Raw genomic sequence first — 55,454 nt, 5'->3', positions numbered from 1 at the left:
TTTTCGTGATGACCATGTGAAACGGCAGACCCAGTGCAGCAGCCAAGCGTTGCGTGAAATCGGGTACCAAACCAGGATGCCGAAGCGAAGGAACGCAGGTCACCCAGGTCGGGGTCGGTTGCGGACTCCAGTCGCGGATCATCTTCACGCAAGCAGTAACTAGGTCGTCGGAAAAACGGCCATCGTGGTACTTACCTTGCCGAACCAGCCCGCCCCAACCAGCATCCCCCCAAACGCATAGCGCTTTGCCGGATTCGGCCTGATGGGCGGGAGCAATGAATCCCTTAACGCCGTACTGGGGCATCCCGCCGTCCGGCCATTTCTTGCGCGGATCAATGGGCAAGCTGGTTCGACGAAGAAACGAAACGGCAGCTTTGACCAGCTCGGTATCCACAGTTGTAGGCAATGGCGGTAAGGCAGGTTCCGTTACAACAGTTGGATCACCGTCGAGTGCGCCGATCAGGAACCCCATGTGATCGCCAAACGGCAGACCAACGTATTCCTGCATCTGCTGGTGTTCGTCACGCCGCAATGCAGTGAGCCGTTCCGCTCGCCCCCAAAAGCTTTCGCTCAAAGTTGCCGCCGTAAGCTGCCACTTACTGCCCTGCTTGGCTATGGGCGCTGGTGCTTCGAGCGAAAGCAGTGCAATCGTCTTCTCAACACGCCCCTTGCTGAGATTGAGTCGGCCTAGCATCTCAGGAACGGACAAACCGTTGGGTTCTTCTTCTAGCGCCTCCAGAACATCGGCCACTTCCTGTCGGGTCGGGAAGGCACTCCGGATAAACCAGTCAGTGATGTCAGACTCTTCCTCACCGCTGAGCAGCACCCCGTAGGCGGAGTCCAGTGCACGTCCCGCACGACCGACCTGCTGGTAGTAGGCGACCACCGAACCCGGCATCTGGTAGTGGATGACAAATGCCAGGTCGGGCTTGTCATACCCCATCCCCAAAGCCGTCGTGGCAACCAGCGCTTTGACCTGGTTGTTGAGTAGCGCCTGCTCAAGCTGCTCTCGGCGATCACCGGTCTCACCAGTGTAGGCCTCTACGTTGAAGCCCTGGGTCTTCAGCCATTCAGCCACTTGATTGGCGTCACGCACCGTCAGCGTGTAGATGATGCCGTGACCTTGCAACGTGGCGAGTTGCTCCGCCAGCCATGCAAGGCGTTCGGCTTGGCTGGGTAAGCGGATGGTCTGTAAAGAAAGCGAGGTGCGATTAAGATCACCCCGAGACACATCGATCTTGGGCCCGAGCACCGCAGCGAGATCTTCCATGACCCTATTGTTCGCCGTAGCCGTCGTAGCAAGGAGTCGAAGATTGGGCGGCAGCGTCTTAACGATACGCTCCAGCAGCCGGTAGTGAGGACGGAAGTCGTGCCCCCAATCGGAAATGCAGTGCGCTTCGTCGATGACCAACATTGAAATCTGTGCGGCGATACCCGCCAATACCTGGGTGCGGAAGCGCTCGTTTGCCAGGCGCTCGGGCGAGATCAACAGAATGTCGATTTCCCCCCTGGACAGTTTGCCCTCGACTGCCGTCCAGTCATCCATGTTGTCGGAGTTGATCGTGGCGGCGCGAACGCCCATTCGCTCCGCCGCAGTGATTTGGTTTCGCATCAGCGCCAGCAGCGGCGAGATCAACAACGCAGGCCCAGCACCGGCCTCGCGCAGCAGCGCGGTCGCGATAAAGTAGACAAAACTCTTACCCCATCCTGTCTTCTGCACGACCAACAAGCGGCCTTTGCCTTCGGCGATGTGGCGAATAGCATCTTCCTGGCCATCGCGGAAAGTAGCATCAGCACGCCCGGAGCCGATCCGAAGAAGTTCCAGCGCGCGTTTTGGATCGTAGGCCACGTTATTGCACTCCTTTATTCTTATCGGGCAAGCGGTAGCCCGGGGCCAATACCGCGTTCTTGACGCCGTAGAGCGCCAGATGGTCTTTCAGCCACAATCTGTATTCGTCACCACGCAAGCTGTGGTCGGATGAACAGTCAACGCTCCACTGGCGCAAGATGTAACCGGCGGTGGCAGCGCGCAGTTTCATTCGCAGTGAGCCGTCAACCATCCCGTAATCCATCTGCGTGATTTCGGGGCTTGACTGATCGGGGTGCGGCACTATTTCCAGCTCGACGATTCGAGTCCATTGAATGTCCTGGTCACTGCGTTCATGGAGCTGAACACATTCCCCTTTCATCAAGGTCGGCCGTTTGATCCGGGTAACGACGAAGTCCCGGAACTCCTGCGACTTACGGTCGTAGGCGCGGACATGCCAGCGCAGGCCATTGTCGATCAGCGCAAACGGTACGATTTCCCGCTCGGTGCAACCACTGGAGATGGAGTGGTACTCGATGCCCAGGGGGCACTCCTGATGGATTGCCCTAGTCACACTCGCCAGCACATCCAGATCCGGGTGTGTGAAACGTAACGGGCTCTCACTCGAAACCGACGCTTTGAGGCGCATTGGCTCACCGTCGCCAAAGCCCTGGGTTAGCCACGAAAGTACCCGCGCCGGGAGAAAGTCGAAGACCGGCTGAAAGTCCGGCCCAAGGACGTAAGACTTGCCCTTGGCGTCGTAGTCGATATTGCCTGGGGCCAACTCTTTATACAGCGCCAGATCCCTTGATGCGGCGGCGGATTGGATGCCAAACCGCACCACCAGGTCCTGGCGGCGTATCTCGCCAATAAAACGGACGCGCAACTCTACGAACGCGAGACGATCACGTTGTGGCTGAGTTAGATCTGAAAGCTGCTGGTTCGACATCTGACGGGCTCGTTCGGGGTTAGCGTATGCGCTTCCGGGAATTTGTAGATGCATAATACCTACAAAAATACGAAGACAATATCACTATGATGAGCGAATCATGATCACCATGATAACCATGCACCGCCGACAGTTCCTGATAACTCACCACTCGGCGACCACTAACAGACGGCAATACCAGCTATCCCCTACTGGTATCGAATCCACGCTGACGACCACCGTACGACTTCGTAGCCGCCTTGCAGAGGTAGCTGGCACGATGGAATAGCGCTGGTAACTCGTCAGAATCGCCTGGACAGACATTCCGGTCTATTCGGTATTCAGCATTCCCAGGGATATGGACCAACCCTCTCACTTCGTCCACTGACAGCCTCAGAGCACTGGCCCAGGCCTCTTCCAGGCGGCTGATATTATTGGCCCTCTCAGAACGTAGCCGACCCAACGTGTAGAAGGAATCACGGTTAAGCAGGATCAGCAGATGGTAGTGCGGTCGTCGCCCCTCCCCTAACTCCCTAGCCCAGACGTATCGAACCTTGCAGTCATGGGCATACTGGTTCCGATCACGAGCCTTCTCACGGTTGTGCTCAATCTTCGCCTTGAAAGATTCGATGAACCTACTGATGACCTGATTCGTGTAGGTGCACTCAGACAGATCGATACCCTGCGGCAGCCGAAGATCAGCTCTAAAGGCCAGCACTCTCGGGTATTGAGCCAGTGCCAAGCCTATGGTGCGCTTGAGAGAGGAAATGTACTGGAGGATGAAGGGGCCGGCCTCGATCATCGTTGGCAGGCCCTCGTAGATGGGTTCGTAGTACAGGTGGAGGTTGGAGTTATCTGGATGTCGACGCATGGGTTACTACTCCTCGGGCTGAGTTTCATAAGCTGCGTCTGGTGAGTACTTTTTAACCGTTACCTCTCCATGATTTTCTTGCCTGATCCCTCTATTGAGTAGATAGGTCGGTGCTCGGCTGTGTATCAGTTGGCTAGGTGGGAACCGTACAGGTGATAGCCCATCAGGTAAATGCATAGCTCCATGTCACAAACCTCCCAACCCTACGGGTAATAAGTACTATTAAAAGCATAATACCCGCACCGAGAATGGCTCTCTCGACCGGCTCGGGAAACCAATCCCGAATGCTCAAGCCACACCGGCTTTTTTGGACTTAGCCTCACTCCGGAAACAAATCATCGTTCAGAAGCTCTGCCCCCAAGAAAGCTTGCCTCCCAAGAGACCGAGCAATGTGGAGCAGCATCGCTCGACCTAGCGGAAGCCCCCTTGTTTGGTCCATGGGCACCAATGGACCAACCCGACATAAACGCCATGACCAGCCGCAGCCAATCATGGCGCTATGATTAGTTTCTAGCTGGCCATACTCAGACGGCCAGATCGGGCTGAAGCACTCTCAGCTAGGTCGCGCTCTTCAATCCTTGCCAGGATCCAGTCGTGCACCTCGCTTTCCACCCATCCAACGCATCGATCTCCCAGAGAGACCGGCTTCGGAAAGGTGTCCAGGGTAATGAATTTGTAGATGGTCGACCGTGCCAGACCGGTCGAGTCGATGACTTCTTTTAGACGAATGATCCTCATGAGCAGGCTCCTCTATTAGCTCAGAGGATCTGCAGGAGCAGTTAGGAAAAACTTTCTGCCACCCGACAGAACGAGACGCATAGGAGCTCGGCCCTGCTCCCGCACTAGCACCTTGCCCTTCTCAATATTGCATTTGGCCTCGCTGAAGCAACAGCAAGCGCTCGCCATCGATCTCTGCCTGGACTCCCGCAACCAGCTCATGCTGGTTGCATCAGGGCAGAAACTCAAGATTGTCACAACCTTTGCCATCAGTCGCTTATCCAGCGAATGGAGTGTGTGATCGCACGGGTAGATCTTAAAAAGCCATGAACGCCTCGAATACAGGGTGTTTCGCATCACGTAATGTCATCTATAAACAACCTAGAAAACATCTATAAATTGTTATAGATTCATGCTATTAACGATCTATAATCAGACTAGATAGATACTAGGAAAAGGAAATGAGCAGAGGTGAAGGCGCACTCGGTCGGCTTATGAAGATGCCGCCAAGGGAGATAACTTGGCTATGGAATGCACTGTCAAATGACGGGATTGACTTTGACGACTGCCAGCTCAACAGCTTAGTCATGCGCCAGCAGATAGCTGGGCACCTCACCCCTAAGCTCATAGCGGCACTTGAGCATGCCAAGGACACCCAGTTTCTTTCCGAAGACGAATTCCGCGGGGTTGCGAAAGATGGACGGCAGCCGAACTGGCTGGTACGCAAAGCCCTGCAAGTTGTAGGCGAAAGACGACTTCCCCAGCCGCTCACAACATTGCCGATACGGCAGCAAGTAATTGCTATTTTTGATCTGTGGAGCGCCCGCTTAAGCGACAAGAAAATGGCGCTGATCGACCTTGAATATGCGTGGCGAGAGCATCTGCAGCACGACGAACTATTTAGGTGGTTCAAGGAAGAGGACGAGAAATCAAAATGCTTGATGGCATGGGAGTGGATGAAGAAGCACCTGCCTCAACAAACCCGAAATGAGCCCCCTTTCGCAAGCCATAGCGAGCTACTGGAATTTTTCGACCGTCATGACGCGACCCAAGGTGAAAAGGAGCTCTACGTTTTCAAAATCAAACGGAGTTGGAGCACCCGAAAGACGCGAGAGAATTCGCCCAACAAGAAGCAGTACAATTTTGTACTCACCAACGATGTCAACGCCGCCCTCGATAAACTTGCCAAGGAACATAAGCTGTCTAGGACGAAAATCCTCGAACAGCTAATCCTCAACGAGGCAGAGACGGGCTTGCATCTTGGACAGATGCTCCACAAGGCTTAAGTACGGAATCCAGTATTCCAAACGGTATTCCAAACAAAAAAACAAACTTATTTTCTACAATAAAATCATGAAGTTATTGGCCCTATTCAGATTACCCCGGCCCACCAAACAAGCTACACAAATCAGGCACTTAGCGTTTATCGCAAGTGCCTTTTTTGTGCCTGAATGGATGGTTTTGGCTCGGTTATGCCAGCTTAATGACAGCATTTGTATTGAGTATGTAGTGCCACAACAAGTCGACCCGACTTGATTGGCACGCTGGGTGTCCCGTTTTTCCAACACGAATCGAGGTCATGCTAATTTTTGCGACCGCGCTTGAAGGTCCGCAGGTAAACGCCCTGCCGTAAGCCTGGGAAGCCCGCAGAGCAATCTGCTTTTACTAAGGCTGAACAAAACGATGCCCGCAACTGAACCTTGCGGCTAAGCGAGCGCATCAATTGGGCTTTGAGGTACGCGTACAGGCGTGCTCTCGATAAGTTTGCCTAACCATGGAGAGTGCCCGGCGCCCATCGCGAACTCCTGGGCAAGCTATTGACTCGACAGGTGGCTTATAGCCATATATTTGCTGCATGCCGCTTGGCTTCGATCTGTGAAGGGAAAATCATGAAATCACTTTTGCTCATTCCGGCGCTGTTTTCACTTGCGGTATCAGCAGCTGAGACACCTACGCCGCCGGGACCAAATCCCATGCAGTTTACAGGACGCGTTTTTACGCTTGCCGCGAACGACCCACTGGGGCAAATCAAACCTCCTGCAAAAATTGGATATACCGCATTGGTTCTGGATGAGCAGAAGACCGTTCGGACCGATATCGGAAATGTAGTCACTGCAGATCGTGTGCAGTTCGCGTTAGACGACGGAGAAAACTTGCCGAATGGAACCAGGGTGACGCTGGATTGTGGCTTCGTCATGGGAGCCGAGACTCATCACCACTTCGAGCCGCTGGTTTGTGGCCAAAGCAAGTTGACTGTATTGCGATAGAAGCCGCTATCCCGCTACTAAAGTTCGGCTTGACCAGGTTGAAGACCTGGGAGTCGGACTGATGTGCCACCGATCTGTGTTCTGTAGCCCGCCACTGCGCGGGCTTCTTGTTTCTGGCGATACCCTGATTTGCTATCGTCGCGACCTCGGATCGCAATGGAAGCAACGAAGAATGGATTCATGGAAGATTATGGCTGCCGCCCTCACGTTATCGATCAGCGCTCATGCCACTGAGCGGTCCGATGATTCCTATGAAAAATCGATGATCATGATAACGCTAGCCCCAACCACGGTCCTTTCCGCAACCACCGGGTTTTCTGAGCTGGCGGCTAAAAATTTCAAACCTGCAAAAGCCGACGCACTTGCGTTCGTCGGTTCAGATGGCGATATTCGCGGCGCTCAGTTTGAGCAAGCAGTGCGGTATTACCGTACGACATACACCCCTCCCTTGATGACCGACCAACAACTGGCCCTGGCGATCGCTACTTCATTCTGATGTAGACCTCCAAACTGTCCACAGCCACAGGCCTCTTGTTTCTCATACCGATTCACCCCACCGTCCAGCGCCACACATCCGCGTCTTGCTCAGGGGATGATGGGCGAAATGAGGGCGCGGCTGAAATCGGTCTGCTGGCCGGCTTCCAGGCACACCGGGCGTTGCGGGTGGTCGAAGCGAATGTCCATGGCGCTGGCGGTGGTCGCGATAGAGATCGCCGATATTCTGGTGTGGATTGTTAGGGAGGTGCATGGGGCTTTTGTTGCTGGAGGTATGAGGCAGATGACCGAAAGATGAGCAACTTTTGTTAAAAATTCACCAGCACAATCTGAACGGAACAGCTCGGCAATAATCACCGAACCGCAAGCAGAAATGCTCCGGCTTTGGATCAAGGCAGCGTTTTTCAACCTCAAACAGCAAGGTTGTTAAAAGCAAGTGTTTACTTCAATCGTTTTCTAAACAAACCGTCTAGTTAGTCTCGTCGATTTATATTAGGCCTTGGTCGAATACCGTCTGTCCGCTTGTACCGGCATTAAACGCCTTGTATGTCAGCGGCATGTACGTACTTGCTCGGCGTAATGAAAAATCTTGCATTGTCTTCAATGTTTGAGCAAAGTTCGCTTAATCCTGATGGATAATGAGCTCATGACATGGATAGTCAATTCAAATACGCTGATTTCGTCCCAGTCGACGAAGGTCATTCAAACGTCTGTTTACAATCTGAACTTGAAACGCAGCTGGGGGAGCTGCAAGGGCTAAGTTATGCCTACTTTGCCGTTCCTCGTAATCGTGAGGCGGCGCCTCTTATTGTTTCAAACTACCCCTTGCCCTGGCTCAAAGCTTATAAGGACGCCAGCTATCATTTGATCGACCCGATCATTCATCACGCGCTTAAAAGTTGTGCGCCCTTTTCCTGGGATGATGCGTTGCAGAGCGCGTCCTGTGAAAAGAGCCGGGAGTTTTTTCGCCGCTCCACTCAACACCGGATCTGCTCCGGCGCCACCTTTATCCTGCATGACCCCTGCGGCCTTTTCAGTTCGTTGAGCCTTTGCAACAAAGGGCCGCAAGCCGATTTTGAGCGACGCATGGCCGACCAGGAAGCGCAGATCCAGATGGCGTTGATCCGCTTTCATCGCCGGCTGCTGAGCCTACGAACGGTCGATGAGTGGTTTGCCAAGCTTCAGAGCGGGCCGCTTTCGGCCAAGGAGATGGCGGTGCTCAAGTGGGTGATGATGGGCAAGTCCTACCGGGAAATCGCGCTGATCTGCGCGATTTCCGAGCGGACGGTAAAATTTCACATGTCCAACATCGCCGGCAAGCTACAGGTCTGCAATGCCAAACAGGCGGTTTATGAGGCTCAGCGCCAAGGCATCCTCTGATTCAGGCACGGACCCGCTCGGGCACATCGAGCGGGCTGTCGCCAGCCTGCAGAGGGCGCGGCCACAGGCTGGCCTGTGCCGCTGACAGGGGTTGCTTGCGCGCAATAGTGGCCAGCAGGCGCTGGCGATTCAGCTCGTTGACCGGCATGTCCAGCAGCAGCACTTTTTCCCCTGGCGAGGCTTCGCCGGTATCCAGTACGTCGTAGTGCCAGCCGGCGTTGCGCACGATCCGCCCCATGGCGTTGCTGACCACGGTGATGATCGACTCCAGGCCCTTGGCCGCGGCGTAGTTGTGCATGCTCAAGAGCAGCATTTCGGTCAGGGGGACCTGGGCCAGGCCGTGGTGGCGTGAGCGGATCTTGTCGACGAAGAAGCGACTGGATTCGGCCATCAGCGCATGTTTTGGCGGCTCGCAGCGGAAAAAATCACGGAACGGCCCTTCGACCATATAGGGGTCCAGGGTGTTGATCAGCCGCAGGCCGGCCAGGGGAATGCCCTCCCAGGTGCCGATCAGGTAGGTGGTGCGCTCGTTGTCGTATTCATCGAACTCGATGCCGTTGTTTACATTGACCTTCCAATTCAGACGGTCGGCGAATACTTCCTTGCGCAGGCCATACAAGTCAGCGACCCAGGCATGGGGCGTCGCACTATAGTCAAGCGTGTAAAAATCGATAGCGTTCATATTATTAACGTTCTTCCATGAATGTAGTACTTAAGTACTAAGTAGAGCGATGGGTGCAGGAGCGCAAGGCATTAACTTCCGCACATCGAAGATAACCCCCAACGACTTTCCTTAGTTTATCAATATCCGTTCAGTAGCGACCTGTACCTTAGTGCAGTTGGCGCCTGCGCACTTTGATTTTAATCACCTATCTGTACCTAGATACAGTTGTCCTGCCCTGGCAATTACGACAACTTATGCCGGGCAGTGGTTAAGCCCGGATGACGCTGCACGCTGAACTTTCAATATTGGACGATTGTTCTAAGTTGCCGTCATCGCTTGTAATTGAAAGTACTCCATCTGCCTCTATCGCCAACTATGCCAATGACAGTCTGAGTGTCTGGATCAGGCTTCTTCATGCTGTGCGGCATTCAAGCCAAAGACATCGAAACAGGGAAGATCATGGAAAAGTCTGCTTCTTCAGAACCGCGCCGGGTCGTGGTAACCGGTTATGGCGCCATCTGCTCGCTTGGCGAGAATGCCGACGCTATCTGGGACGCGATGATGGATTACCAGGTGGGCTACCGTCAGCACACCTTCGATGATCCGAGCATCCACGCCCGTTACTTTGGTTTTATCGATGACTTCGGGCATGCGGCGATGCGTCCGTTTTCGAAGAAAATCTCCAAGATGTTGCCGCTGTTCGCCAAATACAGCCTGGTGGCGACCCATGAGGCGATCCGCATGGCGTTCGGTGATACGCCCCTGGATGAGATCGTCTCGCCCTTCGATCGCGGCGTGATCCTGGGCACCGGTTGGGGCGGCCTGGACACCGCCAACAGCAATAACAACGAATACCGTGCCCACGGCATCTCCACCTCCTTCGCCACGGTCATGTCGATGTGCAATGCGGCCACGGCCGGCATCACCATGAACTGGAACATGCGCGGCATCCAGAACAGCCCGGTGGCGGCCTGTGCCACGGGCACCATCGCCATCGGCGAAGCGTACGAGGCGATTCGCAGCGGCCGCGCCAAGGTGATGATTGCCGGTGGCAGCGAGTCCCTGAAAGAGCAGTTCAACGTGTGGTCGGTGGATGTCATCCAGGCCCTGAGCAAAGAGCAGGAAAACACCCGCCTGGCCTGCTGCCCGTTCAGCAAGGGCCGCAGCGGCTTCGTGCTGTCCGAGGGCGCGGCGGTGCTGTGCCTGGAGGACTACGAGTCGGCCAGGGCCCGGGGCGCGAAGATTCTTGGCGAGATCACCGGCTACGCCAACTATTCGGATGCCTACGACATGACCGCCCCGGCCGAAGACATGCAGGCCCGGGTACGGGTGATCAATGAGGTCTGCAAGCAGGCCGGCGTGCAGGCGGAGCAGATCGACTACATCAACCTGCACGGCACCTCGACCCCGCTCAACGACGTCAACGAAACCCGCTCGATCAAGCTGGCCCTGGGGGACGCCGCGTACGGCATTCCGATGTCCAGCACCAAGTCCTACACCGGCCACCTGATCGGTGCTGCCGGTTCGATGGAAGCGGTGTTCTGCCTCAAGGCCATGGCCCGCGGCACTATCCCGGCGACGATCCACATGGATCAGGCCGACCCCGAGTGCGACCTCAACTACGTGCCCAACGAGCACCTGCATGGGCAGAGCCTGAACAACGTGATGAACCTGAGCTTCGGCTTCGGCGGCGCCAACGCCGGCATCATGCTGCGCAAGGTGGTTTGAGCATGCAGTTGCAATTTGCAGCCGAGCAGATCGAGGCCTGGGCCGGCCTCTCCGGTGATCGCAACCCGATTCACTTCGACCTGGAAGCCGCGCGCCGCATGGACGCCGCCGATGTGGTGGTGCACGGCATGCTCGCGCTGCTGCCGGTCAAGCAGCGCATGGGCCGTGTCAACCCAGTGCTGCCCCAGGACTGGATGCAGTTCAAGGCGCTGCTCAAGACGCCGGTGCTGCGCGACAGCCTGGTCGCCCTGTCGACCCGCGAGCGCAGCGACAGCACTGCGTTCAAGTTGCAGTCGAGCATCGGCAACAGCGAACACATGATCGGCCACGTGCGCATCGTCGACGCGCCGCTCTGGTCCTCCAGCACTGCGGGCTTTCTGCTGGTCAGGGAGGAAGTGACGGCCTGGCTCGCGGAATTTCGCCAGGGCCTGGGCCAGGGTTTCGATGATTGGGTCGCGCTCGATGCGCTGATCTTTTCCCACTTCATTCGCAACCACATGGGGGTGGTCTTCGACTCCCTGTCAGCGCAGTTCCGGCAGCGGGAAAGACCAAACCGGCTTGAGGACCTGTCGGACCTGCTGGTGGTGCAGACCAGCCACCAGATCAACTTCTGCACCTCGCTGCGTTCCCTGGGCGGGTTGCAGACCGATATTCGCTGTGAGATCGGCAACATCAACCTGATCGAAAGCCCCGGCAAGGCCGTGGGCACCCTCGATCTTGGGGTGCATGTCAGCGATCGCCACGTCATGACCATCACCCTCGGGCTGATGGCAAAAACCCTTTAACCCCACCAAGGAGCTGTGCAATGACCACCGTAGAGAAAGTATTTGCCGTTGTTCGTGACCTCATTCTGGAACTCAAGGACGTCGACGAAAACGATGTGACCCTCGATACCCAGATCGAATCGATGGCGTTCGACAGCCTGGATTTCGTCGAGATGCAGCTTGTGGTGCAGAAGAAGATTGGCGTGGCGCTGGATCCCGACTCGTTCGCCAGCCGCCAGATCGCCACGTTGCGCCAGCTGTGCGAATTCGTGGTCGAGGTCAAGGAATCGGCCACCGCACCTGCCTGACCGGCAGATCCACCGTTACCCATTAGGAGCAAGGGAATGTCCACGCTGACCAATAGTGTGCTCACCATTTCAGAGGCAAGGGAATCGAAGGTCCGCAAGCTGAGCGAGGTCTCGCATCACAAGACCATGGACCACGCGACCGTATTGCCCTGGAACCAGGAAGTCGATCGCAGCCTTTATCCAAAGGACCCCGATCATCTGTGGATCAATGGCACGCGCTTCTGTGAAGGCCTGAGCGAGGCGCAGAAACTGGAGCTGGCCTGGCTGGAAACCGGCCGTGATATCTCCATGTTCATCTGGCTGGAGCAGACCATTCCGTCGTTGTACATGGGCTATATCACCCAGTTCCACGATCGGATCTCCCAGGACCTGCAGGAGTACCTGATGATCTTCTCCAAGGAGGAGATCGTGCACACCCTGACCTTCAAGCGCTTCATGGTCAAGGCCGGCCTGGAGATCTGGAACCCGCCGGTAGGGCTCTACGAACTGCTGACCGTGACCCTGCCGAAAATGGAGCCGGCGGTGGGCGTGCTGTTCACCCTGCTGATCGAGTGGGTGGCGGAAATGGGCGCGATGCACACCTCCCAGGGGCCTGGCATTGAACCCATGACCCGGACCCTGTTCCGTGAACATCACCATGACGAGGCCCGGCACATCGCCTTCGGTCGCTGGATCAGCGAGTCGTTCTTTGAAACGGCGAGCGCGGAATCCATCGCCCAGGTGAAAGCCATGAGCCGTCGGATCATTCCGGCGCTGATCGACATGTTCACCTACAACCCGGAAATCGCCCGGCACACGTCGTTCGAGTTCCCGATCGCGATGGACGACAAGGCGAAGATCGAAGAAGTCTGGCGCTCGGACAACAACGCCCGGATCAACGATGTGCGTTTCACCGAGATCTACGCCTGGGTCGACAAGCTGGGGTTGCGTCAATGAGCCAGCCGTCCTGGGACGCGATTTTCGTCGGTGCCGGGATCACCAGCCTGGCCTGTGCGGCCATGCTGGTCAAACGTGACCCTGGGGTACGCCTGCTGGTGATCGACAAGCATATTGTCGTCGGCGGGTATGCCTCCACGTTCAGCCGACCGAAGCAGGAGGCGGTGTTCGATTGCAGCCTGCACAAGCTCAGCGGCATGGCCGAGGGCGGCAACCTGATCCGCATCCTGCGCAGCCTCGAGCTGGAGGACACGCTGGACCTAGTCTATCCCGAAGACTACTTCTGCGCTTACCAGGACGGCACACCCTTGCCCCTGGCCAACGATGTGGACGACGCGCAACAGCAGTTGCTGGAGCGCTTTCCCCATCAGGCCGAGGGCATTGCGACCTTCTTCGAACAGGTTCGGACTTACGGGCGCAACGGCTATTACCAGTTCCAGATGCTGGAAGGCACCTTTGAGCCGGACATGGCCCAATTGCGCTTCGCCCATCGCCACCTGAAGCAGAAGACCGTGCGCCAGGCGCTGCACGAGCTGTTCGACGACCCGTACCTGATCGAGATCCTGGCGGCGCCGGGCATCTACGTCGGCGGCTACTCGGAAGACCTGGGCTACCTGTACTACCTGCATGTGGTGTACGCCACCCTCAACCGTGGCAACGCCTATGTCAGGGGCTCGTCCCAGCACCTGTCCAACCTGCTGGCGCAGCGGATCGAGCAGGCCGGTGGGCAGGTGCTGCTCAGCACGGCGGTCGATCAAGTGCTCACCGACGGGCAAGGCAGCGTCACGGGGGTCAGCACCAGGCGCGGCGTGTTCCATTCGCCACGGGTGTACATCAACGCTTCACCGCACTACGCGGTGCAGTCGCTGTTCGCGGCGGATGTGGAGCTGGCCCCCACGCGGGAGAAACTCACCGCGCTGAAACCGGCCCGCTCGACCACCACCGTGTACCTGGTGACCGACCTGCCACCGGCGCAACTGGGCTTGCTGCACAGCGAGTCGATGTTGTTCCCCGGGGACCCGGGCGCCGGCGCCGAGCTGCGCATGGCTGCCGAACGCAGCGGTTATGAGGCGGCGCTCAGTGAGCGAGCCTTCTGGGAAATGTCGCCGGTCGAGGTTACCAACTATCACGCCCTGGACCCGGCTGCGGGCCTGGTGGTGTGCATCAACGTGCTCGACTCGATCGCTCATTGGCCGCAGCGCCGTACCGAGCAGTACCGGGCCAAGAAACAGCGCGCCGGCGCCGTCCTGGTGGAGCGTCTGTTGAGCCAGGTGCCGGGGTTGCGCGGGCATGTGCTGCATACCGAAGTGGCCACGCCCCACACCTATGTGCGGTTCACCAACAACACCGACGGTTCGGGTTATGGGGCGATGGTGAGCACGGACCTGAGCGGCCATGTCTTCCATCACGGCTTCCCGGTGCAGGGCGTGCAGTTCCTCAGCGCCTGGGTGGCGGGTCCCAGTTACGAAGCGGCATTCGGTTATGCCGAGATGAAGGCCAGACAATGGAAACGAGCATGAGCAAAAACGAGCAATCGACGGGTTGGCTGGGTGTGGCCATTTCCAAGCTGTTCATCCGCACCATGTTCCGCCAGGTCCAGGGCTGGAAGCGCGACGTCCCCAGTCGCGCGGCAGGTTTTGTCGAAGTCGCGCGCGACGGCAGTCGGCTGGAGGGGGCGTCCCTGCGCACCACCGTCATGCACCCTCGGGGCGTGGTGCTGTTATGCCACCCGTTCCTCAAGTACGGCATGCATTACTTCTTCGAGAACAAGCTGGACCAGGCGTTTCTCGACCAGGGTTATCACGTGGTCGCCTTCAACTTCAAAGGCTTCGGCCGCAGCACCATCGGCGGCCACGCCTTTGCCGACGATGTGCTGGCCATTGCCCGACGGGTGCAGCGGGACAACCCCGGCCTGCCCATGCACCTGGTGGGCTGTTCGTTTGGCGGCTATCACCTGTCCCATGCCCTGGCGCGGGATACCACGCCCTTCACCTCGGCGGTGCTGGACAGTGTGCCGGTGTCGGTGCGCAGCTATTTCACCCGTGGCCCGCTGCGACTGGCCATGCGCTGGATCAGCGGCAGCCGCCTGGCAGTGCCCACCGGAACCTGCGCCATCGACCACTCGTTGCGCGGCGTAGGCCGGCTACCGATCGCCTATTTCTACGGCCTCGACGACCGCTTTATCCCAGCGGCCAGCGTCGCGGGTCTGAGCCTCGATTGCGCGGCGCTGCACCTGGTCGGTTTCGAAGGCTGTCGCCATCTGGAAAACCACAAGAAGCATCGGGACCGCTACTTCGAGGAAATCTTCGATTTCTTCCACCGTGCAGAAGCTAAAACACCCGTCGTGCCCGCGTAACAACGGCAAGGACCATCAGGCTAAAGGATGTAGATCATGGATGTTCAGCAGGCTTCAAACGGTAAATGGGTGCTGGTCAGTGGCGGCAGTCGCGGCATTGGCCGCGCACTGGTTTCGTCCCTGGCCCGGGAAGGGTATCAAGTCGCGTTCACCTACCAGTCTTCGGCCGACTCGGCACGGCAACTGGAGCAGGAAGTGGCGGCCAGCGGTGGTCTGGCCCACGGCCACGCCTGTGACGGGCGCGACCATGGGTCGGTCGAGGCGGTGTGCGCACAGCTGGTGGAGACCCTCGGCGAGCCCTACGGCTTGATCAACAACATGGGGGTCACCGGCGACCAGTTGCTGCTCAAGTTCGACATCGAGCGTTACCGCGATGTGATCGCGACCAACCTCGATTCGGCGGTGTATTTCAGTAAATGCCTGGCGCCGGCCATGGCGGCCGAGCGGCGCGGCAAAATCCTGCACATGTCCTCGGTCAGTGGTTTCAAGGGCAATAAGGGGCAGTTGAGTTACTCGGCGACCAAGGCGGCGATGATTGGCATCACCAAGACCATGGCCCTGGAACTGGCGCGCTTCAAGATCAACGTCAACGCCATCGCCCCGGGGTTCATTGCCACCGAAATGGTCGAGCAGATCGCCGACCCGGTGCGCAAATCGATCACCGACACCATTCCCCTCAAGCGCTTCGGTGAAGTGCGTGAAGTGGCGGCCCTGGCCAGCTTCCTGCTGTCGAACCAGGCCGACTACATCACCGGCCAGACATTCGTAATCGACGGCGGCCTGACGGTCTGATTGAGCTGTCCCGATCCGGCCGCAGAGCCTGGAGATGTAATGAGTCAAGAATACGATACCGTTTTCGTCGGCGCGGGCCTTGGCGCGCTGGCGAGTGCCAGCCTGATGGCGCAACGCGGCCAGAAGGTACTGGTGGTGGAAAAACACAATGTACCCGGCGGTTATGCCAGTAATTTCCGGCGCAAGGATTTCAACTTCGATGTGTCCCTGCACTCGTTCGACGGCGTGGTGCGTGGCGCCGAGTCGTTCAATGTAATCGAGGCCTGCGGCGTGGCGGACAAGGTCGAGTTTCTGCATCACCCGACCCTGTACCGCTATCGCTCGCAAGACGTCGACATCACCGTCGGGCACCGCGACCTGGAAGGCTACAAGCGCGAGTTGTTCCGCTTCTTTCCCGAAGAAGTCGACAACATCAATCGCCTGTTCGACGAGTCCCAGCGCAACTACAAGGACCTGTGCGGCTTCCTGTATTCGCGCAAACCGTTCTGGATGAGGCTGATGGCCACGCCCCTGGTCTATCCGCGGGTGCTCAAGTATGGCCACGAAACCGTGGACCACTACTTCTCGCGCTTCACCACCAACGAACGCCTGAAGGAAGTGCTGTCGGCGCAGTGGAGCTACTACGGCCTGCCGGCCAAGGACCTGGCGTTCGGCTACTTTTCCTACCCCTTTATCGACTACCTGGAAAACGGCGGCTACTCGATCAAGGGCGGCTCCCAGGCCCTGTCCAATGCCCTGGTGGAAGTGATCGAGCAGCACGGTGGCCGGGTCGAACTGGAGTCGGCGGTGAACCAGATCGTGATCGAGCGCGGGCGCATCAATGGCGTAGTGACGCGCAAGTCCGGCCGGGTCAAGACGCGCAATGTGGTGGCCAATATTTCACCCCATGCGGTGGTAGCCCTGGCCGGCGAACAGCACTTCGACGCCAAGTACCGTTCGCGCCTGCGCCGGCTCAAATTGTCGGTGTCCGGGTTCCAGGTCTACCTGGGGCTCGATTGCCCGCTCAGCGAGTTGGGCGTGGGCCCCGAGGAGTACATCCACTTTTTCGCCCCGGAGAAAACCCAGAGCGAACAGTTCGAGCACATCCAGGCCGGCGAGCTGCATGGCGACAACACCAGTTGGTCGATCAATTACTTCTCCAACGTCGATCCGTCGATGGTCCCGGCCGGCAAGTCGAGCCTGGGCCTGTTCACCCTGACGGGCGCCAAGGAGTGGCTGTCCCTGGACAAGCTCGACTACCGGCGCAAGAAGCAGGAACTCACCGAACTGCTGATCGCCAACGCCGAACGGGTCATTCCCGGCCTGAGGCAGCACATCGAGGTCTGCGAGAGCGGCTCGCCCCGGACCATGACCAAGTTCACCCATAACCCGGCGGGCGCGATCTACGGCTTCGAGCAGAACACCCGGCAATCCGGCCTGTTCAACCGTTTCCCGCAGAAATACCCGGTCAAGGGGCTGTACCAGGTCGGGGCCTGGACCTTCCCGGGCGCAGGCTTCATCGGAACGATGCTGTCGGCGCGGTTGTTGGTCGACCGCTACTTCTGAGTGGCGCCCTCCCCCTGTCAAACCCGACTTTTACGAGACACACCATGACCTACGTAGTGACTGACAACTGCATTCAATGCCGCCATACCAGCTGCGTCGATATCTGCCCCGCGGATGCTTTCCACCTAGGGCCGAACTTTATCGCCATCAACCCCCAGGAGTGCGTCGACTGTGGCCTGTGCCTGCCGGAGTGCCCCGAGGAAGCGATCCAGCCGGAGAACCAGCTCGATGACAGCAACCGGCATTTCATCGAACTCAATGCCGAGCTGGTCCAGCACTGGCCGGTGATCCTGCAACGGATCCCGCCCCTGGCCAACCACGAACACTGGAGCCGCCAGCCGAACAAGCTGCCCCACCTGATACGTGAGGCCGAGGCGGTCGACCCGACCCGCGACCACCACCTAGCCCATGCCTGATGTGCGACTGGAACCTATCCCATGCAAAGCTTTGATCGATTCAAAACCCTAGAGAGCGACACCTTTGACGTGATCGTGGTCGGCGCCGGCATCGGTGGCCTGACGGCGGCGGCAACCCTGGCCAATCGCGGCAAACAGGTGCTGGTGCTCGACATGCACTATGAAATGGGCGGCTGCGCCACGGTGTTCCACCGCAAGGGCAAGGACTACGAGTTCGATGTCGGCCTGCACTACATCGGGGACTGCGGCAAGCACGGCCTGATTCCGCGAATCCTGCGCGGCGCCGGGATCAATGACGGCGAAATCAAATTTATCGAGCAGGACCCGGAGGGCTTCGAGACCCTGTGCTTCCCCGCCTTCGAGTTCGCGGTGCCCCGTGGTTATGAACGCTTTCGCGAGAAGCTGCTGGAGGCCTTTCCCGAGGAACGGGCGGGGATCAACCGCTACTTCAAGATGCTGCAGCAGGTCTGGGACTTCATGGGCATCCACTCGCGGCCGCTGACCGCGCTGTGGGTGCTGCCACGTTCGTGGATGCTGATGCGCCATGCCAAATCGACAGTGGAGCAGTTCCTCGACACCTGTACCCAGAACCAACGCCTGCGGGCGGTGCTGACCGGGCAACTGGGGGTCTATCACCAGCCGCCAAGCCGCGCGACCATGGCCGGCCATGCGGCGGTGGTCAACCACTTCCTGCAGGGCTCCTACTACCCTTCGGGCGGCGGCCAGGTGTTCTCCGACAAGCTCGGCGAAGTGGTCGAGCGCAAGGGCGGCAAGATCCTGTTGCGCTCCAAGGTCGAACGCATCCTGATCGAGAACGGTCGCGCGGTGGGCGTCGAGTTCAGCAACAAGCACCTGGGCAAGCGGGTGGTCAAGGCCGACTCGGTGATCTGCAATGCCGACCTCAAGCAGTCCCTGCTGGGCCTGATCGGCCGTGAACACCTCAAGCCGCAGACCGTGCGCCGCGCCGAGCAATTCGAAATGTCACCGGCCATGGGCGTGGTCTACCTGGGCATCGACATGGACCTCAAGGCCATGGGCCTGAAGAACACCAACTACCGCCTCTACCCCGGCTACGACTACGAGAAGGCCTACCGCGACGTGTTCGCCGGCGAGTTCCCCGACGAGCCCCATCTGTTCATCGGCAACGCGACGATGAAAGACCCGGACAACCCGGCCATCGCCCCGCCAGGCATCTACAACCTGCAACTGATGTCGGTCGTGCCCTCCACCCCCCACAGTTGGGGCGTGACCCAGGCTGAGCTGGACGATGGCAGCTACCGCACCAACCCGGCCTACCTGGCGAAGAAAGACCGCTACGCGCGCCAGCTGATTGCCCTGGCGGAGCGGGTGATTCCGAACATGTCGGCGCACATCGTGTATCAGGAGGTCTCGACCCCGTTCTCGGTGACGCGCTTTATCGGCTCCGAAGGCGGCACCTCCTACGGCCTGGCCTTTACCCCGGAGTACTTCCTGCACAACCGGCCGGGGGCCAAGACCGAAATCCGCAACCTGTACCTGTGTGGCGCCTCTACCCGTACCGGGCACGGCATCTTTGGCGCCATGACCGGCGGTGTGGAAGCGGCCGCGGCGGTGTGCGGGCGTCACGTGCGTTACCAGGTGATGGACGTCGGCACCCGCGCCGAAGCGGCAACCAGCTGATCAAGTGGCTACCCTGAGCCCTGGCGAAGCAACGCCTCGGGGCTCAGCGTGGCCCTCGGGCCTCAAGGAGCGATGGCATGACAAACGAATACAACATGGCACTGGTGATCGGCGCCGGGCTCAGCCTGCTGGCGGCGCTGATGCATGTCGGGGTGATAGTGGGCGGGCCTTCCTGGTATCGCCTGTTTGGCGCGGGCGAACGCTTTGTGCGGGCAGCCCAGGCCGGGCGCTGGTTTCCGGCGCTGGTCACGGCGGGTATTGCCCTGGTGCTCGGCGCATGGGCGGCGTATGCCCTGTCCGCGGCCGGCGTCATCGAGCCCCTGCCCCTGCTGCGCCCGGCACTGTGCGCGATCACCCTGGTCTACCTGCTGCGCGGCCTGTTGGGGCCCTTCACCCTGGTCGGCACCGGGCGCAGCGTGCGCTTCGTGGTGGTCAGCTCGGTGGTGTGCCTGGTCTATGGCCTGGTGCACCTGTTCGGCCTGGTGCAGGTCTGGGGATCACTGGCCTAGACCGCCGTCCTGCAGCGGCGCGCTGCAGCCCGCTCTCGGCAGCGGCTGAACCTGCATTGCCTAGCGGGCGATGGCAGCTGCCGCCTGCACCAGACGCGCCGTGGCCTGCCGGATTTCCTCCCGATTGAGCGAGGCGAAGCCTATGCGCAAGGCATTCTCCGGTTGATCCAGCGGCGAAAACTGGCGACCGTTGCGCACCACCAGGCCATATTCCAGGGCCTTTTTTACCAGTTGATCGACATCGATTTCCGCCTCGAAACCGACCCACAGCGCCAGCCCGCCTTCCGGCTCCCGAACTGAAATCCGCTCGCCAAACCCATCCAGCAGGCCACTGTGCAGGGTTTCCCGGCGCCGCAGATACTCCTTCGAAACCCGGCGCAGGTGCTTCTTCAGTTCACCGTCATTGATCAGGTCCGCGAGCATCCGCTGCATGACCGCATCCCCCTGGCCCAGGGTCAGCGCAGCATGTCGCTCCAGCACCTCGATGACATTGGTGGGCGCCACCACATAGCTGCAACGGAAGGTCGACCCCAGGGCCTTGGACAGCGAGCCGATGTAGATCACGTGGCGCTGCGTGCTGTCGCTGGCCAGGGGCAGGTACGGCCGCCCGTCAAAGTGGTACTCGTGGTCGTAGTCTTCCTCGATCACACAAAAATCATGGCGCCTGGCCAATGCCAGCAATTGTTGCCGGCGTCCGGCGTGCAAGCTGACGGTAGTGGGAAACTGGTGATGGGGCGTGAGGTAGATCATCCGCACCTTGTGCACCCGGCACAGCGCGTCAATCTGATCGACCCGGCAGCCTTCGCTGTCCAGGTCCAGGGTCACCAGTTGCGCCCCCAGCTTGCGAAAGATCTCCCACGCCGGTGGATAACTCAGGCGCTCCACCAGCACCACGTCGCCGGGTTTGAGCAGCGCGCTGGCGGTCAGGTACAGCGACATCTGGGTACCCTGGGTCAGGCAGATATGCTCGGCGCCAACGGCCAGGCCGCGATTGTGGCGCAGCATGTCGGCCAGCGCGCTGCGCAGGTGATGGCTGGTTTGCTCGCTGCCGTGACGCACGGTATTGGAGGCGAAACTGCTGCGCAGCGCAGTGCGATAGTAGCGGTGCAATACGGCTTGAGGCAGCAGGCGGTGGTCGCACGCACCGTTATCGATGAACAGTGTGCCGGGCCGATGCTGCAAGGCCGGCACCTGGTCGCCCTGGGTGAAATACGCCACCGCGGGGTACGCCAGCAGTTCCAGGGCGAAAGACGGCTGGGCACTGCGGGCGCTGGGCTGGGCGGCCAATTGCGCGTTGACGAAGGTGCCGCGGCGCGGCTCGCTGACCAGCCAGCCCTTGGTGATGGCTTCTTCATAGGCCAGGATCACGGTCTTGCGATTGACGTCGAGCAGCTGCGCCATTTCCCGTGTCCCGGGCAGCAGCGTCCCGGGGGTCAGGCGTCCGTCGACAATGGCCTTTACCAGGCCGTCGACAATCCGCCGGTAAGACGCCTGGGACTCGCTCCCCTCAAGTTGCAGCAAGGGGCGCCATTTACGCATCTGGACCATCTGAAATATCCAAATCTGGAGGTTCTAATGGTCCTAGTCTAGCGCAACAATCAGGCCTCACTTACCCGAGGTCCTTATGAACCAACGCCATGTCATTGAAGTGTCGCCATCGGGGAAAACCTTTGACGCCGGGGATGAGCTGCTGCTCGACGCCATGCTCGCCAGCGGCTTGCCGGTGCCGTTCTCATGCCGCCGCGGGGCGTGCGGGTCGTGCAAGGTCAAGGTGATAAGCGGGCAATACCGCGCCACGCCCCAGGCTGCGAATGGTGCGCCTGCCTCCTTCCCCCTGGCGGCCGATGAACTGCTTTTGTGCCAGAGCCATGCCTGCGCGGACATGCGCCTGGAGATCCCCGGCTGGTCCCTGGACACCCCGACCCTGGCGATCGACGCCCGAGTGCTGAGCCTTCGTGCCTTGAGCGCCGACGTCATCGAACTGGTGCTGCAGCCGGGCACCCGGGAGCCCCTTGACGTCAGGCCCGGGCAGTACCTGAAGTTTCGTCTGGGGGAGGACCACAGCCGCTGCTACTCGATCGCCAACCTCCCGGCCGAGGATCAGGGGCAACTGGTCTTTCATATTCGCCAGGTTCGCGGCGGGTGGTTTTCCGAGGGCATCCTGCCGACCCTGGAGATTGGCCAGACCCTGACCCTGGAAGGCCCGTTCGGCGCCTGTACCTGGCAGCACGATGATGATCGTCCGGTCGTCCTGTTCGCCACCGGCACCGGCTATGCCGGGGTCAAGCCGATCCTGCTCAATGCCCTGGCCCGGGGAGCCAGGCTGACGCTGTACTGGGGCGGCTCAGGCCCGGCGGATTTTTACGACCGCGACTTCCTCGACCGGGCCGGCGTCGAGCACCCGGGGTTTGCCTGGCACCCGGTGCTGGCGGCGCAAGCCCGGGTGCAACAGGTCGCACTCGGCCATGGGCATCCCTGGGCAGAGGCCCAGGTCTATGCCTGCGGCAACAGCACAATGATCAGCCAGGTCAGCGCGCAATGCCTGGCTGCCGGCCTGGCGCCACACCGCTTTGTCGCGGAAGCCTTTGTGCCCAACGGCGTGCCAGCCCCGGTGTCGACATTCAAGCCTCTGGATCCCGTGTGGGAGAAGGTCGGCCCGCGCTATTCCCTGGACGGCATGCTGGCCGCCCGCGAACAATCGGTTCGCGCCCTGGCCTTGATCGCCAGCCAACTGCGGGTCGGCATGACCACCGCCGAAGCCATTGATATGGCCAACCGGCAACTGACCCGGATGGGCGCATCCCACACGTGGCACCCGACCTATATCCGCTTCGGCGAAGACACCATTCGCTCGCCACGGGAGGGCATCGACCCCCTGCGCCAGCTGCGCGCGACCGATATCGCCGTGGTCGATCTCGGCCCGGTGTGGGACGGCTATGAAGGCGACTATGGCGACACTTTCGTGTTCGGCGAGCACCCGCTGCACCGGGCGTGCGTCACGGCCTTGCATAAGGTCTTCGACGAAACCCGCGAGGCCTGGCAGCGGGGGCTGACCGGTCGCGGGCTCTACGATTTCGCGGAGCGCAGCGCGGCGGCGAAGGGCTGGATGCTGGAACGAAACCTGGCCGGGCACCGCATCGCCGACTTCCCCCACGCCCTGTTCGGCAATAAAAAACTGGCCGAGCTGGAAATCGTACCGAGCGAGATGGTCTGGGTCCTGGAAATTCAGCTCTGCCATCCCACCGAAGCCGTCGGTGCATTCTTCGAGGACATCCTGATCGGCGAGGCCCGCCCGGCCCCGTGAGCCGCGAGCGCTGCGCCCTGTACCGGTGTCGGTACGGCCTCTGATAAGCTTGCCGCCCCCTATCTACACCCGGTGCAGGATGCACGATCTATTAAACCCGGCAGTGTCTTACCAGGCCGAAAGCGAGCAGCAGGCCCTGGCTCGCTACAGCGGCTTCGGTGAAACGTTGTTTGCCGAGCTGTATCGGCACTTCCCCTCACTGACAGGCCAGGTGCGGTTTTTCCGCAACGGTGAACTGCCGGATGTCTGGGCCGTTTGCGGCACCGGGCCTTCGGCGTTCGCGGTGCAGCTGGACCCTGATATCGACGTCATCTGCCTGTGGAATGCACGCCTTCAGGAAGAAATCACCGCCTGGAACCCCGAGCCCGTGGCCCACGCCATGGCCCGCATCCGCACCGACTACTACCGGCTGGACGGGGCCGAAGTGCTGCAACAGTGGCTCGACCTGGCCCGGGATGATGAGGTGGTGATCGATCCGGAGCACATCAACCACGAAGCCCAGAGCAACCTGTGGCGGTTTTCGCCCACCGACGAGCAGACCCCGGGCATCACCGTGGCCGGCATCGGTGGCTTTATCAATGCCATCCTCGAAGCCCGCCGCGCCAGCCTGGGCCGAAGCGCGATGCTGTTCTACTGCTGGCACGACGCTCAGGTGCGCCAGTTGCGCTTCAGCCTGGTCTCGCAAAGCCACGGCCGCCTGCCCTTCGGGCGCAAGACCCGGCGCACCGAGCAGGTCGAAGACATCGCCCAGCGCCTGTATGCCGACTGGCACGAACTGCCGAGGCAGATCCACACGCCCGAGGCGACGCGCCATATCCTCCCGGTGTTTGTCGCGGCGATAGCCTGACCCTACCCTTTTCAACCGCTAGGCGATTGAACATGAACACAGCCTTGAATTCGATTTTCACCACCCTGGCCGAGGCCGCCGAACAATCACGCGCCCAGGGCGATAAATGGATCGTCATCGACTGTGCCTACCAGCACCTCGACGCCCTGCGCCTGCATGACTACCCGCAGGTACTGGAGCAGATCCTGGCCTTGGTCGAAACCTATCCGGAACTGGATTACGGCGGCCCCGGACCGTTCGGGATGCTGATCGAAGCCCAGGCCATTGCGGCCTATGAAGGGGCGCTGCTGGCGTCCCTGGCGCGCCAACCCAGCTGCCAGGTCCTCGGTTGGCTGAGCCGCACAATGCAGCTCGAAGACGCCGAGCGTAACGCCCTGGGGCTGATTTCACGGGCGCGTTTTGCGCAACTGCTGGAGGACGTCCAGGTCCATCCATCAGTGCCTGAGGGCTGCGTTGATTTTGCCCAGTTCTGCCAGGAAGACGATCAACCAGAAACCTGAGTGCACTCCCCTTTGAGGCTGACCCCATGAGCGCTACCCACTCCCACGCCCAGACCCTGGCCGCCATCGCCCATTGGGTTGCGCAACACGCGCCAGACCTGCCGCCGATGTTCCGGCCCGGCGCATCAGAGGCAGAGATGGCCGAGGCTGAATGCCAGCTTGGGCTGCCCCTGCCGCCCATGCTGCGCGCGCTTTATGCCATCGCCGACGGCCAGACCGAAGGCGCCGCCACGCTGCTGGATGCTTTTGCCTGGATGCCCTTGAGCGAGGTGGTGGATCGCGCGGCCTTCCTCAACGAGTTCTTCCCGGGCGGGATCAACGAAGAAGACCCCGACCACGAGCCGATGCAGGTGGATGCCGGTATTCGCCCGACCTGGTGGTGGCCGCAATGGCTGCCGATCATGGCCAATGGCGGCGGCGATTATCTGTGCGTCGACCTTGACCCGGCACCCGGCGGGCAGCCCGGGCAAGTGCTCGCCTACTTCCATGACGAGACCTATCGCAGCCTGGTAGCGCCCGGGGTCGAGGGCCTGATCGAGCACGTCGCCAGGGGGCTGGCCAACGGCACTCTCGACCTCACGGACGGCATGCTCTGCGAGGTCTAGCAGGCGACCTCAGAACACCCCGCGCGCCTTCGCCAGCCCCAGGCGCTGCTGCTCGGCGTCGATCAGGGCATCGATCTTGCGCTTGCCGGTCCACAGCGCCAGGCTGCTCAGGGCCGGTGGCAGGGGCTGCTGGATCAGCGCCAGCAGGTCCAGCCCCGGGGTCTTGATCAGGCGCAACTGGGTCAACCGGGAGGCGGCCAGCCCCGTAAGCCCGGTCAGGCCCGTGAGGTTGTCCAGGTGCAGTTGCTCAAGCAGCGGCGCCCGCTCCAACGCCAGCTGCGAGAGCTGCGCCTGATCGGCCACGTAGAGCTTTTTCAGTGCCGCAAAGCGCCCCAGGTCCAGCTCGGCCAGCCCCCGCACCCGCAGCACTTCCAGGCTGTCGAGTTGCTGGTGGTGCAACTCCGGCATGGCCTCGCGGCTGCCAAAACTCACCGACAATTGCCGCAGGCCGCGCATCGGGCTGACCATCTCCAGCGAGGTCTTGGCCGGCAACCGGTGCAAGGCCAGCCGGGTGATCCCCGCATGCTCGGCCAGCACCCGCAGGTTGTGGCTTTGCGCGCTGATTGAAAGTTTCTTCAGCCCGGGCATGCGGGCAATCGGCGCCAGGTCCAGCGGCGGGCCTTTGTCCTGGGAGACATGCAGCTCCTGCAGTTGGCCCAGGTTGGGCAAGCCGAGGATATCGGGCGTATTGCCGATGCGGATTTGCAGCCCGAACTCCGTCAGCGCGGCCAGGCCCGCCAGCGCGCCAAGGTCGCCGCGGGTCTCTTCGCAGTCCAGGGTCAACGAGCAGACATGGGGCAGCAGGCGCAGGTTGGCGCAGTCGAACGCATCATTCGGGTAATGGGAGTAAAAACGGACGTTGATCCGCCGACCGTACTCTTTGCACAGCGCATCCAGTTGGGTCAGCAGCGCGGCGTCGTACTGATCGGAGCGGTAGAACTGCACGATGACCTGGTCCAACTGGTCGTCATCCAGTCGGGAGCGAACCCGAGGTTCCAGGTCGAGGTGGGTTACGTCATACAGTCGGTTGTTGGACATGTGCGGTCCTTCGTCAGTGGCGCGAAAAGAATACAGGCTTCGGCCACACAACAGGCTGCGCGTTCACGGCTCAGGGGACAGCTCGCGTTCCATGACAATGGTGCGCTCGCCGTCGTCCTCGATCTCGCGCACCACCTGGTAGCCAAGCCGCGCGTAGAAGGCCTGGGCGGTCAACGATGACGGTACTGCCAGCACCGTCACCCCAGCCTCGCGGGCCGCGCGCTCGACCACGAACATCAGGTGCCGCCCGATGCCGCGCTTGTGCATCCGAGGGTCGACAAAGACCGAGCGCACCGCGCGCCCGTCGAGGCTGGCGGTGCCGACCGGGACGCCGCCGATCAAGGCCACGAACATCTGGCGCTTCTTCATCAGTTCGGCCACCGCGGCCGGAGTGAAACTCTGCTGCACCCGGGCGATGACACTGGGCGGATAGTCCTGGGCGTTGCTGCCGAGCAACGCTGCAAGAATCACCTGGCTGACTCCAGGTGCATCGCTGTCACGGGCCAATCGAATCAGACACGGCATAACTTCTCCCGCTATGAAACCGCACACTTGACTGCTCAGCATAATCCAAGCGCAGGTAGTTTTCGTACAGTGCCCAAGGCTTATGGCATCTGGAACACCAGACACGGGCTGTCGTTCAGGCGCCCTTCAAAGGCCGGGGTGGATGGCTCCAGCACGCTGCCCTGCAACAGCGCCCGATCCTTGCGCGCCACGATTACCCAGGCCCCGCGTGGCAGGGCGTCCAGTTGTGCACGCTGGGCCTTGGCGATAAACAGCGGCTGCTCGTCGTGATCCAGGTTCATCATGTAGCGCACGGCCCAGGTGTCCTGGCCGAGGTTGAAAAACACCAGCGGCCCCGGGTTGGCGGCGCGCAACCCTTCGACCTGATCGACAAAACCCCGGGTGTCGAACTGCAGGTCCTTGGCCGGCTCCACCACCTTGATCAACAGCCACCATTGCGCCGCCAGCGCGATCAGGCTGAGCAACACCAGGCGGCGGCCCAGGGCCTGGCGCGTGCTGCGCCAGCCCTGGATGGCCAGCAGTTGCAGAAGCACAAACGTCCCCACCAACAGCGGCAGGGACACCGGCGGCCAGTAACCGTGCTTGTGCCAACTGTGCCGACAAACAAACAGCACCAGGATGCACAACGCCGGCAACACCGCCACCAGCCAGGTGTAGGCGCCTCGCACCTTGAGCATCCAGCCCTGGGCGTTGAGCAGGCCGTAAGCGGCCACCGCCGCGAACATCGGCACCATGGGCAGGATGTAATAGGCACGCTTGAAGTGCGGCACCGATAGCCCCAGCAGAAGCATCAGGCCGCATGCCCCCAGGCGCATCACCAATTGCAGATCGCCCTGGGCATGCCGCAGGTGCCACTGCCGGCGCAGGGCAAACAGCGTCGCCAGGGCCAGGGGCACCACGGGGAAGTAGCGATACAGGCTGAGCTGGAAGTAGAAATAGAACGGCTCGCCGCTTTCATCGAGGCGACCGCTGACCTGCATGTTGAACACCTGATCGGCAAACGCCTGGCCGCCGCTGAGGCGCGCCAGGTGCATCAACCCCCACCAGCAGCCCGCCAGCAGCACCAGCCCGAGCACGCCATAGGCCAGTACCCGCTTGAGCACCAGCAATCGCTCGGCGCGCGAACGCAGCGGCCCCAGCAGGCAATAGGTACAGGCCACGCCGCAGACTTCGATCAGCCCCAGCGGGCCGCGAATGACGAACGCCATCACCAGCAACGGCAACACGCCAAGGCGCCGCCAGCGCGAGCCGATCTGCTCGCCGCTGTGCAACAGGTAGAAGGCCCCCAGGCACAGCAGGGAGACCATCTGGTCGAGGCAGACCGAACGTGACTTCTCCAGCAACTGGGTGGTCAGCGCCGTGAGCAACACCGCCAGCAATGCCCAGGCCCGACCATGGGGCGCGAGCAGGCGATACAACAGCGCCAGCACACCGGCCGAGGCGATGGCCGTGGGCAAGACATTGGCCAAGTGGTTGGGCGCACCGAACAGCTGGGCCCACAGCCAACTGAACAAGGTCGCGGTGCCCGGGTAATCCGGGTACGGCTGGCCGTAGGTGGTGGGGAACAGGCTGGGGCCGTGGCGGAACATTTCCTGAAGGAACAGCGCCCAGCGTCCATCGAACCCCTGGGGCTGCTGGTCCCAGATCCCCAGGGTGAACAGCACCAGGGCCAGTAGCAGGATGCAGAACGATTCGACGCGATACCTTGTGTTGTGATCCATCGCTGACCCGTCAGGTTGATTCGCCGCTCAATGGGCGTGGCCATGGTGCCGGGGCAGCCCCTGAACGCCTCCTGAACGGGCGTTGAAAAATCCGGGCGGCCGTCCGCAAACCCCGCATTTGTTGTGCTGAAGAGTTTGCCCGATGACGAACGGCACACTCCCAATGACGCGCCGCGAACACGCCATTACAAGCGCTGCGCGGCCGAGCGGGAGCAAGCTCCCTCGCCACAGTGGTTTCAATACAGATGAAGCAGCAGCGCGTAGGCGGCGGTGCCGATCACTGCGGTACTGATCAACCCGCACCCCGTGAGCAGCGCCAGGCCTGCCACCAGCAGCATAGACAGGCTGGCGGCGAGGGGGTCGCGGCTGATCTCGCTGTAGGCGATGTACAGCGCAAAATTGATAAACACCGCCACCGGCAGCACCCGCTCCAGGCAGCGTTGCAGGCTGCAGGGCAAGGGCACCCGGACCAGCGCCGGAACGACCCGCACCAGGCAACTGGCGGTGAACAGTGCGGCAATGGCCATCAGCGTCGAGGGGTTCATAGCTTGGCCCAAGTCAGGATCAGGGTCGCCAGCAGCACACTGGGGATCCAGAAATACACCGGCCCCAGCCACTGGATCAGCCCCCAGGCGCACAGCACGCACAACGTCAGCGCACCGAGCATCGGCAGCCAGCGCTCACGCACTTGCAGCAGGCGGCCACGCAGCTGGGAAATCGACAAATACATCAGCACCACGCTGGCCGGGTAGCCCAGGTTGACCTCGGCGCCGACCCACTGCGCCGGCAGCAGTTGGCCGAGCAGCGCACCCAGGACCCCGGCGGCGGCCCAGGTGAGAAAGATCGTGGCCCGAATCAACAGCACCGCCCCGGGCCCGTCCTGTTCCCGTTCGGTGGCGTAGGCTTCATCGCCGAGCATGTGCGCGGCCAGCACCTTGCGCCCCCAGGGCCGGGGCAAGCGGCCCGCGGTGGTAAAGGCAATCGGCAGGTAGCGGCTGTTGATCGAGGCGGTGACCAGCAGCATGGTGAAAAAGCCCGCCCCGGACTGCTCCAGGGGCAGCACCGCAAATTGCCCACTGCCGGAGAACCCCAGCACGCCGATCAAGGCCACCTCCAGCAGGGACCAATCCGCACGCCCCGCCAGCACCCCGAACAGCAGGCTGACCGGCACGATGGCCAGCGCCGTCGGTGCTACCCGGCGCCAGACACTCGAGCGGCCCGGTGTCCATTCCAACTCACTGCCTTGCATAACCACCTCCGATATCCCGCGGGCAGCATGCAAGGCTCAGGCAACAGGGTCTTGTACGATTGTGCGGGCTGGCGTCAGCCCCGATTCACCACAGGAAAACCACACAAACTCCACAGTGTGCCGCGCCCGCTATCGATAGCCTTTGCGCTCATCAGCCCTCAACGGTCCGCTTCCCCATGTCCCGAACCTCCACCCCCATTCGTACCGTGCGCGCCATTGACTGGTTTATCACCTACCTGGTCGGCGTCGCGGCGCTGTCCCTGGTTGTGGCCCTGTCGTTCGGCCTGCTGATGCTTGGTGGCAGCCCCACGCTGTGGAGCAGCCTGCCGTCGGTGATGTCTTTCAGCCTGGCGATCGGGTGTTTGAGCGTCATGGTGGTCGGCACCGTCGCGGCCCTGCCCTGCGCCCTGTTCTTCTGGCTGGCCCAGCGTTTTACCTGGCGCCATATCGCGATCTACCTGCTGTGCGGCGCCCTGAGTGCGCTGCCCACCATTCCCCTGGTGATGCAGTTGGATCCGGATTTCTATACCGATCCAGCCGAAGAGCAGGTATCCCCCAGCACCCTGGAGCGCTGCTGGCCCCTGGCGCCGTTGTTCGGCGCCTCGGGGGCCTTGCTGGGGGCGATATTCTGGTGGCGCAGCGGCCGGCACCTGCGCTGATCAAGGGTGCGTGCTTGCCATTGAGCTGCAGGAGCCGGTTTACCGGCGATGGCGCTGTCAGTTCTGCTGCGACAGGAACGGCAGCACCAGGGCGATGAACGCTTCAGGCGCCTCCTCGGTAATGAAGTGCCCGCAATCGGCGACGATGGCGCCCCGCAGATCCAGGGCATTGCCCTGCAAGGTCTCCAGCGGCGCATTGTCGGTGGCGTGCTGCGCGCCAATCGCCAGCACCGGCATGGCCAGTGGGGTCGCCGCCCGCAGCTGGTTCTGGCGGATGGTTTGCGGAATCGCCCGGTAATAACCAAAGCCGCCACTCAAGCCGCCCGGCGCCGAGTAGGCCTTGACGTAGGTGTCCACCGCCACCCGGTCCTGGCGGAACGACCACTTCTCGAACATGTAGGCCAGGTACTGCGCCTCGCGGCCGGTGATCAGCACCTCGGGCAAGTCCTGCAACTGGTTGAACATGAAGTGCCAGAGGAAAATATTCAGCTCCGGCGGGGCGAAGATCGACGGCGCCGGGGCCAGCCCCGGAATCACGGCTTCGGTGAGCACCAGTTTTTCCACCGCCTGCGGCTGGTCGCTGGCCAGGGCGTAGGCGATCCACATGCCCACGTCATGGCCCAGGACCGAATAACGCTCGTGCCCCAGAGCCTGCATCAAGGCATGCAGGCGCCCGGCACTGGTGCCGGTGTCGTAGCCGTCCCGGGGTTTATCCGACAGGCCCATGCCCGGCAGGTCCACCGCAATCGCCTGGTAGCCCTGCTCGGCCAACGCCTGCATCACGTGGCGCCAGGTGAACCAGGTCTGCGGCCAGCCCGGTATCAACAGCACCGGCCGACCCTGGCCTTGCGTCACGTAGTGCAGGCGCAGGCCGTCGATACGCTCATAACCGTGGTGCGGCTCATGTCCGGCAACGGCCGATTGTTCAGCGTTATTCATGCTCATCATCCTTATGCCGCGACCGGCGCAATGCCGAGTAGTTGATTGATCTGGGCCTGATCCACCGGAGCTCCGGCGAAGTCGTCGAACACCTTGTCGGTCACCTGGATGATGTGCTGGTTGATAAAGGCCACGCCCTCGCGAGCCCCCTGCTGCTGATCCTTGAGGCAGCATTCCCACTCCAGCGCCGCCCAGCCGTCGTAGTCATACAGGGCCAGCTTGGAAAAAATCCCCTTGAAGTCGACCTGGCCATCGCCCAGGGAGCGGAAGCGCCCGGCACGATCAGCCCAGCCCTGATAACCGCCGTACACACCCTGGCGTCCAGTGGGATTGAACTCGGCGTCCTTGACGTGAAACATGCCGATGAACTCGTGGTAGATGTCCAGGTAGTCCAGGTAATTGAGCTGCTGCAAGACGAAGTGGCTGGGGTCGAACAGCATCTTGCAGCGAGGGTGATTGCCCACCCGCGCCAGGAACATCTCGAAGGTCACGCCGTCGTGCAGGTCTTCGCCAGGGTGGATCTCGTAGCACAGGTTCACCCCCTGCTCGTCACAGGCATCGAGGATCGGCAGCCAGCGCTTGGCCAGCTCGGCAAACGCCGAATCGATCAGGCCTTCGGGGCGCTGCGGAAACGGAAAGAAATACGGCCAGGCCAGGGAGCCGGAGAAGCTGCCCATTTCTGTCAGGCCCAGACGCCGCGAGGCCTTGGCCGACATCTGCAAACGCTCCAGTGCCCATTGGGTCTTGCCCGCCGAATTGCCTTTGAGCCGGGCCGGGGCAAAGCCGTCGCACAGGCTGTCATAGGCCGGGTGCACGGCCACCAACTGGCCGAACAGGTGGGTGGTCAGCTCACTGATCACCAGCCCGTGCTCGGCCACCACACCGCTGATTTCATCGCAGTAATCCTGGCTTTGCGCGGCCAGGCTGACGTCGAACAGACGCTCATCCCAGGCCGGCAACTGCAAGGCCTTGAAGCCCATGCCGGCGGCCCAGGCGGCAATCGACGGCAGGCTGTCGAACGGCGCCGCGGCGTCACTGAATTGAGCCAGGTGCAGGCTCGGTCCTTTAAGGGTTTTCATCGGGCACTCCTATTATTTGTCGGTCGACAAACAATAGAGGCAGCGCCATGACCCCGTCAATACGCGGGCTTGATTTTTTTGTCGATCGATCAATAATGCACGCCGGCACACACCCATCATTCAGGCGAGGCATCCACAGCATGGCCGGCAGACCCCGGGAGTTCGATCGAGACCAGGCCTTGCGCCAGGCCCGCGATGTGTTTTGGCAGCGCGGTTTTGAAGCCACGTCCATGGCCGACCTGGTGCAGGCCCTGGGCATCGCCTCGGCCCGCATCTACGCCGCCTTCGGCTCCAAGGAAGCGCTGTTTCGCGAAGCCATTGCCCTGTACGAGAACGGTGAAGGCGCCTTTGCCGACCAGGCCCTGAGCGAAGAGCCCACGGCGCGCGCGGCCATCGAGCGCATGTTGCGCGACGCCATCGAGCTCTACACCCGTCCCGACGGGCCCCTGGGTTGCATGGTGGTGTCATCGGCGACCAACTGCACCCTGGATAACGACAGCATCCGCGAGTGGCTGGCCGGGCATCGGCGCGACCGCACCCGCTCGATCATCCAGCGCCTGGAACAGGCCGTGGAGTCCGGCGAACTGCCGCGCCAGACCTCGGTGCAAGCCCTGGGCGACTGCTACGCCACCCTGCTGCACGGGTTGTCGGTGCAGGCTCGGGACGGCATCGAAAAACCACGGCTGCTGGCCACCCTGCCCATGGCCTTGGCAGTGTTCGATGCCGCGGCCGGCACCGGTCCGGCGTAAGCCTATCGGGTTGCGCAGGGCTCCTGGGGCGGGCGCCGGCCCTTGATCAGGCCCACGGCCAGCGCCGACAGAATCAACACCATGGCCAGCGCCTCCCGGGCGTCGACCTGATGCCCCAGCAGCAGCACCGAGCCCAGCACGCCGAACACCGGGATCAGCAACGACAAGGGTGCCACCCGCGACACCGGGTACTCGCGCAGCAACAGGTTCCAGCCCCAGTAGCAGAAGTGCGTGGCGCCATAGACCTGGAACGCCAGGGACCACAGGGTGCGTTGATCCAGCCCTCTCGCCAGGTTCACAAAAGGCGCCGAACCCTGGCTCAGCCAGGTCAGCGCAAACAGCGGCAGCGGCGCAAACAGGCTCGACCAGACCACAAAGGCAAAGATCTCGCGCACTCCGGAGCGCTTGATGATCACGTTGCCCAGGCTCCAGCTCAGGGCGCTGATCAACAACAGCCCGTAGCCCAGTGACGTGCCCTGCCCCGGGCTGCCTTGCAGGATGCACAGCAACCCCAGCGCCGCCAGCACCAGCCCGAGCACCTGCCCTCGGCTCAAGCGTTCGCCAAACAGCAACACCCCCCAGCCCAGGGTGAAAAAGGCGCTGAACTGGATCAGCAGCGCGGCGGTGCCCGGCGCCACGCCCAGCTTGATCCCGAGGTTGATCAAGGCCCACATCGCCACCCCGAAGATCACGCCATACGCCGCCAGCCAACCGATGGCGACCTGGGGCCTGCGGATAAAAAACACCCAGGGCAGGGCCGCCAGGGTAAAGCGCAGGCCCGTGAGCAGCAGCGGGTCGAGGTTGGCCAGGCCAAGCTTGGTGATCGGAAAATTAAAGCCCCAGAGCGCTGTCACCAGCACGGCCAGGATCAAGTGTCGCTTCTGCATCAGCTCGCGTTCCAGCACAAAGGCCCGCGCAGAGACGCGCCGGCGAAGATGCCACTATGACTAGCCCGGGCCATGGCCCGCTTGCAATGCCAGGCCATTGATCATTAAATTCGGGCCATGCGCCAGATAGATATCGATCCTTACGAAAACACCCCACGCGACGCCGTGGTCACCGCCAGCGACTACCACGCCGGCCAGCACTTCCCCCGCCACAGTCACCAACGCGGCCAATTCGCCCTGGCCGCCAGTGGCGTGATCACCCTGTTCACCGATGCCGGCAACTGGGTGGTGCCGCCGCAACGGGCAGTCTGGGTGCCCGCCGGCGTGCCCCATGAAATGCAGATGAGCGGCCCGGTGACCATGCTCAACACCTACATCCGCCCCCCCGCCGCCACCGCGCTCAAGCTGCCCGCGCGGTGCCAGGTGTTCGGTGTGTCCGAGTTGCTGCGCCAGTTGCTGCTGCGGGCCATGAACATTCCCGCGCTCTACGCCGAAGACAGCCACGACGGGCACTTGATGACCTTGCTGCTGCATGAAATAGCCGCCATGGCGCCGCTGTCGCTGAACGCGCCGCTGCCCGATGAACCGCGCCTGGCAAAAGCCTGCCAGCGCTTGCTGGCCCAGCCGTCCCTGGAAATCGGCATCGACTGCATGGCGCGCGAGGTGAACATGAGCCGGCGCACGTTCACCCGCCTGTTTCGCCAGGAGACCGGCATCAGTTTTGTCGAATGGCGTCAGCAGGCCTGCCTGTTGGCGGCCGTGGCGCGCCTGGGCGAGGGCGAGGCCATCACCCGGGTCGCGACCGACCTGGGCTATAGCAGCCCGAGCGCCTTCAGCAGTGTGTTTCGTCGAGTGCTGGGGGATGCGCCCAGTCGCTACTTTCCCAAACAGGCTGTGTGAGTCCAGGCCCGGGGGCCTGAACATCCTGGACCGGCAGATTGCCTGCCGGACCAGAGGCGAGTGGCTGCGCCCAGCGCAGCGTTCTACAGGAATACCGCCGAGAGCATGCCCAGGGCCCCGAGGCAGAACCCGATCAAGGCGCCACGCCCCGGCTGCTCATGGAAGATCGCCCAGATCACCAGCGGCTCCAGAAGCAGCAACGAGGTGACGGAGACCACGGTAATCAGCCAGATATCACCGACCGCGACATACCCCAGCCAGTACGCGCCAATCAGGCAGATACCGGCAAAGCACATGATCAACACCGGCAATGCCAGGTCGGCCCAGGTGGTGTTGCCGGTATGCGCCAGGCGCGCGGCGACCACTTCACTGTAGATGGCGCAGAACTCGCCCAGCACCATCAACCCTACAGCAGAAACTCCGAGTAACTCTTTGGACATGAGACAAACCCCTTTGCATTGAGAGCCAGATTTTTCAGCTCCCAGGCAGCTATGGCTCCGTTGACGGAGCCTCCATGGCAATGCGCGGGGGTTTGCGGCGGCTCAGTAATCGTGAGGAACCTGAACATGTCCATCTCCTTCTCGGGTGTTGCAAAGGGGGTTGATACAGCGCAACGAGGCCCGAGTGCGCTAGCATCACTGCCCTGCGCCTCCAGCCTCGCTGGCAGAGACTATCGCGATTTGCCCGGAAACCTGAAATGCCTGTTGCCCGCTCCCTCGATGCCTTGGAACACCAGATTCTCGACCTGCGCGATGTCGGCAACTCGATCATGGGCATCCAGGCCTGGGAGTCCGGGTCGGTGGAAGACGCCGCACGCCGCTTCGGACTGCTCGACAACCCCGGCATCTATCGCGCAATCAGTGCCGAAGAGGCCGAGCAAGTGCTGGTCTGGCTGTTGCGGCGCGACATGGTCCACCGCCTGAAACTCATGCCCAGGGCCCAGGCCCAGCGCTTCGCCGCCGAACTGATGACCCATCTTGCCGCCCCCGGCGCCGCCTTCTATACCAACGGCCCGCTGATCAAGACCCCGGACAACCCCGGCGGCGAGGTCAACTGGACTGCTGTCAGCGACTGCACCTTCGACAGCGGCGTACTGGCCCTGGCCCCCGGGCGCATCGCTTGCGCCTGGTTTCAGGAGGAGGACTGAGGCCATGCCGCGCTTTGAAGTCTGGCATCACGCACAGCTGATCGGCTGGTCCGAACTGGAGTCCGGCGACCCGCCCATGGGCGTGGCGTTCGGCCTGTTTATCCCGGCGCCGGCCTATGCCCAGGTGCAAGCGCTGATCCGCGCCCGGGCCGAAAGCGATCAGAGCGACCTGCACCTGAGCGTGCTGCACCAGGGCCAAGCGCTGGTCTGCGCGGGTGTCTACATCCAGGACTTTTCCGCCGACTGCGGGGAAGACGCCATTGAAGTCACGGTCCTGGGAATCAGCGAGCCGCCCTACGCCGAGCTGTTCGCCCAGCACGCGGCGGCGTATTGGCGGCCGCAAGGCTGAAGCCCGCGAGCATCGCGCCCGCCGTTCACGAATTGTTAAGAATTGGCCCCGTATACTTCGTCGATTGCCTCGCGGCACTTCGATCAATCCTCTACTGGTGGCCCCAAGCTCATGTCGCGACCCGCCCCGCTGCTCTTCCTGCTTGCCGGCCTGCTGTTCTTTTTCGCCCTGGGCAATCATCAGTTGCAAGGCTCCACCGAAGCCCGGGTCGCCGGGATCGCCATGCAAATGCACCTGGATAACGACTGGGTCACCCCGCGCCTGTTCGGCCAGCCCTTCCTGGAAAAACCGCCGCTGAGCCTGTGGCTCGACGCCGGCGCCATCCGCGCCTTCGGCGGCACCCCCTGGGCCGTGCGCCTGGCCTCGGCCTTTGCCGGTCTGTTCAGTGTGCTGCTGCTGTACGCCATGCTGCGCCGTTTTGGCCGGCCGACAACGGTGGCCTGGGTCGCGGCGGCGATGCTGGCGACCATGGCCAGTTACTGGAGCAACGTGCGCGGCGTGGGCGAAGACGCCTTGCTCAGCCTGGGCGTGACCCTGGCGCTGCTGGCGTTCTTCCAGGCTCAGCGCCGCGCGGCCGATCAGCAACCGGCGCTGCTGGCCTGGCTGCTGTTCGCCGTCGGGATCGCCATTGCCACCCTGAGCAAGGGGGTGCTGGGCCTGGCGATGCCCGGGGTGGTGATCTTTGCCTACCTGGTCGCCGACAGCCTGCTGGAAAAACGCTTGGCCCCGAGCCACTGGCTGCGCCCGGCGCTGTTTACCCTGCTGGGCCTGATCCCGCTGCTGATCTGGCTCTACCTGCTGTATCAGCGCGGCGGCCTGCAAGCCCTGGGCGAGGTGCTGTGGACCAACAGCGTCGGGCGCTTCGACGGCTCCTTCGAGGAAGCCGGGCATTACGAGCCGTTCTACTACTACCTGGCCAAGCTGCCCCAGGCCTTTCTGCCGTGGAACATCCTGGTCTACCTGGGCCTGTGGCACTTTCGCAAAAGCCTGATGGAGAACCGCTACCGGCTGTTCTTCAGTCTGTGGCTGGTGGCCCAGTTCACCCTGCTGTGCCTGGCGTCGAGCAAGCGCACGGTGTACCTGATGTCGCTGACGCCAGCCGCCGCGGTCCTGGCCGCCGAATACGCCGCCGTGCTGTATCAGCGCCTGGGCCGGCAGGCCGGCACGGGCAGCTGGCTGGGCAAACTGGGCCAGCACCGTCGTGGCCTGGCAGTGGGCATCATGACGCTGGTGGTGTGCAGCTACCTGGCCACCGCCCAGTGGGCCGCGCCCCGGGCCGACCGCACGCTGTCGTTCCTGCCGCTGATGAATCAGGTGCAGGCGCTGCAGGCTGACCAGCACCAGGTCGGGATCTATCAAGCCAATGAGCGAGTCGGCGGTGCCAGCGTGTTCTACACCCAAAGCCAGTTGCCGGACCTGCAGACCGAGGCCCAGTTGCACGCTTTCCTCGCGGCCTCGCCGCAACATGTGGCGCTGATGGCCGCCGAGCAGGAACCCCAGGCTCCGCTGCGGGTGGTCAAGAGCATGAAAGTCGGGCGCCAGGCTTACTATTTCGTCAGCCACTGAGGTCAACGGCAAAAAAACGGCACCCCGATCAGGTGCCGTTTTTTATCTCGCGCAGGGCCCGGTTGAAAGCCCGCCCGGTTCAGCGGCGGTCCAGCCCCAACGAACGCCAGTCGCTGGCTTCAATAAAGCCAAGCATCTTCGGCGCGGCCTCCAGGCTCGCACTGGAGACAAACAGCGAGGCGCCATAACCAAAGCTTGAAACCGGCAGCTTCAGGTCTTTCTCCAACTGCGCCATGCATTCGCTGTGGGTCACCAGAATCAGATTGCGCCCCGGCACCTTGTGCGCCAGGGCATCGCGCAACATGGTGTTCTTGCAGTTGAACAGCCAGTCCTCGCCGCTGCCGGCGTCGCTGAACATATAGCCCGCCGTCTGCACCGCACGGGTCAGCGGGCTGTGGTAGATGTCGGAACGGTCCAGGCCCAGGTGTTCGAACTGCGCCCCGACCCCGACTGCCACATCGCGGGAACGATCGGTAATGCCGTCGGCCGCTCCCAGGCACGCGGCCCTGGAGTGATCGCAACGCTCCACATGGCGCACCAGGACGATCATCTGGCCACTGGCCCAGCCCGCATTCAGCGCCTTGAGTCCCGCCCCATTGCCATGGGCCAGGTCCGGCACCGCCATCGGCTTGAGCAGCCACAGGGTCAGCGGCAGCACCAGCAGCGCAGCCAGCAACACCACGGCGGCGTTTTTGAAACGCGCCAGGCGGCCAAAATCCGGCACTCGTCGGGTCAGGGCAAAACCGAGTCTTGATTCCACGTGCACGCTGCCTCTCTGACAATGACCGGGACTACCAGCAGCCAACGCAGACGCTACCTGGCCCGGATGACAATTGAACGCTCAACGGCGCCGTCAACCGGCGGGCAAGCGCCGAGTGACGCCAAGACTCTAAGCAGCCCGGCGTAGGCCGGCGGTGAAATGGATGTGAAAAAAGTCTCAACCCGCAGCCGAGCCCCCCCGGACAACCCCGACCATCCGCCTATTGCGCTAATCCCGACAAAAACGTTTTAGCAATCGCATTTGCCGCCGATATCCCCCTACGAACACACCTTGCTGGCCACCAAAAACAACAATCTTCCGGCTACCTAACGATAAAGAAGCGCAACGTTCCTGGAGGAATTGAATGAATAGCTGGTTTGCCAACATCAGTGTCAACCTTAAGCTCGGCCTGGGGTTTGGCCTGGTCCTGGCCCTGACCACCATCCTCGCCCTGACCGGCTGGACCAGTCTGGGCAGCCTGATCGACCGCAGTAACTGGATGAGCGACATCACCCAGCTCAATGCCGGCCTGACCAAGCTGCGGGTATCACGCCTGCAATACATGCTGACCAATGGCGACGAAACCGCCGCGCAGAGCGTGCAGGCCACCCTCGATGCCTTCGTCGCCCAGCAGCAGAAACTGCTCAACAGCTTCAAGAGCCCGGACAACCTCAAGCTGCTCAAGGAGCAGAGCGCGACCATCAGCGCCTATCAGGCTTCGCTGAACAAAATGCGCAGCGCCTACCGCACCGGCAACACCGCGCGCGAGGCCATGGGCAACAACGCCGAAACCGCCAACGGCCTGATCAACGCGATCAACACCCGGGTGCAGCAAATGCCGTTGAGCGACGAGCGCTTCGAGCAGTTCCAGGCCATCACCAAGGCCAAGGAAGCCTTTATGCTGGCGCGCTATGAAGTGCGCGGCTACACCGCCAACAGCAACCCGGAAACCGAACAGAAAGCCGTGGCCCAGCTCAATAACGCCATCGGCGAACTGGCCCAGCTCAACACCCACTTCAGCAGCACCCAGCAGGACGCCCTGCGCCAACTGGAAGCCGCGCTGAGTGCCTATCGCACCTCGCTGCAAGCGTTCAAGGCGGCGTTCAGCGATGCGGTTCAAGCACGCAAGGAAATGACCGATCAAGGCACCGACATCGTTGCCCGCAGCGACGATCTGTACCAGATCCAGCTCGACCGTCGTGATGTCGAAAGCGCCCAGGCCCGCAGCCTGCAGTTGATCAGCACCCTGCTCGCCCTGCTGGTTGGGGTCCTGGCCGCGGTGATCATTACCCGCCAGATCACCCGCCCGTTGCGCGAAACCCTGGCTGTGGTGGAACGCATCGCCTCCGGCGACCTGACCCAGGATGTGCGCGTCACTCGCCGCGACGAACTCGGCGTGCTGCAACAAGGCATTGCCCGCATGGGCGTGACCCTGCGCGAGCTGATCAGCGGCATCCGTGACGGCGTTACCCAGATCGCCAGCGCGGCCGAAGAACTGTCGGCCGTGACCGAAGAAACCAGCGCCGGGGTCAACAGCCAGAAAATCGAGACCGACCAGGTCGCGACCGCCATGCATGAAATGACCGCCACCGTGCAGGAAGTCGCACGCAACGCCGAACAGGCGTCCCTGGCCGCAGCCGCCGCCGACGGTGAAGCCCGCCAGGGCGACAAAGTGGTGGCCGAAGCCATCACCCAGATCGAACGCCTGGCCAGCGAAGTGGTGCGCTCCACCGACGCCATGAGCGTGCTGCAACAGGAAAGCGACAAGATCGGCAGCGTCATGGACGTGATCAAGGCCGTGGCCGAACAGACCAATCTGCTGGCCCTCAACGCCGCCATCGAAGCCGCCCGCGCCGGAGAAGCCGGCCGTGGTTTTGCCGTGGTCGCCGACGAAGTGCGGGCCCTGGCGCAACGCACGCAAAAATCCACCGAGGAAATCGAAGCCCTGGTGGCCGGCCTGCAGAACGGCACCCAGCAAGTGGCCAACGTGATGAACAACAGCCGCAGCCTGACCGACAGCAGCGTCGAACTGACCCGCAAAGCCGGCGTGTCCCTGGAAAACATCACCCGCACGGTGTCCAACATCCAGTCGATGAACCAGCAGATCGCCGCCGCTGCCGAACAGCAGAGCGCCGTGGCCGAAGAGATCAGCCGCAGCATCATCAACGTGCGCGACGTCTCCGAACAAACCGCCGCCGCCAGCGACGAAACCGCCGCTTCCAGCGTCGAACTGGCTCGCCTGGGCAACCAACTGCAAATGATGGTCAGCCACTTCCGCGTCTGACCCTCCCCCCATCGCCCCTGCAGCCCCCGCTGCAAGGGCGAACCCGTAGCCGCTGCATCCTCGCCCTCCACGGGCGGGAACTCACCCAGGCCTCAACTCACCGGGCGCGGTACACCGTCGAGCAAGGCATCGACCACGGCCCTGGCCATTTCCACGGAATGGATCATCGACCAGATCAAACCGCGCTCGATACCGCTGGCGCTGGTGATCTCATCGGCGGTTTCCTCGGCACACTTGAGCAACAGCGAGACATGCAGCAGCGCTTCTTCGGCGTTCACCCCCGGGCGTACGGCGAACAGCGGCCGTCCTTCACCGTCGCGGCAACCAAAGGTCGTGGCTCCCGTGACATTCAAGGTGTGATGCAACGGCGGCGTGGCATCGCTACTTTGCAGAGCCTGGAGTAGGGTTTTATTGGGCACTTCCAGTGCGCTGATCAGCTCACGACTGGGTTGCGGGAAAGGTGGACCGGGAACGATCTTCTTCATGGCACACAGCTCCTTCTTGGATGAAGGCCGCCAGCATCACTTGCAGATGATGGGTGGCGGCTACGTGCAGGTCTGCAAGACCGGGAAGAAGAAGCAAGCCCGGCAGACCCGAAGGTCTCCCACACGTAGCCACCATAAATCGAACTGAAAACTCAGTGATTCAGCGTGGACGCTTAGCGCTTCTTGCTTGTTCGGGCTTGCAGACCCGGTCGCTGAATAGGCAGCGACGGGCGAAGACTAGGCCCGGACATTCAGAAGGCGCAAGACAGTGAAACAGCTGAAATGTAACCGGCCGATTCTCTCGGAAAAGCCCTACAAATCAAAGAGAAAAACCGCATTAGCCAGTCGAACTTATCGCCGCTCCAACACACAGTCCTTCCGAACCGACGTCCGAACGCGGCCCGAACCTTCGGCAGCGGCTACAGGGTTGGGGTTGGGGTTGGCCATTTACTTTGTCGTGGGTTTCAAATTACCTTGCAGCTCGCCACGTGAAGGACTCGCCGCCAGGACGCCTCGCCATGACCCTTGGCTACACCTCGGTCCCGCCGCTGCTCAAATACCTGCGCCATGCCGAACAATTGGGCCTCCCGATCGCTCCGGCATTGGCCGCTGCCGGCCTGGAGGCCGGGCAGTTGAGCGATAACAGCCTGCGCCTGCCGGTGGAGGTTCACGAACGCCTGCTCGACTACTTCTGCGCCCACTCCGGCGACCCCTTGTTCGGCCTGCATTCGGCGCGGTTCGTCCTGCCCAACTCGTGGAGTGTGCTGGGCTACATCACCATGAACTGCGCGACCCTGGGCGAGGCGATGAACCGCATCATGCCCTTTGAAAAACTGGTGGGCGACATGGGGGTCAGCCGCGCCGAGGTGGTCGATGGCCAGGTGCGGCTGATCTGGAGTTGCCGCCATCAGCGCGCCGAAACCCGACGGCACATGGTGGAGGATGTGCTGGCCTCCTGGCTGCTGTATGCGCGCTGGATCGCCGACACCCCGCTCTCGCCCAGCGCCGTGTGGTTCGAGCACCCGCTGCCGGACAAGGCCCGGCGCGAACAGTACGAAAATTTCTTTGGCTGCCCGGTGCTGTTCGAGCAACGCTGCTCGGCCCTGCTGGCGCCCATGGAATACCTGCAATTGCCACTGCGCCAGGCCGACCCGCAGTTGCTGCGCACCCTGGAAGAGCATGCCCTGGGCCTCATGGCGTCGCTGGAAGATGCAGCCTTGCCGCTGCAAGTCAAAAACGCCCTGCGCCAGTTGCTCAAGCAGGGCTTGCCGCGCAAGGAGCAGGTGGCCGAACAACTGGCGATGTCGGTGCGCACCCTGCAGCGCCAACTGCAACAGGCCGGCACCTCCTACCAGCAGATCCTCGATGACCTGCGCCAGGAACTGGCCGAGCACTACCTGCTGCACAGCGATCTGCCGATCCAGGACATCGCCCACTACCTGGGTTTCTCCGATCAGCGCTCATTCCACCGCACCTTCAAAAGTCGCAGCGGCATGCCCCCCGGCGAGTACCGCCACAGCCATCGCGCCCCCCATTCAGGCCGGCACTAACTGCCTTTGCGCGGCAAGAAACGCCCGGCGCGCTGACCGTTGGCCTGGCCGGCGGCATAGCTGCGCAGACCATTGACCCAGACCTCGTCGATGCCCTCGGCCGCGCGCTGCGGGTCCTTGAAGTCGGCGACGTCGCGCACCCGGGCCGGGTCGAACAGCACCAGGTCGGCCCAGTGGCCTTCGCGGATCTCGCCGCGCTGCTCCAGGCCGAAACGCGCCGCCGACAACCCGGTCATTTTGTGCACGGCGGTGTGCAGCGGGAACAAGCCCAGGTCGCGACTGAAATGCCCGAGCACCCGAGGGAAGGCGCCCCACAAGCGTGGGTGGGGAAACGGGTCTTCCGGCAAGCCGTCGGAGCCGATCATCGACAGTGGATGGGCCAGGATGCGCTGCACATCGGCCTCGTCCATGCCGTAGTACACCGCCCCCGCCGGTTGCAGGCGACGCGCGGCGTCGAGCAGCGGGCAAGCCCATTCGGCGGCGATGTCCAGCAGGTCGCGGCCACCCATTTCCGGGTGCGGGGTCGACCAGGTGATGGTGATGCGATGGGCATCGGTGACTTGCTTGAGGTCCAGGGTCGAGGAGCTGGCGGCATAGGGATAGCAATCGCAGGCCACCGATTGGGTCAGTGCTGCCCGCTCCAGGGACGCCAACAGCTGCGGGCTGCGCCCCCAGTTCCCGGCGCCGGCGCACTTGAGGTGGGAAATGATTACCGGGGCCCGGGCGTGACGGCCGATCTGAAAGGCTTCGTCCATGGCCTCCAGCACCGGCGCGAATTCGCTGCGCAAATGGGTGGTGTACAGAGCGCCAGAGGCGCTGAGTTCTTCGGCCAGTTGCTGCACTTCATCGGTCTCGGCGCAAAACGCACTGGCGTAGGCCAGGCCGGTGGACAGGCCCAGGGCACCGCTCGCCAGGCTGTCCCGCAGTTGCTCGCGCATGGCGGCAATTTCCGAGGGGCTGGCGGTGCGTTGCAGGTCATCCAGATGGTTGCTGCGCAGCGCCGTGTGCCCCACCAGCGCCGCCACATTCACCGCCGGAACCGCCGCGTCCACCGCCGCCCGGTAATCGCTGAAACGCGGGTAGACAAAGGCCCCGCGCGCGCCCAGCAGGTTCATCGGGTCCGGCGGATCGCTGCGCAGGCTGACCGGCGCGGCACTGATGCCACAGTTGCCGACAATCACCGTGGTCACGCCCTGGCTGAGTTTGGGCAGCATCTGCGGCTGGCGGATCACCACCGTGTCGTCATGGGTGTGCACGTCGATAAAGCCCGGCGCCAGCACGCGTCCGCCGGCGTCGATCTGTTGGTTGGCTTGCGCGCCCTGCAGGTCGCCAATGCGCTGGATGCGGCCCTCGCTCAGGGCCACGTCGGCCAGGTAGCCGGGACGGTTGCTGCCGTCGATGATCAGGGCGTTGCGGATCAATGTGTCGTAGTGCATGTCAGTCTCCCAGCGGCAGGTGGTCATCGCCGCCGCGGTAGTCGTCCAGGGCCAGTTTGATCCGGCGCAGGCGCTCCTGGTTTTCCTCGGGCAGCACCAGCGCCACTTCGGTGGCGAGCACGTCGATGGCCAGCAGCATGCCGTAGCGCGCGGCGGTCGGCTTGTAGATGAATGAGGTTTCGGCGCTTTGCAGCGGCAACAGCACGTCGGCCAACTGCGCCAGCGGCGAAGCGCTGCGGGTGATGGCGATGACCTTGGCCCCGTAGTTGCGCGCCAGGGCCACGGCGTCGAGCATCTCCGGGGTGCGGCCGGTCAGGGAGCAGGCGACCACCAGGTGCTCTTCGTCGAGTACCGCAGCGGTGACCCGCATCATGACCGCGTCATGGCAGGCCACGATGGGATAGCCAAAGCGCACCAGGCGCACCTGCAATTCGTCGCTGCACTGGGCCGACCAGCCACCCAGGCCGAAGACGTGGATCATCCGCGCCTTGCCCAGCAGGCGCACGGCATCGGTGAAACGTGCCTCGTCGAAACCGGCCAGATGCTGATGCAAGGTGGTTTCGATATCGCCGAGGATCTGCCGGTAAAACCCCGACGACTCCGGCGCGCCGGTGGGGTCGAGAAAGCGGCTGCCGACGCCGCTGGCCTGGGCCAGTTGCAGACGCAGGTCACGCAGGTCGCGGCAGCCCACGCTGCGGGCAAAGCGCGAGAGGGTCGCAGTGCTGACCTCGGCGCGCTGCGCCAGTTCGTCGAGGCTGGCGGACGCGGCGAACCCGACGTCGTCCAGCATCAACCGGGCGATGCGTCCTTCGCCGGCGCTGAAGGAGTCCTGGCGGGCGCGAATCTGATAAAGGATGTCCATCTACAGCAACTCCGAAAGACCGAGGGTCAAGCCGAAGGCGATCACCGAAATCAGCGTCTCCAGCACCGTCCAGGTCTTGAAGGTCTGGACCACGGTCATATTGAAGTATTCCTTGATCAGCCAGAAGCCACCGTCGTTGACGTGGGAGAAGATCACCGAGCCGGCGCCGGTGGCGATCACCAGCAGTTCCGGGTGCGGATAGCCGAGGCCAATCGCCACCGGTGCCACCACCCCCGAAGCGGTGGTCAGGGCCACGGTGGCGGAACCGGTGGCAATCCGCATCAGCGCCGCGAACAGCCAGCCCATCCACAACGGCGACAGCTGGAATTCGTGGGCCAGGCCGACGATCTGCTCGGTGACGCCGGCGTCGATCAGAATCCGGTTCAGGCCGCCGCCAGCGCCCACCAGCAGGGTGATGCTGGCCGTGGGCGCCAGGCATTCGTTGGTGAACTTGAGAATCGAGGCGCGGCTCATGCCTTGGGCGATGCCCAGGGTCCAGAAGCTCACCAGGGTTGCCAGCAACAGGGCAATCACCGAGTTGCCGATAAATTGCAGGAACTGGTTGAAGCCGGTGCCCGGGGTAGACAACTGGTTGGCCCAGCCACCGATCAGCATCAGCACCACCGGCAGCAGAATCGTGCACAGGGTCAGCGTGGTGCTGGGCAGGCGCTCACGGGGTTCGCGCTCGGTGAATTGGCGCTCCAGCGGGTTGTCCGCCGGCAGGTGGATGCTCGGCACGATGAACTTGGCGTACAGCGGCCCGGCGATGATCGCGGTCGGCACCCCGATCAGAATCGCGTAGAGCAAGGTCTGCCCCACCGATGCCTGATACGCCAGCACCGCCAGCATCGCCCCCGGGTGCGGCGGAACCAGGGCATGGACCACCGAAAGCCCGGCGACCATGGGCAGGCCCACCATCAGGATCGAGACCCCGACCCGGCGTGCGACGGTAAAGGCAATCGGCACCAGCAACACGAACCCAACCTCGAAGAACAACGGCAGGCCCACCAGGAAGGCGATGCAGACCATGGCCCAGTGCGCGTTGCGTTCGCCGAAACGGTCGATCAGGGTCCGCGCCACCTGATCGGCACCGCCGGACTCGGCCATCATTTTGCCGAGCATGGTGCCCAGGGCCACCACCAGCGCGATATGCCCCAGGGTCTTGCCGACCCCGGCCTCGTAGGCGGTGATCACCCCCGACGGCGGCATCCCGGCGAGCAGCGCCAGGCCCACCGAGACCAGGGTGATGACGATAAATGGATTGATTCGATAGCGCGCGATCAGAACGATCAGCGCAATGATGGCCATGGCGGCATAGCCCAGCAGCCAGTATCCCGATGCAGGTGTCATGCGTTACTCCTCGAAAGACAGGGTCACGTCGAATGGTTGTGAAACTCTTAAAGCATTTCGAGGAGCAGCTTTCAAACCATATGAAACTAACTTTCGTGAAGAGATACGCTTTGTCGCGAAACGACATGCGCCAGCGTCGGTTATGAAAATCGGCAGGCGTATTTTCATCCCATTTCGGGATGCTGTGCCCGGCGCACAGCGGTGCACCGGGGCGGCAGGCTAGGGGCTCGGGGAGAAGGTTTCAGGCCCTAGCGGCGGGCGAAATCATGCTGCGTGCACTGTTCGTAATAGGTCTGCTTGACCGCAGCCGGCTTGAGCCGCGACTGGCTGTTGTAGGTTTGCTCGGTGATGCCCATGGCCGACATGCGCATCCACGGCTGGGGGAATTTGCGCACCTGCAACTGCTTGCGCGCGCCATACAGCGACACCCCGGACAGCTTCGACTGCTGGGCTCCGGCGGCGATGCCCGAACCCCAACTGCAGGCAAAACGCTCACGCTTGCTCAACTCCCGGGCCTGCACCTCAAAAGAGCCACCCGCCAGGACCAACAGCGCCAGGGGCAATACCAAAGTCCGCATTTAGCCAACACCTAAGCTTCTGAAAAGACAGCAAGTTTGGCAACGAAGCGCAGTGCCGGGGGCCAGCAAAATGCCGCCTTTCATAGCGGCCTTTTGCAATCGTTGCTGGGGCCAGTGGCTGTGTTCGGGGGGCGGGCCCGCGTAAATTCGGCAAACCTGTAGCCGCTGCCGCCAGGCTGCGCTGGCCCTTGGGGACGACATTATTTCCCGGGGCTAATCGGGTGTCCGGCAGCGACAGCGCAGTCTCGCGGGCTCGGCGACGGCTACAACTCGGCTATGTCAGTCGTGTTGCACGCGGGCGCGCTTGAGGAGTTTTTTGCAGCGTTCCGACAGGTGCAGGACCCGCAGGTGTTTGCCGGCCTTGGCGTAGCGTTCGCGCAGGGTCATCAGGGCGGCAATGGCCGAGTAGTCGACAAAGCTCAGGTGGCGGCAGTCGATTGTCACGTGCGGCGGGTCGTTGGCCGGGTCGAACTGGTTGAGAAACGGCGCAGTCGAGGCGAAAAACAGGGTGCCGTGCAACTGGTAATGCTTGCTGCCGTCGGCCTCCAGGTGGCTGTCGGCATACAGCTCGCGGGCCTGTTGCCAGGCGAAGTTGAGCGCCGCAATCACGATCCCGCACAGCACGGCAGTGGCCAGGTCGGTAAACACGGTAATGGTGGTGACCGCAATGATCACCAGCACATCGTTGAGCGGCACCTTGTTGATCACCCGCAGCGAGGCCCAGGCGAAAGTCTGCTGCGACACCACGAACATCACCCCCACCAGCGCCGCCAGCGGGATGCGCTCGATCAGCGGCGACAGAAACAGCACAAACAGCAGGATCATCACCCCCGCCACTACCCCCGACAGCCGGCCACGGCCACCGGAACTCAGGTTGATCACGGTCTGCCCGATCATCGCGCAGCCGCCCATGCCGCCGAACATCCCGGAGGCGATATTGGCCGCGCCCAGGGCCACGCACTCGCGATCCGGAAAGCCCCGGCTCTCGGTGATTTCATCGGTCAGGTTCAGGGTCAGCAGGGTTTCCAGCAGGCCGACCAAGGCCATCAGAATCGCGTAGGGGGCGATGATGCCCAGGGTTTCCAGGGTCCACGGCACCTGGGGCAAGGCCAGGCTCGGCAGGCCGCCGGCAATGTGCGCCATGTCGCCCAGGGTCCGGGTCGGCAGGCCGAACAGGTACACCAGCACCCCCACCCCAAGAATCGCCACCAGGGCCGGCGGCACCGCCCGGGTCAGGCGCGGCAGCAGATAGACGATGGCCATGGTCAGCAGCACCAGGGCGCTCATCACATACAGCGGATTGCCGCTGAGCCAGTGTTCGCCACTCTTGAAGTGCTCCAGCTGAGCCATGGCAATGATGATCGCCAGGCCGTTGACGAAGCCCAGCATCACCGGGTGCGGCACCATGCGCACCAGCTTGCCCAGGCGCAACAGGCCGAAGGCGATCATCACCAGCCCGCCCAGCAACACCGTGGCCAGCAGGTATTGCACGCCGTGCTGCACCACCAGGGCGACAATCACCACCGCCATCGAGCCGGCGGCCCCCGAGACCATGCCCGGCCGGCCGCCGAACAGCGCGGTCAGGGTGCAGATGATAAAGGCGCCATACAGGCCCATCAGCGGGTTGAGGTGGGCCACCAGGGCAAAGGCGATGCATTCGGGGAGCAAGGCGAACGCGGTGGTGAGTCCGGCCAGGGCATCGGCCCGCAGACGTGTGACTTTCATGGGTTACCTACAATGCAGGCCGGCGGTGCCGGGCCTGGGCGTGGCGGGAAGAAGGCGGGGAATGTTACGGAATTGAGGGCGATTCGGCCAGTTGGCCGGCGCCGGGGAGCGGTATCACGCCCCGCCCCCCGGACAGGCTGCGCGGCGGCAGGCGGGGCGCAGCCAGGTTGAGCGCCGGCGCTGCCCATGGGTTACTTGACGATCAGGCCCACCCCACGGCCCCGTGGGTCGGACGCGGTTTCCAACTGGTTGCCAGTGACCCGGATAGCCTGGATATCGCCCATCTCCCAGCCCTGGTCTTCCAGGGTGTAACCCATGCCCTTGAGCTCATCGGCGACTTTGCCGGTGAGCGGCGCGTAGGCGTCGAAGTAAATCGTGTCCTTGGGCAGCAACTGGTGATGCACGCGCTGCGCGGCCACGGCTTTTTCCAGGGGCAGGTTGAAGTCGTAGAGGTTGTTCAGTACCTGGAAGATCGAGGTGAAGATCCGCGAACCGCCGGGCGTGCCCAGCACCAGGGTGACCTTGCCATCGCGGGTCACCAGGCTCGGGCTCATGGACGACAGCATGCGCTTGCCCGGGGCGATGGCATTGGCGTCGCCGCCGACCACGCCAAAGGCATTGGCGACCCCGGGCTTGGAGCTGAAATCGTCCATTTCGTCATTGAGCAAAAAGCCCGCGCCCTTGACTACCACGCCGCTGCCGTAGTCCCAGTTCAGGGTGTAGGTGTTGCTCACTGCGTTGCCCTGGGCGTCGACGATGGAGAAGTGGGTGGTCTGGTGCGGCTCAAGGCCGGGACGGACTTTTTCCGTGGGCGAGATGGCGTCCGGGTTGACCTCGGCCGCGCGTTTTTTCAGGTAGGCCGGGTCGGTCAGTTGCTTGACCGGGACCTCGGAAAACGCCGGGTCGCCGAGGTAGTCGGCGCGGTCGGCGAACACCCGTTTTTCAATTTCTGCCAACAGGTGAATGTATTTTGCCGAGTTCAGCTCGACGCCCTTGAATGCCGCCGCGCGCTCTTCCTTGATGGTCACCAGCTGGGCCAGGGCCACGCCGCCAGAACTGGGCGGTGGCGCGGTGTACAGGGTGTTGCCGCGAAAACTCACTTGCAGCGGCTCACGCCACTGGACCTTGTAGTCGCCCAGATCCTGCTTGGTGATCAGGCCCTTGTCGGCCTGCATCTGCGCCACCAGCAGATCGGCAGTCTTGCCACTGTAGAACTCCTTGGCGCCCTGGTCGGCAATGCGTTCCAGGGTCGCGGCCAACTCCGGCTGGCGGAAGGTTTCACCGGGTTTCATGCTGCCGAAATAGTCGCCGAAGTTGGTGCTGCCGTTGAACAGCTTCAATGCGTCTTCGCGGTATTGATACTGCTTGTCGGCCACCTTGAAGCCGTTTTTCGCGTAGCCCACCGCCGGGGTGATCAGCTCGCTCCAGGGCAATTTGCCGAACTTCTGATGCGCCTCCCACAACCCCATCACCGTGCCCGGCACCCCGGACGCGCGCGCCCCCACCAGGCTCAGGTTTTCGATGACTTCGCCTTTTTCATTGAGGTACATGTCGCGGGACGCGGCCTTGGGCGCGGTCTCGCGGTAGTCGAGGAAGTAGGGTTTGCCGTCGATGAACAGGGTCATGAAGCCGCCGCCACCGATGTTGCCGGCCTCGGGGTAGGTCACGGCCAGGGTAAAGGCCGTGGCCACCGCGGCGTCCACCGCGTTACCGCCTTTTTTCAGGACCTGCGCCGCGACATCGGCGCCGTACTGGTTCGGCGCGGCCACCGCGCCGCCCTCCAGGGTCACGGCAAACGCCTGGGAACTGGCCGCAATGGCCACCGTCAGGGCCAAGGTTTTAAACAGCACAATGCGCATGAAGTCCGTCCTTTTATTGTTTTTTAACAGGCAGAACCTTATGCCCAAATTCGCGATCGGGGCAAATCGGATCAACAACAAAAGTTGGCCCCGGGCTGAGGTCGATCAGCCCGGGGTGAACAGGTTACCGATGGCGAGGGCGGTCACGCCTCGCCAAAAAAGCACGCAACCGGCATTGCCGCACGCGGCTGCACATCAGAGCATTTCGTTGCGGATCCACTCCACCACCGAGGTGCGCTTGGGCACCCAACCCAACTGTTCGCGAGCGTGTTTGCCCCGGACCCGGCTGTTGGAACCCAGACCATAGTTGGCCATTTCATAGCCCCATTCGGCTTCGGCATCGGCCAGCGGCCAATCCTGCGGCTGCCCCAGGTTCAGGGCCTGGGCGATGGCGGTGGTCATCTCGATAAAGGAGGCTTCCGCGCTTTCGACAAAGTAGAAAGTGCCCGGGGTGTTGCCGGTCAGCGCCAGCAGGTAGAGGGCCACCACGTCTTCGATATGCACATTGGACCAGATGTTCTGCCCCGGCCCGACATGGCGCACCACACCGCTGTTGTGTGCCTGTTTCAGCAACCGAGGCAACTGCACGCTGTCGCGCTTGACCCCCAGGCTGTGGCCGTAGATCAGGGTGTTGCAGATCACCGCCGAGTTCACCCCGTCCCTGGCCGCCGCCAGCACCAGGTTGTCGATGGCCACCCGCGGGGCCTTGTCCGGCGTGGGCTGCGGCAGTTGGTCCTCAAGGTACAGCCGGTCGCTGGCGTGCCCGCCCGAAGCGTCGCCGACGATGCTTGAACCGCTGGTGTGGAGGAAGGTTTTGTGGCTGCCCTTGAGCGCCGCGAGCAGGGTTTCCACCGCGCCCCGGTGATCGCTGCTGGCGGCGTTGATCACCGCATCGGCCTTGCGCGCCTGCTCGGTGAGCAGGGCCTGGTCGTCCAGGGTGCCGAGCACTGGGGTGATTCCCAGCGCGCTCAGTTCTGCGGCCTGTTCGGCGCTGCGCACCAGGCCGGTGACCTGGTGGCCGGCCTTGACCAGCCCCGTGGCAATCGAGCCGCCGATAAAACCTGCCGCGCCGGTAACGAATACGTTCATGGAGTAACTCCCAGGGTTGAAAAGTGATGCCGCCAGTATCGAGGCCTGCTCCGTGCGGAAACAGCCAGGCTGGCCCAATTCAATCTTGCGTGGGAGTCACGAATCAGCCCTTGAACACCGGGTTGGCGTAGCCGGCCAGCTTGCCCTGGATGAAGTCGAGGAAGCACTGGATGCGCAGTGCCAACTGCGAGTTGCGGTAGTACACGGCATTGATCGGCTGGCGGTAGCCGCTGTTGGCCTCGGCCAGCAGCACCTTGAGACGCCCGGCGTTGATGTCGTCGATGGTCATGAAGTGCGATAGGCAGGCAATGCCCTGCCCCTCCAGCGCCAGGTGGCGCAGGGTTTCACCGCTGGAGGCACTGATGCCCGGTTCAATCTGCCAGCGATCACCGTGCACGTGGCGCAGCGGCCAGTGGTTGAGGGTCTCGGTCTGGGTAAAGCCCAGCAGCGTGTGCTCACTCAGCTGCGCCACGCTCTGCGGCGTGCCGTGACGTTCCAGGTAGGCCGGGCTGGCGAGGATGTGCAGCGGGCTGCAGCCCAGGGAGCGCGCATGCAGGGTCGAGTCGGCCAGCACGCCGATACGGATGGCGATGTCGGTGCTCTGTTCCAGCAGGTCGATGATCAGGTCATTGCTGTTGAGTTCCAGCTGGATATCCGGGTACAGGCTGCGGAACTCGGCCACATAGGGAACGATGGCATGCAGCATGAAGGGTGACGCGGCGTTGATCCGCAAGCGCCCGGAGGGGGTCTGCTGTCGTGAGCTGAGGCGCTCTTCAAGCTCGTCCATCTGGTCGAGGATCAGCTTGGACTGTTCGAAGAAGTACTTGCCCTCCTCCGTCAGGTCCATGCGCCGGGTGGTGCGGTTGATCAGGGTGGTGTCGAGCTTGGCCTCGAGCCGCGACAAGGTGCGACTGACCGCCGAGGGGGTCTGCCCGATCTGCTCGGCTGCGGCGGAAATCGAACCGCATTCGATGACGCAGACAAAAATCTGCAATTCGTCGGATCTGGCTTTCACGTGAACCCTCTCTGGCAACAATTAACGGCGCTGCGAGGGAGCATGGGCCCTCGCGACGAAAGCGCATAGGCGCTTTCAAGGCCGTCAATAGTAGTCGGATTTACGCCGGCAGATTGAACACGGTCTGGAGGTGCTCTTCGTAGCGCTTGATGTCGGCCTCGATGGCCGGGCGCTTCATCACGTCGACACAGAGAAAGGTCGGCAAACCGTCCATGCCCAGGAACTCGTTGGCCTTGTGGAACGGGAAGTACACCGCATCCACGCCCTTGGCTTCGAAGAAGTCGCTAGGGTCATCGAACGCCTGCTGCGGCGCGTTCCAGGTCAGCGACAGCATGTACTGCTTGCCCTGCAACAGGCCGCCGCTGCCGTACTTCTGCGAGGCGTCGGAACGGGTCCGGCCATCGCTGGCGTACAGGCTGCCGTGGCCTTCGGTGAACACTTCGTCGATGTATTTCTTGACGATCCACGGCGCGCCCATCCACCAGCCCGGCATCTGATAAATGATCACGTCGGCCCAGAGAAACTTCGCCACTTCTTCCTGAATGTCGTAACCCGCGTCGATGTGGGTCACCTTGACGTCCACGCCGCCACGGTCGAGCACCGCCAGGGCGGTTTCATGCAGGGTGGTGTTGTAGCGGCCATCGGAATGGGCGAACTTTTTGCCGCCGTTGAGCAACAGTACTTTTTTCATGATCCAGCCTCATCGGGAACAACCCGTTGGCGCGTGGTTTGTGCCTGGCGCCGAGTTGAAAAGATTAAAAACGATGGCGGCAGGGTATCGATGCACAGGCGCGGGAATAAGCCTGGGTCGGACAAAATACATTTGACCTATACGCACGAATAACCAGGTGATTGTTGTTATAGGATTTTTAAATCCTACTCAGCGAGAGCGCCCCATGTCCGAGCAACACGGTTTTATCCTGCATGCCAAAACCCGCCCCGAACAGGCCGAGGCCTTCGAGGCGCTGTTTCGCGCCTACGTCGAACCCAGCCGTGCCGAGCCGGGCTGTATCGAGTACCACATGCTGCGCGACCAGCAGGACCCGACGCTGTTTATCTTCTATGAGATCTGGCAATCCCGGGCGCACCTGGACGTGCATTCCAACCTGCCGCACATGAAACGTTTTTTCGAACAGCGCATGGACTTCCTGGAGCGGGATTTCGAGATTCGGCGGATCGACATGCTGAGCCAATCTTCGGCGAATGGCTGATAGCGCCGGCGCAGCAAGCGGGGCGAGATTGATTAGCGAGGCCTGACTTTTCGGGAAAACCACGGTTCAGGATTGGCCGAACTCGGCAGACAAAACATCTGCAGCGCGGCGCTTATAAAAGCCACCCAGCGAATGATGCAGTCGCGTTCCGGAAAGTCCTTGGACGGGAGTTGAAAAACACTGCAACCGTAACGAGCCACGCTCAGTTGACCTGCGCCCCACAGCACCAGCAGCACAAAGAAACACCAGAACCTGCGCGGCGAGCGGTGAACGCCTGAAATGCTTCTTGAGGTCAGATAGAACGCCAGGAACACCGCCAGCGATGCCAGGGCATACAACGCCAGGGTCGATAACGACTCTCGGGGCATGAATTACTGGCCTCCCGGCATAGGGAGGCGGCGGTTGTTGCCAGTGATCGTCATCGAACGGTATCGGCCATCGCGGCCCTCCTTTTCATCGTCGAACACCCTATTCGAAGTGTTTCTGATGAGCGTTAAGGAGTGTCCGAAAATGCTGGATGAGCGCCGTTATTGCCCCCGCACGGGCCTGAGTTGAGGGCTGGCGTGTCCCTAGCCACTGACCAGCAGATGCGCCCCCAGCACCCCAAGGCCGATAAAGAACACCCGCTTGAACAACCGGGCGCTGATGCGCTGGCGCAGCCATTGGCCGAACCACATCCCCAGCAATGCCGGCGCCAGGGCCAGCAGCGATGCACTCAACTCGCCACCGCCCAGGGCGCCGCGCCATAACAACCCGGCGGCCAGGGCCAGGGTCGAGACAGTGAACGACAGGCCCAGGGCCTGGACCAGTTGATCCTTGGTCAGCCCCAGGGCTTGCAGATAGGGCACCGCCGGAATCACAAAGACCCCGGTGGCCGCAGTGATGATTCCGGTCACCAGGCCACACAGCGGCCCCAGCCAGCGCTCATGGCGTGGGCTCACCCGCAGCGTGGGCAGCAACAGGCCACTCAGGGCCACCCGCAACAACGCCGGCCCGACTCCCCCCACACCCCCCCCCCCGCCGTCCCACCCCTCGCCCCGCTCG

57 protein-coding genes and 1 pseudogene (1 of these 58 running past the window's edge) are annotated in these 55,454 nt (G+C 62.3%); 29 read left to right on the top strand and 29 right to left on the bottom strand.

Annotated elements, in window-relative coordinates:
* The 4 genes from MF4836_RS07005 to MF4836_RS06990 all read right to left on the bottom strand — a co-directional run.
* A protein-coding gene (locus MF4836_RS07005; RefSeq protein WP_078469746.1) for a RecQ family ATP-dependent DNA helicase crosses the window boundary here: on the bottom strand, positions 1 to 1,849 show its 5' portion. 230 nt of this gene lie to the left of the window's left edge; the window shows 1,849 of its 2,079 coding nt (coding positions 1–1,849); its start codon is at positions 1,847 to 1,849; its stop codon lies off the left edge, out of view.
* A 1-nt stretch (position 1,850) separates the two neighbouring features.
* Positions 1,851 to 2,756 carry a WYL domain-containing protein gene (locus MF4836_RS07000; protein ID WP_078469745.1) on the bottom strand — a complete coding sequence of 302 codons (906 nt, stop codon included), beginning with the start codon at positions 2,754 to 2,756 and terminating at the stop codon, positions 1,851 to 1,853.
* Between the two features lie 181 nt (positions 2,757 to 2,937).
* Positions 2,938 to 3,606, bottom strand: coding sequence for an inovirus Gp2 family protein (locus MF4836_RS06995; protein WP_078469744.1), 669 nt, complete (start codon positions 3,604 to 3,606; stop codon positions 2,938 to 2,940).
* Positions 3,607 to 4,116: 510 nt separating this feature from the next.
* The gene (locus MF4836_RS06990; protein ID WP_078469743.1) at positions 4,117 to 4,344 is read right to left on the bottom strand and encodes a helix-turn-helix transcriptional regulator; all 228 of its coding nucleotides are present in this window, start codon (positions 4,342 to 4,344) and stop codon (positions 4,117 to 4,119) included.
* Positions 4,345 to 4,784: 440 nt separating this feature from the next.
* Here MF4836_RS06990 and MF4836_RS06985 point away from each other — a divergent pair, with 440 nt between their 5' ends.
* The 3 genes from MF4836_RS06985 (at position 4,785) to MF4836_RS06975 (ending at position 7,086) form a co-directional block, all read left to right on the top strand.
* Positions 4,785 to 5,609, top strand: a complete 825-nt coding sequence (locus tag MF4836_RS06985) for a hypothetical protein (RefSeq protein WP_153050200.1) — start codon at positions 4,785 to 4,787, stop codon at positions 5,607 to 5,609.
* Positions 5,610 to 6,212: 603 nt separating this feature from the next.
* On the top strand, positions 6,213 to 6,590 hold the full coding sequence (locus tag MF4836_RS06980) for a hypothetical protein (protein WP_153050199.1): 378 nt from the start codon (positions 6,213 to 6,215) through the stop codon (positions 6,588 to 6,590).
* A gap of 172 nt (positions 6,591 to 6,762) precedes the next feature.
* Complete coding sequence (locus MF4836_RS06975; protein ID WP_078469740.1) at positions 6,763 to 7,086, top strand: DUF2388 domain-containing protein; 324 nt, start codon at positions 6,763 to 6,765, stop codon at positions 7,084 to 7,086.
* 89 nt (positions 7,087 to 7,175) lie between these two features.
* Here the strand turns inward: MF4836_RS06975 and MF4836_RS34890 are convergent, their stop codons facing one another.
* Positions 7,176 to 7,493: a hypothetical protein gene (locus MF4836_RS34890; RefSeq protein WP_153050198.1), complete on the bottom strand. Its 318-nt coding sequence runs from the start codon at positions 7,491 to 7,493 to the stop codon at positions 7,176 to 7,178.
* Between the two features lie 243 nt (positions 7,494 to 7,736).
* Here MF4836_RS34890 and MF4836_RS06970 point away from each other — a divergent pair, with 243 nt between their 5' ends.
* On the top strand, positions 7,737 to 8,465 hold the full coding sequence (locus tag MF4836_RS06970) for a helix-turn-helix transcriptional regulator (RefSeq protein ID WP_178102923.1): 729 nt from the start codon (positions 7,737 to 7,739) through the stop codon (positions 8,463 to 8,465).
* Position 8,466: 1 nt separating this feature from the next.
* Here MF4836_RS06970 and MF4836_RS06965 read toward each other — a convergent pair whose 3' ends face one another.
* Positions 8,467 to 9,147, bottom strand: coding sequence for an acyl-homoserine-lactone synthase (locus MF4836_RS06965; RefSeq protein WP_078469739.1), 681 nt, complete (start codon positions 9,145 to 9,147; stop codon positions 8,467 to 8,469).
* A 441-nt stretch (positions 9,148 to 9,588) separates the two neighbouring features.
* Here MF4836_RS06965 and MF4836_RS06960 point away from each other — a divergent pair, with 441 nt between their 5' ends.
* The 11 genes from MF4836_RS06960 to MF4836_RS06910 all read left to right on the top strand — a co-directional run bounded on the left by MF4836_RS06960 (position 9,589) and on the right by MF4836_RS06910 (position 20,142).
* Positions 9,589 to 10,857 carry a beta-ketoacyl-[acyl-carrier-protein] synthase family protein gene (locus MF4836_RS06960; RefSeq protein WP_178102922.1) on the top strand — a complete coding sequence of 423 codons (1,269 nt, stop codon included), beginning with the start codon at positions 9,589 to 9,591 and terminating at the stop codon, positions 10,855 to 10,857.
* A 2-nt stretch (positions 10,858 to 10,859) separates the two neighbouring features.
* Positions 10,860 to 11,642, top strand: a complete 783-nt coding sequence (locus MF4836_RS06955; RefSeq protein ID WP_078469737.1) for a MaoC/PaaZ C-terminal domain-containing protein — start codon at positions 10,860 to 10,862, stop codon at positions 11,640 to 11,642.
* A gap of 20 nt (positions 11,643 to 11,662) precedes the next feature.
* Positions 11,663 to 11,929, top strand: coding sequence for a phosphopantetheine-binding protein (locus MF4836_RS06950; protein ID WP_078469736.1), 267 nt, complete (start codon positions 11,663 to 11,665; stop codon positions 11,927 to 11,929).
* Positions 11,930 to 11,965: 36 nt separating this feature from the next.
* A complete protein-coding gene (locus MF4836_RS06945; protein WP_078469735.1) occupies positions 11,966 to 12,865 on the top strand; it encodes a diiron oxygenase in 900 nt (299 codons plus the stop codon).
* Positions 12,862 to 14,385, top strand: a complete 1,524-nt coding sequence (locus tag MF4836_RS06940) for a phytoene desaturase family protein (RefSeq protein ID WP_078469734.1) — start codon at positions 12,862 to 12,864, stop codon at positions 14,383 to 14,385. Before MF4836_RS06945 ends, MF4836_RS06940 begins: the two co-directional genes overlap by 4 nt.
* Positions 14,382 to 15,221: an alpha/beta hydrolase gene (locus MF4836_RS06935; RefSeq protein WP_078469733.1), complete on the top strand. Its 840-nt coding sequence runs from the start codon at positions 14,382 to 14,384 to the stop codon at positions 15,219 to 15,221. The genes MF4836_RS06940 and MF4836_RS06935 overlap by 4 nt, the downstream gene beginning before the upstream one ends.
* Before the next feature lie 36 nt (positions 15,222 to 15,257).
* Positions 15,258 to 16,013: an SDR family NAD(P)-dependent oxidoreductase gene (locus tag MF4836_RS06930; protein ID WP_020299952.1), complete on the top strand. Its 756-nt coding sequence runs from the start codon at positions 15,258 to 15,260 to the stop codon at positions 16,011 to 16,013.
* Positions 16,014 to 16,052: 39 nt separating this feature from the next.
* Entirely contained in the window at positions 16,053 to 17,558 is a 1,506-nt protein-coding gene (locus MF4836_RS06925) for a phytoene desaturase family protein (protein ID WP_078469732.1), read from the top strand.
* A 44-nt stretch (positions 17,559 to 17,602) separates the two neighbouring features.
* The gene (fdxA, locus tag MF4836_RS06920) at positions 17,603 to 17,974 is read left to right on the top strand and encodes a ferredoxin FdxA (protein ID WP_020299954.1); all 372 of its coding nucleotides are present in this window, start codon (positions 17,603 to 17,605) and stop codon (positions 17,972 to 17,974) included.
* 21 nt (positions 17,975 to 17,995) lie between these two features.
* Positions 17,996 to 19,633, top strand: coding sequence for a phytoene desaturase family protein (locus tag MF4836_RS06915; RefSeq protein ID WP_078469731.1), 1,638 nt, complete (start codon positions 17,996 to 17,998; stop codon positions 19,631 to 19,633).
* A 77-nt stretch (positions 19,634 to 19,710) separates the two neighbouring features.
* Positions 19,711 to 20,142 (top strand): hypothetical protein, encoded by a 432-nt coding sequence (locus MF4836_RS06910; protein ID WP_020299956.1) that lies wholly within the window; start codon positions 19,711 to 19,713, stop codon positions 20,140 to 20,142.
* Between the two features lie 60 nt (positions 20,143 to 20,202).
* On the opposite strand, the gene pdxR is transcribed toward MF4836_RS06910, so the two are convergent.
* Complete coding sequence (gene pdxR, locus MF4836_RS06905) at positions 20,203 to 21,690, bottom strand: MocR-like pyridoxine biosynthesis transcription factor PdxR (RefSeq protein WP_078469730.1); 1,488 nt, start codon at positions 21,688 to 21,690, stop codon at positions 20,203 to 20,205.
* Between the two features lie 76 nt (positions 21,691 to 21,766).
* Here pdxR and MF4836_RS06900 point away from each other — a divergent pair, with 76 nt between their 5' ends.
* The 4 genes from MF4836_RS06900 to MF4836_RS06885 all read left to right on the top strand — a co-directional run bounded on the left by MF4836_RS06900 (position 21,767) and on the right by MF4836_RS06885 (position 25,398).
* Positions 21,767 to 23,446: a M24 family metallopeptidase gene (locus MF4836_RS06900; RefSeq protein ID WP_078469729.1), complete on the top strand. Its 1,680-nt coding sequence runs from the start codon at positions 21,767 to 21,769 to the stop codon at positions 23,444 to 23,446.
* A gap of 79 nt (positions 23,447 to 23,525) precedes the next feature.
* Complete coding sequence (locus tag MF4836_RS34700; RefSeq protein WP_153050197.1) at positions 23,526 to 24,293, top strand: hypothetical protein; 768 nt, start codon at positions 23,526 to 23,528, stop codon at positions 24,291 to 24,293.
* A gap of 32 nt (positions 24,294 to 24,325) precedes the next feature.
* Positions 24,326 to 24,793, top strand: a complete 468-nt coding sequence (locus MF4836_RS06890) for a hypothetical protein (RefSeq protein WP_238596133.1) — start codon at positions 24,326 to 24,328, stop codon at positions 24,791 to 24,793.
* Between the two features lie 26 nt (positions 24,794 to 24,819).
* A complete protein-coding gene (locus MF4836_RS06885; RefSeq protein ID WP_078469727.1) occupies positions 24,820 to 25,398 on the top strand; it encodes an SMI1/KNR4 family protein in 579 nt (192 codons plus the stop codon).
* A gap of 9 nt (positions 25,399 to 25,407) precedes the next feature.
* Here MF4836_RS06885 and MF4836_RS06880 read toward each other — a convergent pair whose 3' ends face one another.
* The 5 genes from MF4836_RS06880 to MF4836_RS06860 form a co-directional block, all read right to left on the bottom strand.
* Positions 25,408 to 26,436, bottom strand: coding sequence for a hypothetical protein (locus MF4836_RS06880; RefSeq protein WP_078469726.1), 1,029 nt, complete (start codon positions 26,434 to 26,436; stop codon positions 25,408 to 25,410).
* 63 nt (positions 26,437 to 26,499) lie between these two features.
* Entirely contained in the window at positions 26,500 to 26,961 is a 462-nt protein-coding gene (locus tag MF4836_RS06875; protein WP_078469725.1) for a GNAT family N-acetyltransferase, read from the bottom strand.
* Positions 26,962 to 27,041: 80 nt separating this feature from the next.
* A complete protein-coding gene (locus MF4836_RS06870) occupies positions 27,042 to 28,682 on the bottom strand; it encodes a glycosyltransferase family 39 protein (RefSeq protein WP_078469724.1) in 1,641 nt (546 codons plus the stop codon).
* A 236-nt stretch (positions 28,683 to 28,918) separates the two neighbouring features.
* Complete coding sequence (locus MF4836_RS06865; protein WP_078469723.1) at positions 28,919 to 29,227, bottom strand: hypothetical protein; 309 nt, start codon at positions 29,225 to 29,227, stop codon at positions 28,919 to 28,921.
* A complete protein-coding gene (locus MF4836_RS06860) occupies positions 29,224 to 29,931 on the bottom strand; it encodes an AzlC family ABC transporter permease (protein ID WP_078469722.1) in 708 nt (235 codons plus the stop codon). The genes MF4836_RS06865 and MF4836_RS06860 overlap by 4 nt, the downstream gene beginning before the upstream one ends.
* 176 nt (positions 29,932 to 30,107) lie before the next feature.
* Between MF4836_RS06860 and MF4836_RS06855 the strand changes: the two genes are divergently transcribed.
* Positions 30,108 to 30,590, top strand: a complete 483-nt coding sequence (locus MF4836_RS06855; protein WP_078469721.1) for a hypothetical protein — start codon at positions 30,108 to 30,110, stop codon at positions 30,588 to 30,590.
* Positions 30,591 to 30,647: 57 nt separating this feature from the next.
* Here the strand turns inward: MF4836_RS06855 and MF4836_RS06850 are convergent, their stop codons facing one another.
* A complete protein-coding gene (locus MF4836_RS06850; protein WP_078469720.1) occupies positions 30,648 to 31,529 on the bottom strand; it encodes an alpha/beta fold hydrolase in 882 nt (293 codons plus the stop codon).
* 11 nt (positions 31,530 to 31,540) lie between these two features.
* Positions 31,541 to 32,608, bottom strand: a complete 1,068-nt coding sequence (locus MF4836_RS06845; protein WP_078469719.1) for a sugar phosphate isomerase/epimerase family protein — start codon at positions 32,606 to 32,608, stop codon at positions 31,541 to 31,543.
* 140 nt (positions 32,609 to 32,748) lie between these two features.
* Here MF4836_RS06845 and MF4836_RS06840 point away from each other — a divergent pair, with 140 nt between their 5' ends.
* On the top strand, positions 32,749 to 33,357 hold the full coding sequence (locus MF4836_RS06840; RefSeq protein WP_078469718.1) for a TetR/AcrR family transcriptional regulator: 609 nt from the start codon (positions 32,749 to 32,751) through the stop codon (positions 33,355 to 33,357).
* Between the two features lie 2 nt (positions 33,358 to 33,359).
* On the opposite strand, the gene MF4836_RS06835 is transcribed toward MF4836_RS06840, so the two are convergent.
* Complete coding sequence (locus MF4836_RS06835) at positions 33,360 to 34,244, bottom strand: EamA family transporter (RefSeq protein WP_078469717.1); 885 nt, start codon at positions 34,242 to 34,244, stop codon at positions 33,360 to 33,362.
* A gap of 117 nt (positions 34,245 to 34,361) precedes the next feature.
* Here MF4836_RS06835 and MF4836_RS06830 point away from each other — a divergent pair, with 117 nt between their 5' ends.
* Positions 34,362 to 35,144, top strand: coding sequence for an AraC family transcriptional regulator (locus MF4836_RS06830; protein WP_078469716.1), 783 nt, complete (start codon positions 34,362 to 34,364; stop codon positions 35,142 to 35,144).
* 83 nt (positions 35,145 to 35,227) lie between these two features.
* Here MF4836_RS06830 and MF4836_RS06825 read toward each other — a convergent pair whose 3' ends face one another.
* Entirely contained in the window at positions 35,228 to 35,545 is a 318-nt protein-coding gene (locus MF4836_RS06825; protein WP_020299973.1) for a hypothetical protein, read from the bottom strand.
* A gap of 296 nt (positions 35,546 to 35,841) precedes the next feature.
* Here MF4836_RS06825 and MF4836_RS06820 point away from each other — a divergent pair, with 296 nt between their 5' ends.
* From MF4836_RS06820 to MF4836_RS06810, 3 genes are all read left to right on the top strand, one after another.
* Positions 35,842 to 36,291 (top strand): hypothetical protein, encoded by a 450-nt coding sequence (locus tag MF4836_RS06820; RefSeq protein WP_078469715.1) that lies wholly within the window; start codon positions 35,842 to 35,844, stop codon positions 36,289 to 36,291.
* A 4-nt stretch (positions 36,292 to 36,295) separates the two neighbouring features.
* The gene (locus MF4836_RS06815) at positions 36,296 to 36,640 is read left to right on the top strand and encodes a hypothetical protein (protein ID WP_102047892.1); all 345 of its coding nucleotides are present in this window, start codon (positions 36,296 to 36,298) and stop codon (positions 36,638 to 36,640) included.
* Positions 36,641 to 36,751: 111 nt separating this feature from the next.
* Complete coding sequence (locus MF4836_RS06810; protein WP_078469714.1) at positions 36,752 to 38,206, top strand: ArnT family glycosyltransferase; 1,455 nt, start codon at positions 36,752 to 36,754, stop codon at positions 38,204 to 38,206.
* A gap of 79 nt (positions 38,207 to 38,285) precedes the next feature.
* Here the strand turns inward: MF4836_RS06810 and MF4836_RS06805 are convergent, their stop codons facing one another.
* Entirely contained in the window at positions 38,286 to 38,966 is a 681-nt protein-coding gene (locus MF4836_RS06805) for a histidine phosphatase family protein (RefSeq protein WP_078469713.1), read from the bottom strand.
* 364 nt (positions 38,967 to 39,330) lie between these two features.
* Here MF4836_RS06805 and MF4836_RS36115 point away from each other — a divergent pair.
* Positions 39,331 to 40,344, top strand: a pseudogene (locus MF4836_RS36115) (methyl-accepting chemotaxis protein); the annotation flags it as partial.
* 42 nt (positions 40,345 to 40,386) lie between these two features.
* Positions 40,387 to 41,250, top strand: coding sequence for a methyl-accepting chemotaxis protein (locus tag MF4836_RS36110; protein ID WP_443217305.1), 864 nt, complete (start codon positions 40,387 to 40,389; stop codon positions 41,248 to 41,250).
* A 92-nt stretch (positions 41,251 to 41,342) separates the two neighbouring features.
* On the opposite strand, the gene MF4836_RS06795 is transcribed toward MF4836_RS36110, so the two are convergent.
* On the bottom strand, positions 41,343 to 41,735 hold the full coding sequence (locus tag MF4836_RS06795; RefSeq protein WP_078469711.1) for a DUF6124 family protein: 393 nt from the start codon (positions 41,733 to 41,735) through the stop codon (positions 41,343 to 41,345).
* Between the two features lie 518 nt (positions 41,736 to 42,253).
* Between MF4836_RS06795 and gliR the strand changes: the two genes are divergently transcribed.
* Entirely contained in the window at positions 42,254 to 43,285 is a 1,032-nt protein-coding gene (gliR, locus tag MF4836_RS06790; protein WP_078469710.1) for an AraC family transcriptional regulator GliR, read from the top strand.
* On the opposite strand, the gene MF4836_RS06785 is transcribed toward gliR, so the two are convergent.
* From MF4836_RS06785 to MF4836_RS06745, 9 genes are all read right to left on the bottom strand, one after another.
* Positions 43,282 to 44,721 carry an N-acyl-D-amino-acid deacylase family protein gene (locus MF4836_RS06785; protein WP_078469709.1) on the bottom strand — a complete coding sequence of 480 codons (1,440 nt, stop codon included), beginning with the start codon at positions 44,719 to 44,721 and terminating at the stop codon, positions 43,282 to 43,284. The two genes, gliR and MF4836_RS06785, sit on opposite strands and share 4 nt — an antisense overlap.
* A gap of 1 nt (position 44,722) precedes the next feature.
* A complete protein-coding gene (locus MF4836_RS06780; protein WP_078469708.1) occupies positions 44,723 to 45,583 on the bottom strand; it encodes a MurR/RpiR family transcriptional regulator in 861 nt (286 codons plus the stop codon).
* Complete coding sequence (locus MF4836_RS06775; RefSeq protein WP_078469707.1) at positions 45,584 to 46,933, bottom strand: GntT/GntP/DsdX family permease; 1,350 nt, start codon at positions 46,931 to 46,933, stop codon at positions 45,584 to 45,586. It abuts the gene before it with no gap.
* Between the two features lie 248 nt (positions 46,934 to 47,181).
* Positions 47,182 to 47,511: a hypothetical protein gene (locus MF4836_RS06770; protein WP_078469706.1), complete on the bottom strand. Its 330-nt coding sequence runs from the start codon at positions 47,509 to 47,511 to the stop codon at positions 47,182 to 47,184.
* Between the two features lie 279 nt (positions 47,512 to 47,790).
* Positions 47,791 to 49,236: a SulP family inorganic anion transporter gene (locus MF4836_RS06765; RefSeq protein ID WP_078469705.1), complete on the bottom strand. Its 1,446-nt coding sequence runs from the start codon at positions 49,234 to 49,236 to the stop codon at positions 47,791 to 47,793.
* A gap of 191 nt (positions 49,237 to 49,427) precedes the next feature.
* Positions 49,428 to 51,095 (bottom strand): gamma-glutamyltransferase, encoded by a 1,668-nt coding sequence (gene ggt, locus MF4836_RS06760; RefSeq protein ID WP_078469704.1) that lies wholly within the window; start codon positions 51,093 to 51,095, stop codon positions 49,428 to 49,430.
* 195 nt (positions 51,096 to 51,290) lie between these two features.
* Entirely contained in the window at positions 51,291 to 52,184 is an 894-nt protein-coding gene (locus MF4836_RS06755; RefSeq protein ID WP_078469703.1) for an NAD-dependent epimerase/dehydratase family protein, read from the bottom strand.
* Between the two features lie 103 nt (positions 52,185 to 52,287).
* On the bottom strand, positions 52,288 to 53,199 hold the full coding sequence (locus MF4836_RS06750; protein WP_020299987.1) for a LysR family transcriptional regulator: 912 nt from the start codon (positions 53,197 to 53,199) through the stop codon (positions 52,288 to 52,290).
* A gap of 100 nt (positions 53,200 to 53,299) precedes the next feature.
* On the bottom strand, positions 53,300 to 53,890 hold the full coding sequence (locus tag MF4836_RS06745) for an NAD(P)H-dependent oxidoreductase (protein WP_078469702.1): 591 nt from the start codon (positions 53,888 to 53,890) through the stop codon (positions 53,300 to 53,302).
* Between the two features lie 205 nt (positions 53,891 to 54,095).
* Between MF4836_RS06745 and MF4836_RS06740 the strand changes: the two genes are divergently transcribed.
* The gene (locus tag MF4836_RS06740) at positions 54,096 to 54,410 is read left to right on the top strand and encodes a putative quinol monooxygenase (RefSeq protein WP_078469701.1); all 315 of its coding nucleotides are present in this window, start codon (positions 54,096 to 54,098) and stop codon (positions 54,408 to 54,410) included.
* 32 nt (positions 54,411 to 54,442) lie between these two features.
* On the opposite strand, the gene MF4836_RS34885 is transcribed toward MF4836_RS06740, so the two are convergent.
* Positions 54,443 to 54,778 carry a hypothetical protein gene (locus tag MF4836_RS34885; RefSeq protein WP_153050196.1) on the bottom strand — a complete coding sequence of 112 codons (336 nt, stop codon included), beginning with the start codon at positions 54,776 to 54,778 and terminating at the stop codon, positions 54,443 to 54,445.
* Between the two features lie 201 nt (positions 54,779 to 54,979).
* On the bottom strand, positions 54,980 to 55,454 hold a 475-nt coding region (locus tag MF4836_RS06735), incomplete at its 5' end, for a sulfite exporter TauE/SafE family protein (RefSeq protein ID WP_153050195.1).

Origin of the sequence: Pseudomonas sp. MF4836 (genome assembly GCF_002018875.1) — a bacterium.
GTDB lineage: Bacteria > Pseudomonadota > Gammaproteobacteria > Pseudomonadales > Pseudomonadaceae > Aquipseudomonas.
This window is presented reverse-complemented; position numbering and strand designations above follow the sequence as displayed.

Coding starts and splice junctions, on each gene's coding strand:
- MF4836_RS06745 (WP_078469702.1), bottom strand. CDS start 53,890: ATGAAAAAAGTACTGTTGCTCAACGGCGGCAAAAAGTTCGCCCATTCC.
- MF4836_RS06775 (WP_078469707.1), bottom strand. CDS start 46,933: ATGACACCTGCATCGGGATACTGGCTGCTGGGCTATGCCGCCATGGCC.
- MF4836_RS06995 (WP_078469744.1), bottom strand. CDS start 3,606: ATGCGTCGACATCCAGATAACTCCAACCTCCACCTGTACTACGAACCC.
- MF4836_RS06875 (WP_078469725.1), bottom strand. CDS start 26,961: ATGCCGTGTCTGATTCGATTGGCCCGTGACAGCGATGCACCTGGAGTC.
- ggt (WP_078469704.1), bottom strand. CDS start 51,095: ATGCGCATTGTGCTGTTTAAAACCTTGGCCCTGACGGTGGCCATTGCG.
- MF4836_RS06840 (WP_078469718.1), top strand. CDS start 32,749: ATGGCCGGCAGACCCCGGGAGTTCGATCGAGACCAGGCCTTGCGCCAG.
- MF4836_RS06780 (WP_078469708.1), bottom strand. CDS start 45,583: ATGGACATCCTTTATCAGATTCGCGCCCGCCAGGACTCCTTCAGCGCC.
- MF4836_RS06870 (WP_078469724.1), bottom strand. CDS start 28,682: ATGGATCACAACACAAGGTATCGCGTCGAATCGTTCTGCATCCTGCTA.
- MF4836_RS06830 (WP_078469716.1), top strand. CDS start 34,362: ATGCGCCAGATAGATATCGATCCTTACGAAAACACCCCACGCGACGCC.
- MF4836_RS06975 (WP_078469740.1), top strand. CDS start 6,763: ATGGATTCATGGAAGATTATGGCTGCCGCCCTCACGTTATCGATCAGC.
- MF4836_RS06915 (WP_078469731.1), top strand. CDS start 17,996: ATGCAAAGCTTTGATCGATTCAAAACCCTAGAGAGCGACACCTTTGAC.
- MF4836_RS06785 (WP_078469709.1), bottom strand. CDS start 44,721: ATGCACTACGACACATTGATCCGCAACGCCCTGATCATCGACGGCAGC.
- MF4836_RS34885 (WP_153050196.1), bottom strand. CDS start 54,778: ATGCCCCGAGAGTCGTTATCGACCCTGGCGTTGTATGCCCTGGCATCG.
- MF4836_RS06980 (WP_153050199.1), top strand. CDS start 6,213: ATGAAATCACTTTTGCTCATTCCGGCGCTGTTTTCACTTGCGGTATCA.
- MF4836_RS06855 (WP_078469721.1), top strand. CDS start 30,108: ATGTCCCGAACCTCCACCCCCATTCGTACCGTGCGCGCCATTGACTGG.
- MF4836_RS06900 (WP_078469729.1), top strand. CDS start 21,767: ATGAACCAACGCCATGTCATTGAAGTGTCGCCATCGGGGAAAACCTTT.
- MF4836_RS06965 (WP_078469739.1), bottom strand. CDS start 9,147: ATGAACGCTATCGATTTTTACACGCTTGACTATAGTGCGACGCCCCAT.
- MF4836_RS06945 (WP_078469735.1), top strand. CDS start 11,966: ATGTCCACGCTGACCAATAGTGTGCTCACCATTTCAGAGGCAAGGGAA.
- MF4836_RS06990 (WP_078469743.1), bottom strand. CDS start 4,344: ATGAGGATCATTCGTCTAAAAGAAGTCATCGACTCGACCGGTCTGGCA.
- MF4836_RS06820 (WP_078469715.1), top strand. CDS start 35,842: ATGCCTGTTGCCCGCTCCCTCGATGCCTTGGAACACCAGATTCTCGAC.
- MF4836_RS06930 (WP_020299952.1), top strand. CDS start 15,258: ATGGATGTTCAGCAGGCTTCAAACGGTAAATGGGTGCTGGTCAGTGGC.
- MF4836_RS06740 (WP_078469701.1), top strand. CDS start 54,096: ATGTCCGAGCAACACGGTTTTATCCTGCATGCCAAAACCCGCCCCGAA.
- MF4836_RS06815 (WP_102047892.1), top strand. CDS start 36,296: ATGCCGCGCTTTGAAGTCTGGCATCACGCACAGCTGATCGGCTGGTCC.
- MF4836_RS06845 (WP_078469719.1), bottom strand. CDS start 32,608: ATGAAAACCCTTAAAGGACCGAGCCTGCACCTGGCTCAATTCAGTGAC.
- MF4836_RS06850 (WP_078469720.1), bottom strand. CDS start 31,529: ATGAATAACGCTGAACAATCGGCCGTTGCCGGACATGAGCCGCACCAC.
- MF4836_RS06770 (WP_078469706.1), bottom strand. CDS start 47,511: ATGCGGACTTTGGTATTGCCCCTGGCGCTGTTGGTCCTGGCGGGTGGC.
- MF4836_RS06935 (WP_078469733.1), top strand. CDS start 14,382: ATGAGCAAAAACGAGCAATCGACGGGTTGGCTGGGTGTGGCCATTTCC.
- MF4836_RS06970 (WP_178102923.1), top strand. CDS start 7,737: ATGGATAGTCAATTCAAATACGCTGATTTCGTCCCAGTCGACGAAGGT.
- MF4836_RS06910 (WP_020299956.1), top strand. CDS start 19,711: ATGACAAACGAATACAACATGGCACTGGTGATCGGCGCCGGGCTCAGC.
- MF4836_RS06950 (WP_078469736.1), top strand. CDS start 11,663: ATGACCACCGTAGAGAAAGTATTTGCCGTTGTTCGTGACCTCATTCTG.
- MF4836_RS06925 (WP_078469732.1), top strand. CDS start 16,053: ATGAGTCAAGAATACGATACCGTTTTCGTCGGCGCGGGCCTTGGCGCG.
- MF4836_RS06835 (WP_078469717.1), bottom strand. CDS start 34,244: ATGCAGAAGCGACACTTGATCCTGGCCGTGCTGGTGACAGCGCTCTGG.
- MF4836_RS06985 (WP_153050200.1), top strand. CDS start 4,785: ATGAGCAGAGGTGAAGGCGCACTCGGTCGGCTTATGAAGATGCCGCCA.
- MF4836_RS06795 (WP_078469711.1), bottom strand. CDS start 41,735: ATGAAGAAGATCGTTCCCGGTCCACCTTTCCCGCAACCCAGTCGTGAG.
- gliR (WP_078469710.1), top strand. CDS start 42,254: ATGACCCTTGGCTACACCTCGGTCCCGCCGCTGCTCAAATACCTGCGC.
- MF4836_RS06960 (WP_178102922.1), top strand. CDS start 9,589: ATGGAAAAGTCTGCTTCTTCAGAACCGCGCCGGGTCGTGGTAACCGGT.
- MF4836_RS06885 (WP_078469727.1), top strand. CDS start 24,820: ATGAGCGCTACCCACTCCCACGCCCAGACCCTGGCCGCCATCGCCCAT.
- fdxA (WP_020299954.1), top strand. CDS start 17,603: ATGACCTACGTAGTGACTGACAACTGCATTCAATGCCGCCATACCAGC.
- MF4836_RS06890 (WP_238596133.1), top strand. CDS start 24,326: ATGAACACAGCCTTGAATTCGATTTTCACCACCCTGGCCGAGGCCGCC.
- MF4836_RS06880 (WP_078469726.1), bottom strand. CDS start 26,436: ATGTCCAACAACCGACTGTATGACGTAACCCACCTCGACCTGGAACCT.
- MF4836_RS36110 (WP_443217305.1), top strand. CDS start 40,387: ATGGGCGTGACCCTGCGCGAGCTGATCAGCGGCATCCGTGACGGCGTT.
- pdxR (WP_078469730.1), bottom strand. CDS start 21,690: ATGGTCCAGATGCGTAAATGGCGCCCCTTGCTGCAACTTGAGGGGAGC.
- MF4836_RS06860 (WP_078469722.1), bottom strand. CDS start 29,931: ATGCAAGGCAGTGAGTTGGAATGGACACCGGGCCGCTCGAGTGTCTGG.
- MF4836_RS34700 (WP_153050197.1), top strand. CDS start 23,526: ATGCACGATCTATTAAACCCGGCAGTGTCTTACCAGGCCGAAAGCGAG.
- MF4836_RS06755 (WP_078469703.1), bottom strand. CDS start 52,184: ATGAACGTATTCGTTACCGGCGCGGCAGGTTTTATCGGCGGCTCGATT.
- MF4836_RS06955 (WP_078469737.1), top strand. CDS start 10,860: ATGCAGTTGCAATTTGCAGCCGAGCAGATCGAGGCCTGGGCCGGCCTC.
- MF4836_RS07000 (WP_078469745.1), bottom strand. CDS start 2,756: ATGTCGAACCAGCAGCTTTCAGATCTAACTCAGCCACAACGTGATCGT.
- MF4836_RS06865 (WP_078469723.1), bottom strand. CDS start 29,227: ATGAACCCCTCGACGCTGATGGCCATTGCCGCACTGTTCACCGCCAGT.
- MF4836_RS06940 (WP_078469734.1), top strand. CDS start 12,862: ATGAGCCAGCCGTCCTGGGACGCGATTTTCGTCGGTGCCGGGATCACC.
- MF4836_RS06765 (WP_078469705.1), bottom strand. CDS start 49,236: ATGAAAGTCACACGTCTGCGGGCCGATGCCCTGGCCGGACTCACCACC.
- MF4836_RS06825 (WP_020299973.1), bottom strand. CDS start 35,545: ATGGTGCTGGGCGAGTTCTGCGCCATCTACAGTGAAGTGGTCGCCGCG.
- MF4836_RS06810 (WP_078469714.1), top strand. CDS start 36,752: ATGTCGCGACCCGCCCCGCTGCTCTTCCTGCTTGCCGGCCTGCTGTTC.